Annotated in this window: 56 protein-coding genes and 1 pseudogene (2 of these 57 only partly in view); 33 read left to right on the plus strand and 24 right to left on the minus strand. The window is 69.7% G+C overall.

Annotated features, from left to right (window positions below):
- Positions 1-508 carry the start of a hypothetical protein gene (locus C6N31_RS18275; RefSeq protein WP_198357847.1) on the minus strand. The gene continues 659 nt to the left of window position 1, outside the view, so the window shows 508 of its 1,167 coding nt (coding positions 1-508); it begins with the start codon at positions 506-508; the stop codon falls past the left edge of the window.
- A gap of 203 nt (positions 509-711) precedes the next feature.
- On the opposite strand from C6N31_RS18275, the gene C6N31_RS18280 reads away from it, so the two are divergent.
- Entirely contained in the window at positions 712-1,173 is a 462-nt protein-coding gene (locus tag C6N31_RS18280) for a hypothetical protein (RefSeq protein ID WP_138351568.1), read from the plus strand.
- A gap of 159 nt (positions 1,174-1,332) precedes the next feature.
- Here C6N31_RS18280 and C6N31_RS18285 read toward each other — a convergent pair whose 3' ends face one another.
- Entirely contained in the window at positions 1,333-2,757 is a 1,425-nt protein-coding gene (locus tag C6N31_RS18285; RefSeq protein WP_198357848.1) for a SufS family cysteine desulfurase, read from the minus strand.
- Positions 2,744-4,126, minus strand: a complete 1,383-nt coding sequence (locus C6N31_RS18290; RefSeq protein ID WP_138351566.1) for a family 2B encapsulin nanocompartment shell protein — start codon at positions 4,124-4,126, stop codon at positions 2,744-2,746. The genes C6N31_RS18285 and C6N31_RS18290 overlap by 14 nt, the downstream gene beginning before the upstream one ends.
- 365 nt (positions 4,127-4,491) lie before the next feature.
- Here C6N31_RS18290 and C6N31_RS18295 point away from each other — a divergent pair, with 365 nt between their 5' ends.
- Positions 4,492-4,767, plus strand: a complete 276-nt coding sequence (locus C6N31_RS18295) for a hypothetical protein (RefSeq protein WP_198357849.1) — start codon at positions 4,492-4,494, stop codon at positions 4,765-4,767.
- A 73-nt stretch (positions 4,768-4,840) separates the two neighbouring features.
- Here C6N31_RS18295 and C6N31_RS18300 read toward each other — a convergent pair whose 3' ends face one another.
- The 3 genes from C6N31_RS18300 to C6N31_RS18310 form a co-directional block, all read right to left on the minus strand.
- Entirely contained in the window at positions 4,841-5,029 is a 189-nt protein-coding gene (locus tag C6N31_RS18300; RefSeq protein WP_198357850.1) for a hypothetical protein, read from the minus strand.
- A 16-nt stretch (positions 5,030-5,045) separates the two neighbouring features.
- Positions 5,046-5,228 carry a hypothetical protein gene (locus tag C6N31_RS18305; protein WP_198357851.1) on the minus strand — a complete coding sequence of 61 codons (183 nt, stop codon included), beginning with the start codon at positions 5,226-5,228 and terminating at the stop codon, positions 5,046-5,048.
- 98 nt (positions 5,229-5,326) lie between these two features.
- Complete coding sequence (locus tag C6N31_RS18310) at positions 5,327-5,764, minus strand: MarR family winged helix-turn-helix transcriptional regulator (protein ID WP_138351564.1); 438 nt, start codon at positions 5,762-5,764, stop codon at positions 5,327-5,329.
- Between the two features lie 323 nt (positions 5,765-6,087).
- Here C6N31_RS18310 and C6N31_RS18315 point away from each other — a divergent pair, with 323 nt between their 5' ends.
- On the plus strand, positions 6,088-8,178 hold the full coding sequence (locus tag C6N31_RS18315) for an NACHT domain-containing protein (protein ID WP_198357852.1): 2,091 nt from the start codon (positions 6,088-6,090) through the stop codon (positions 8,176-8,178).
- Positions 8,175-9,719: an ABC transporter substrate-binding protein gene (locus tag C6N31_RS18320; RefSeq protein WP_138351562.1), complete on the plus strand. Its 1,545-nt coding sequence runs from the start codon at positions 8,175-8,177 to the stop codon at positions 9,717-9,719. The genes C6N31_RS18315 and C6N31_RS18320 overlap by 4 nt, the downstream gene beginning before the upstream one ends.
- Positions 9,720-9,775: 56 nt before the next feature.
- Here the strand turns inward: C6N31_RS18320 and C6N31_RS18325 are convergent, their stop codons facing one another.
- Complete coding sequence (locus C6N31_RS18325; protein WP_138351561.1) at positions 9,776-10,708, minus strand: GNAT family N-acetyltransferase; 933 nt, start codon at positions 10,706-10,708, stop codon at positions 9,776-9,778.
- A gap of 155 nt (positions 10,709-10,863) precedes the next feature.
- Here C6N31_RS18325 and C6N31_RS18330 point away from each other — a divergent pair, with 155 nt between their 5' ends.
- Together C6N31_RS18330 and C6N31_RS18335 are read left to right on the plus strand one after the other, a co-directional pair.
- Positions 10,864-11,331 carry a PaaI family thioesterase gene (locus C6N31_RS18330; RefSeq protein ID WP_138351560.1) on the plus strand — a complete coding sequence of 156 codons (468 nt, stop codon included), beginning with the start codon at positions 10,864-10,866 and terminating at the stop codon, positions 11,329-11,331.
- A gap of 9 nt (positions 11,332-11,340) precedes the next feature.
- Positions 11,341-11,562: a hypothetical protein gene (locus C6N31_RS18335; RefSeq protein ID WP_138351559.1), complete on the plus strand. Its 222-nt coding sequence runs from the start codon at positions 11,341-11,343 to the stop codon at positions 11,560-11,562.
- 58 nt (positions 11,563-11,620) lie between these two features.
- Here C6N31_RS18335 and C6N31_RS18340 read toward each other — a convergent pair whose 3' ends face one another.
- The 3 genes from C6N31_RS18340 to C6N31_RS18350 form a co-directional block, all read right to left on the minus strand.
- Positions 11,621-12,238 carry a hypothetical protein gene (locus C6N31_RS18340; RefSeq protein WP_138351558.1) on the minus strand — a complete coding sequence of 206 codons (618 nt, stop codon included), beginning with the start codon at positions 12,236-12,238 and terminating at the stop codon, positions 11,621-11,623.
- 69 nt (positions 12,239-12,307) lie between these two features.
- Entirely contained in the window at positions 12,308-13,126 is an 819-nt protein-coding gene (locus tag C6N31_RS18345; protein ID WP_138351629.1) for a PaaX family transcriptional regulator C-terminal domain-containing protein, read from the minus strand.
- Positions 13,127-13,215: 89 nt separating this feature from the next.
- Complete coding sequence (locus tag C6N31_RS18350) at positions 13,216-13,842, minus strand: GNAT family N-acetyltransferase (protein ID WP_138351557.1); 627 nt, start codon at positions 13,840-13,842, stop codon at positions 13,216-13,218.
- Between the two features lie 116 nt (positions 13,843-13,958).
- Here C6N31_RS18350 and C6N31_RS18355 point away from each other — a divergent pair, with 116 nt between their 5' ends.
- Entirely contained in the window at positions 13,959-15,020 is a 1,062-nt protein-coding gene (locus tag C6N31_RS18355; protein WP_138351556.1) for an alpha/beta hydrolase family protein, read from the plus strand.
- A gap of 30 nt (positions 15,021-15,050) precedes the next feature.
- On the opposite strand, the gene C6N31_RS18360 is transcribed toward C6N31_RS18355, so the two are convergent.
- Positions 15,051-15,944, minus strand: coding sequence for an MBL fold metallo-hydrolase (locus C6N31_RS18360; RefSeq protein ID WP_138351555.1), 894 nt, complete (start codon positions 15,942-15,944; stop codon positions 15,051-15,053).
- 175 nt (positions 15,945-16,119) lie between these two features.
- Between C6N31_RS18360 and C6N31_RS18365 the strand changes: the two genes are divergently transcribed.
- Positions 16,120-16,986, plus strand: a complete 867-nt coding sequence (locus C6N31_RS18365) for a LysR family transcriptional regulator (protein WP_138351554.1) — start codon at positions 16,120-16,122, stop codon at positions 16,984-16,986.
- A 281-nt stretch (positions 16,987-17,267) separates the two neighbouring features.
- Positions 17,268-17,633 (plus strand): chaplin, encoded by a 366-nt coding sequence (locus C6N31_RS18370; RefSeq protein ID WP_138351553.1) that lies wholly within the window; start codon positions 17,268-17,270, stop codon positions 17,631-17,633.
- Positions 17,634-17,828: 195 nt separating this feature from the next.
- Here C6N31_RS18370 and C6N31_RS18375 read toward each other — a convergent pair whose 3' ends face one another.
- Positions 17,829-20,360 (minus strand): FtsX-like permease family protein, encoded by a 2,532-nt coding sequence (locus tag C6N31_RS18375; protein ID WP_198357853.1) that lies wholly within the window; start codon positions 20,358-20,360, stop codon positions 17,829-17,831.
- A gap of 114 nt (positions 20,361-20,474) precedes the next feature.
- A complete protein-coding gene (locus C6N31_RS18380) occupies positions 20,475-21,461 on the minus strand; it encodes an NAD-dependent epimerase/dehydratase family protein (protein WP_138351551.1) in 987 nt (328 codons plus the stop codon).
- Positions 21,462-21,727: 266 nt separating this feature from the next.
- On the opposite strand from C6N31_RS18380, the gene C6N31_RS18385 reads away from it, so the two are divergent.
- Positions 21,728-22,135, plus strand: a complete 408-nt coding sequence (locus C6N31_RS18385; protein ID WP_138351550.1) for a DUF2690 domain-containing protein — start codon at positions 21,728-21,730, stop codon at positions 22,133-22,135.
- A 28-nt stretch (positions 22,136-22,163) separates the two neighbouring features.
- Here the strand turns inward: C6N31_RS18385 and C6N31_RS18390 are convergent, their stop codons facing one another.
- Positions 22,164-23,198 carry a cation diffusion facilitator family transporter gene (locus C6N31_RS18390; RefSeq protein WP_138351549.1) on the minus strand — a complete coding sequence of 345 codons (1,035 nt, stop codon included), beginning with the start codon at positions 23,196-23,198 and terminating at the stop codon, positions 22,164-22,166.
- Between the two features lie 124 nt (positions 23,199-23,322).
- On the minus strand, positions 23,323-24,519 hold the full coding sequence (locus C6N31_RS18395; protein WP_138351548.1) for a helix-turn-helix domain-containing protein: 1,197 nt from the start codon (positions 24,517-24,519) through the stop codon (positions 23,323-23,325).
- A 298-nt stretch (positions 24,520-24,817) separates the two neighbouring features.
- On the opposite strand from C6N31_RS18395, the gene C6N31_RS18400 reads away from it, so the two are divergent.
- A complete protein-coding gene (locus tag C6N31_RS18400) occupies positions 24,818-26,074 on the plus strand; it encodes a YncE family protein (RefSeq protein ID WP_138351547.1) in 1,257 nt (418 codons plus the stop codon).
- A 44-nt stretch (positions 26,075-26,118) separates the two neighbouring features.
- Here the strand turns inward: C6N31_RS18400 and C6N31_RS18405 are convergent, their stop codons facing one another.
- Complete coding sequence (locus C6N31_RS18405) at positions 26,119-26,847, minus strand: DUF6585 family protein (protein WP_138351546.1); 729 nt, start codon at positions 26,845-26,847, stop codon at positions 26,119-26,121.
- Positions 26,848-26,873: 26 nt separating this feature from the next.
- Positions 26,874-27,982, minus strand: a pseudogene (locus C6N31_RS18410) (M20 family metallopeptidase).
- Between the two features lie 218 nt (positions 27,983-28,200).
- On the opposite strand from C6N31_RS18410, the gene C6N31_RS18415 reads away from it, so the two are divergent.
- The gene (locus tag C6N31_RS18415; protein ID WP_138351545.1) at positions 28,201-29,100 is read left to right on the plus strand and encodes a LysR family transcriptional regulator; all 900 of its coding nucleotides are present in this window, start codon (positions 28,201-28,203) and stop codon (positions 29,098-29,100) included.
- A gap of 45 nt (positions 29,101-29,145) precedes the next feature.
- Here C6N31_RS18415 and C6N31_RS18420 read toward each other — a convergent pair whose 3' ends face one another.
- Positions 29,146-30,234, minus strand: a complete 1,089-nt coding sequence (locus C6N31_RS18420) for a hypothetical protein (RefSeq protein ID WP_244808962.1) — start codon at positions 30,232-30,234, stop codon at positions 29,146-29,148.
- 155 nt (positions 30,235-30,389) lie between these two features.
- Positions 30,390-31,190, minus strand: a complete 801-nt coding sequence (locus C6N31_RS18425; RefSeq protein WP_138351544.1) for a hypothetical protein — start codon at positions 31,188-31,190, stop codon at positions 30,390-30,392.
- 237 nt (positions 31,191-31,427) lie between these two features.
- Between C6N31_RS18425 and C6N31_RS18430 the strand changes: the two genes are divergently transcribed.
- The 5 genes from C6N31_RS18430 to C6N31_RS45930 all read left to right on the plus strand — a co-directional run bounded on the left by C6N31_RS18430 (position 31,428) and on the right by C6N31_RS45930 (position 36,173).
- On the plus strand, positions 31,428-32,243 hold the full coding sequence (locus C6N31_RS18430) for an NPP1 family protein (RefSeq protein WP_138351627.1): 816 nt from the start codon (positions 31,428-31,430) through the stop codon (positions 32,241-32,243).
- Positions 32,244-32,600: 357 nt separating this feature from the next.
- Positions 32,601-33,185, plus strand: coding sequence for a TetR/AcrR family transcriptional regulator (locus tag C6N31_RS18435; RefSeq protein WP_244808963.1), 585 nt, complete (start codon positions 32,601-32,603; stop codon positions 33,183-33,185).
- Entirely contained in the window at positions 33,182-34,096 is a 915-nt protein-coding gene (locus C6N31_RS18440; protein WP_138351542.1) for an SDR family oxidoreductase, read from the plus strand. The genes C6N31_RS18435 and C6N31_RS18440 overlap by 4 nt, the downstream gene beginning before the upstream one ends.
- 292 nt (positions 34,097-34,388) lie before the next feature.
- A complete protein-coding gene (locus C6N31_RS18445) occupies positions 34,389-35,165 on the plus strand; it encodes a polysaccharide lyase family 7 protein (protein ID WP_138351541.1) in 777 nt (258 codons plus the stop codon).
- 195 nt (positions 35,166-35,360) lie between these two features.
- The gene (locus tag C6N31_RS45930; protein ID WP_138351540.1) at positions 35,361-36,173 is read left to right on the plus strand and encodes an RICIN domain-containing protein; all 813 of its coding nucleotides are present in this window, start codon (positions 35,361-35,363) and stop codon (positions 36,171-36,173) included.
- A 4-nt stretch (positions 36,174-36,177) separates the two neighbouring features.
- On the opposite strand, the gene C6N31_RS18455 is transcribed toward C6N31_RS45930, so the two are convergent.
- Together C6N31_RS18455 and C6N31_RS18460 are read right to left on the minus strand one after the other, a co-directional pair.
- The gene (locus tag C6N31_RS18455) at positions 36,178-37,047 is read right to left on the minus strand and encodes an LLM class flavin-dependent oxidoreductase (protein WP_138351539.1); all 870 of its coding nucleotides are present in this window, start codon (positions 37,045-37,047) and stop codon (positions 36,178-36,180) included.
- A 58-nt stretch (positions 37,048-37,105) separates the two neighbouring features.
- Positions 37,106-37,705 (minus strand): isochorismatase family protein, encoded by a 600-nt coding sequence (locus C6N31_RS18460; protein WP_138351538.1) that lies wholly within the window; start codon positions 37,703-37,705, stop codon positions 37,106-37,108.
- 126 nt (positions 37,706-37,831) lie between these two features.
- Between C6N31_RS18460 and C6N31_RS18465 the strand changes: the two genes are divergently transcribed.
- Both C6N31_RS18465 and C6N31_RS18470 read left to right on the plus strand, forming a co-directional pair.
- A complete protein-coding gene (locus C6N31_RS18465) occupies positions 37,832-39,082 on the plus strand; it encodes a GDSL-type esterase/lipase family protein (RefSeq protein WP_138351537.1) in 1,251 nt (416 codons plus the stop codon).
- A gap of 101 nt (positions 39,083-39,183) precedes the next feature.
- Positions 39,184-39,759, plus strand: coding sequence for a GNAT family N-acetyltransferase (locus C6N31_RS18470; RefSeq protein WP_138351536.1), 576 nt, complete (start codon positions 39,184-39,186; stop codon positions 39,757-39,759).
- A gap of 96 nt (positions 39,760-39,855) precedes the next feature.
- Here C6N31_RS18470 and hypB read toward each other — a convergent pair whose 3' ends face one another.
- Both hypB and C6N31_RS18480 read right to left on the minus strand, forming a co-directional pair.
- Complete coding sequence (gene hypB / locus C6N31_RS18475) at positions 39,856-40,506, minus strand: hydrogenase nickel incorporation protein HypB (protein ID WP_244808964.1); 651 nt, start codon at positions 40,504-40,506, stop codon at positions 39,856-39,858.
- A 63-nt stretch (positions 40,507-40,569) separates the two neighbouring features.
- Positions 40,570-40,899, minus strand: coding sequence for a hydrogenase maturation nickel metallochaperone HypA/HybF (locus C6N31_RS18480; protein ID WP_138351534.1), 330 nt, complete (start codon positions 40,897-40,899; stop codon positions 40,570-40,572).
- Between the two features lie 276 nt (positions 40,900-41,175).
- Between C6N31_RS18480 and C6N31_RS18485 the strand changes: the two genes are divergently transcribed.
- From C6N31_RS18485 to C6N31_RS18540, 14 genes are all read left to right on the plus strand, one after another.
- Complete coding sequence (locus C6N31_RS18485; protein ID WP_138351533.1) at positions 41,176-42,231, plus strand: NADH-quinone oxidoreductase subunit B family protein; 1,056 nt, start codon at positions 41,176-41,178, stop codon at positions 42,229-42,231.
- A gap of 34 nt (positions 42,232-42,265) precedes the next feature.
- The gene (locus C6N31_RS18490) at positions 42,266-44,059 is read left to right on the plus strand and encodes a nickel-dependent hydrogenase large subunit (protein ID WP_138351532.1); all 1,794 of its coding nucleotides are present in this window, start codon (positions 42,266-42,268) and stop codon (positions 44,057-44,059) included.
- A 1-nt stretch (position 44,060) separates the two neighbouring features.
- On the plus strand, positions 44,061-45,050 hold the full coding sequence (locus C6N31_RS43915) for a NifU family protein (protein WP_198357854.1): 990 nt from the start codon (positions 44,061-44,063) through the stop codon (positions 45,048-45,050).
- Between the two features lie 44 nt (positions 45,051-45,094).
- Complete coding sequence (locus C6N31_RS18500; RefSeq protein WP_269283376.1) at positions 45,095-45,700, plus strand: DUF5947 family protein; 606 nt, start codon at positions 45,095-45,097, stop codon at positions 45,698-45,700.
- Entirely contained in the window at positions 45,697-46,338 is a 642-nt protein-coding gene (locus C6N31_RS18505; protein WP_138351530.1) for a DUF6084 family protein, read from the plus strand. The genes C6N31_RS18500 and C6N31_RS18505 overlap by 4 nt, the downstream gene beginning before the upstream one ends.
- Entirely contained in the window at positions 46,335-47,768 is a 1,434-nt protein-coding gene (locus C6N31_RS43920; protein WP_232485356.1) for a hypothetical protein, read from the plus strand. Before C6N31_RS18505 ends, C6N31_RS43920 begins: the two co-directional genes overlap by 4 nt.
- Complete coding sequence (locus tag C6N31_RS46920) at positions 47,765-47,884, plus strand: DUF6893 family small protein (protein WP_381586983.1); 120 nt, start codon at positions 47,765-47,767, stop codon at positions 47,882-47,884. The genes C6N31_RS43920 and C6N31_RS46920 overlap by 4 nt, the downstream gene beginning before the upstream one ends.
- Positions 47,881-48,417 (plus strand): hydrogenase maturation protease, encoded by a 537-nt coding sequence (locus C6N31_RS43925; RefSeq protein WP_307811469.1) that lies wholly within the window; start codon positions 47,881-47,883, stop codon positions 48,415-48,417. The genes C6N31_RS46920 and C6N31_RS43925 overlap by 4 nt, the downstream gene beginning before the upstream one ends.
- A 2-nt stretch (positions 48,418-48,419) precedes the next feature.
- On the plus strand, positions 48,420-50,972 hold the full coding sequence (hypF, locus tag C6N31_RS18515; protein ID WP_198357856.1) for a carbamoyltransferase HypF: 2,553 nt from the start codon (positions 48,420-48,422) through the stop codon (positions 50,970-50,972).
- 83 nt (positions 50,973-51,055) lie between these two features.
- Positions 51,056-51,352, plus strand: coding sequence for a HypC/HybG/HupF family hydrogenase formation chaperone (locus C6N31_RS18520; protein WP_138351528.1), 297 nt, complete (start codon positions 51,056-51,058; stop codon positions 51,350-51,352).
- A complete protein-coding gene (gene hypD / locus C6N31_RS18525; RefSeq protein WP_138351527.1) occupies positions 51,349-52,452 on the plus strand; it encodes a hydrogenase formation protein HypD in 1,104 nt (367 codons plus the stop codon). Before C6N31_RS18520 ends, hypD begins: the two co-directional genes overlap by 4 nt.
- Before the next feature lie 8 nt (positions 52,453-52,460).
- Positions 52,461-53,525, plus strand: coding sequence for a hydrogenase expression/formation protein HypE (gene hypE, locus C6N31_RS18530; protein ID WP_198357857.1), 1,065 nt, complete (start codon positions 52,461-52,463; stop codon positions 53,523-53,525).
- The gene (locus C6N31_RS18535; protein WP_164292585.1) at positions 53,526-54,242 is read left to right on the plus strand and encodes a DUF6390 family protein; all 717 of its coding nucleotides are present in this window, start codon (positions 53,526-53,528) and stop codon (positions 54,240-54,242) included.
- A gap of 140 nt (positions 54,243-54,382) precedes the next feature.
- On the plus strand, positions 54,383-56,044 hold the full coding sequence (locus C6N31_RS18540; protein ID WP_138351524.1) for a hydrogenase maturation protein: 1,662 nt from the start codon (positions 54,383-54,385) through the stop codon (positions 56,042-56,044).
- 6 nt (positions 56,045-56,050) lie between these two features.
- Here C6N31_RS18540 and C6N31_RS18545 read toward each other — a convergent pair whose 3' ends face one another.
- Positions 56,051-56,335, minus strand: partial view of an oxidoreductase gene (locus tag C6N31_RS18545; protein WP_198357858.1) — the 3' end only. The gene runs 627 nt beyond the window's last position; 285 of the gene's 912 nt are visible here — the last part of the coding sequence; its start codon lies beyond the right edge, outside the window; it ends in the stop codon at positions 56,051-56,053.

The raw sequence follows: 56,335 nt of genomic DNA on the forward strand, positions 1-56,335 counted from the left end.
GATCCCACTTGGTGATGACGAAGTGGATCGGGCCGTCGCAGTCCTGCATGAGCGAGAACACCTGCGTCATGTCCCGGTCCAGGAACTCCCCGTTACCGCGCATGAGCTTCAGTACCTTGCGCCCGTCCAGCAGGCCCAGCAGGGCATCGGCGTTCCGCAGCGTCTCCTCCAGCCGGTCCTGCTCGGTGCTCCCCGACTGGGGATCGGTGAGCCGGTCGCCGGCGTAGTCGATGTAGCGGACCTTCAACGCGGTGTACGTGCCGTGCTGGCTCTTCACCTTGCACGAGAACGTCCACTCGGGAAAGACGTTGCCGTCGGTGGGCAGCGGCCACTCCCCCGGGCCCGCGACCTCGTTGTAGATCTGGCCGAGCTTGTACCCCTGCTGTCGGCTCTCCGGCTTCAAATAGCATTTGAGCCGCGGATGTTCGAGCTTCAGCATGTGCCACAGCGCCGCGAGATAGACCGTCTTGCCCGCCCCTGACGGCCCCAGCGTGACAATCGTGTACATCGTCGGCTCTTCCATCGCATCCCCCGAAAGCCTTGTGCCGGGCGCCGCCTTCCCCGACCGCGTCCCCGGACCGCGTCCTCAGCCTTCCCTCGGGACCCTGCTGTGACACCGGTTGCACCGATTGCACCGCTCCGCGCGACAGCGGGCCCAGTGCCGCTACCATGATCATCTCGGATCAACCGAGCTCAATCTCTGGGGGAATCTTGCGTTTCCAGCACACCATCGTGGCCGGCGCCGCGGCTCTCGCCGCCCTGATCGTCCCGCTCGCCGCGACGCCCGCCGCAGCCGCCACGCCGACCACCTCGGACACCGTGGGCGACAACTCGTTCTCCGGGCGCATGGACATCGGGTGGCGGATCCAGCCGTACCGACTGGACCCCATTCAGATCACCTTGAAGGACACGGCGACGGACGGCTACGCCATCGGCACCCGGCTGATCACGTACGGTGAGAACGGCAAGATCACCTGGAAGATGCGGACCATCCCGTCGGGCCAGGACACCGCCTCCTGGACGACGTACGCCGCTCCGGGCGGTTACATCAACTACGCCTACTTCGAGGTCTGCAAGATCAAGGTGAGCACGGGTGTCATCTCGTCCTGCTGGTCCTCGAAGGTGATGAACGCCCCCTTCGACGACTCCTCGATGAGTCACTTCCAGGGCTGAGCAGCGCGACTGCCATCACGGCGGAGGGGGCACCCGATCATCCGGGCGCCCCCTCCGCCGCCCCTGCGGGCGTCAGTTCACCGCACAGGAGACGCCGTCCCTCCGCCCGCGAACCCGGGTGACGGCGGCCGTACGCCCCGGCCTGCTATGGTCGCTTCCTCATGACGGCGCGCTGTCGGTGAGCCTGCGCAGGGAGGCCACCAGTTGGTCCACCTCCTCGGATGTGTTGTAGAGCGCGAGTGAAGCGCGCGCCGCGGTTTCGAGGCCGTAGTGGGCCAGCGCGGGCTGGGCGCAGTGGTGGCCCGCGCGGATGGCGATACCGTCGCGGTCCAACCAGTCGGCCACCGTGGCCGGGTCCTGGCCCGCGAGCGTGAAGGTCAGGACGGCGATCCTGTCGGGTGCGGCGCCCACCGTCTCGAGGCCGGGGACCATGGACAGAGCCTGTTGCGCGTAGGACATCAGCCCTTGCTCGTAGGCGGCGACCGCGCCCCGGTCGAAGGAGGTCAGCCAGTTCAGCGCGGCCAACAGCCCGACCACCCCGGAGATGTGGCCGGTGCCGGCCTCCAGCCGTTGCGGAACGGGCGCGTAGGTGGTGTGGGCGAAGCTGACCGAGTCGATCATGTTGCCGCCGCCCTGCCACGGCGGCATGCTCTCCAGCACTTCCGGCTTCCCGTACAGCACCCCGATGCCCGTGGGAGCGAAGATCTTGTGGCCGGAGAACACATAGAAGTCGGCATCCATCTCCTGGACGTCGACCGGGAAATGGGCGACCGCCTGTGCCCCGTCCACCAGCACCTTGGCGCCGTAGCGGTGTGCCAGCGCCGTCATCTCCCGCACCGGCGGAACGGTACCCAGTACGTTCGACGCATGGCTGATCGCCACGAGCTGGGTCCGCGACGAGAGCAGGTCGGCATAGGCGGTCCGGTCGATCTGCCCGTCAGGTCCGAGGGGGACCGGAACCACTCGGGCCCGGGTCTCCTTGGCGATGAGCTGCCAGGGCACGATGTCCGAGTGGTGCTCCAGGACCGGCACCAGGATGTCGTCCCCCGGCCCGAGGTTGGCTCGCCCCCAGCTCTGCGCGACGAGGTTGATCGCCTCAGTGGTGCCGCGGACGAACACGATGTTCTCCGGAGAGGCCGCACCCAGGAACTCGGCGACCGCGGCCCGGCCCGCCTCGTACGCCTCGGTGGCCTCGCGCGCCAGGGTGTGCGCACCGCGGTGGATGTTGGAGTTGGTCGCGCTGTAGTAGGCGGCGAGGGCTTCGATCACCTGGCGCGGTTTCTGCGTCGTGGCGGCGTTGTCGAGCCAGACCAGCGGATGGCCGTTGACGAGACGCTGCAGTATCGGGAAGTCCTTCCGAGCCGTCTCGGGAGAGAAGCCACCGCTCTGCCGGCCCATTGACGATCCCGGAGCCGCTCCCGGAACCAGAGCCGGAGCCGGAGCGGTAGATGCGCCAGGGACCACGCTCGGGGTTGAGCCCGGGGCCATGTTCGGGACCGCGTTCGGGGTGAGGCCACCCGGGGTGAGGCCGCCCGGGGTGAGGCCGCCCGGGGCCGCGCGCTCCGTAACGTCAGGAGTAGTCATGGTAGTTGTGCGCCTCGACGTTCCGGAGGACGGCGGTGGCGTCCTCCACCAGCACCGCGGTGTTGAAGTAGGCCGTCATCAGATACGAGGTGATGCCCTTCTGGTCGACGCCCATGTTCCGCATGGACAGCGCCGGTTCGACCTCGTCCTGCACCTTCGTCGGCCGCAGCCCCACCACGCCCTGCTCGGCCTCGCCCACCCGCATCAGCAGGATCGAGGTGGTGCTGGCGCCGTTGTGACCCGTGAACCCCACCTTGTCGGAGGGGAGCAGCGGTACTCCCCGCCACGTCAGCAGGGGGCTGCCGAATCTGCTGTCCGTCACCGGGGGCACGCCCCGCCGCGTACATTCCCGTCCGAAGGCGGCTATCGCCCTGGGGTGCGCGACGAAGAAGCCGGGCTGCTTCCAGACCTTCGCCAGCAGCTCGTCCAGGTCATCGGGTGTCGGCGATCCGGTCCGCGACTGCACCCGCTGCCCCGGTGCGACCGTGTTGAGCAGCCCGAACTCCGGGTGGTTCAGCATCGACGACTCCTGGCGCTCCCGCAGCGCCTGGATGGTCAGATTGGCCTGGGCGCGGGTCTGGTCGATGGGCCCGTTGTAGAGATCGGCGACGCGGGTGTGCACCCGCAGCACCGTCTGCGCGAGGCTCATGTGGTACTCCCGCGGAGTGTCCTCGTAGTCGACGAACGTGCCCGGGAGTTCCGGTTCTCCGACGTGGCCGGAGGTGAGATCCACCGGCACCTCGGAGCCCGGCACCGGCATGTCCCCGGCGAGGTAAGCGTCGAGTGCCGTCTGCAGGTCTTCGCTGCGGGTGGTCAGTCCGGCCAGCGCGCTGCGGTCGGCGCAGAGCGCGACCCCGGGGGTGAGGGCCTTGACCCGGTAGGGCATCGGCTCGGCACGGGTCCAGGCGTCGAGGTCGAAGAGCTGGCCGTCCCCGATCACTTCGAGCAGTGCGTCCTCGCCGTATCGGCCCGTCACGCGCTTCTCGGCCCGGCCCTCGACGAGCACCCATATCTGATCGGAGGCATCGCCCTCCGAGGCCAGTAACTGTCCGGACTCGAAGCCGACCTCGGTGAAGGCGGCGGCCAGTTCGGTGAGGAGCGCTTCGTCGGTGTCGCGCAGGTACGGCACCTCCCGCAGGTCCTCCGGGACGATGTGGTGGGTGCCGTCCTCGCTGTAGCTGCTGATCAGGTCGTCGCCCAGGACGAAGGTCCGACGGCGGTTGACCCGGTAGACACCCGATTCGACGTCCACCCAGGGCAGTGCGCGCAGCAGATAGCGCGGGGTGATGCCGCGCATCTGCGGGCTGGTCTTGGTGGCGGTGGCCAGCTGCCGTGCCGCGTCCGGACCGAGACTGAGTCGATCGTTCACAGGAACCTCCTGGAAGACGGGCGTCATATCCGGGCGGTGGCCAGTGATGACGCCGGAACGAGGTGATCGTGGTCTCCGGCATCCGCTGAGAACAAGGCGGCATTGTTCGTATCAGGCCAGAAATATGCGACTCACGAAACGTGCACCCTCGCGGCCTCGGAAATCCCAGCTGAGCGCACGGTTCCGGCGCCCATACATGACGTAATTTTTTCCCTTATTGAAGCTTTGTGATACCCAAAGAAGCACTTGGGGGGAATTTCGCTCACTTGGGTGCCTAGGGGGCTCTGGCGATGGCTCTACGGGGCCTCCGGCGGACACCCTGTCTCCCGCTCGCCGGGATCCGCCGGAAGTGTGACAGTGGAGAGATGAGCTGGGCGTCATGGACAACCACAGGTGTCTTCGCCGGGCGTGGCGGGGTGCGCACCGAGGAGGTCGGAATCCTGACGGGCGACCTCACCGTGCACACCACCTGGACCGGTGGTGAGGCACGTGTCGCCGTGCAGTACAGCGGCTCATCGGACTGGTTCACGATGACCGGCAGCCCCATCCCCTGCCCGTCGGAGGCAGAGAGCCGGACCCTGCACGAGGAAGTGGTCCACGCGGTGCGTGCGGGCACGGCCGCCACCGTTCCACCCCACTGAACGCCGGTCTCCGCAACACGGACGCGCGCCTCTCCGGAAGCCGACGGGAGACGGGGGCGGGACCGGCCGTCGGCTAGACCCCGGCGCGCCGAGGGCCGGCGCCGCGATCCGGACCGGTGGGCGTGTCCACGTCGCGGTCGGACGGTTGCTCATGCCCGGCCGGCGTACGGTCCCGCACCCGGCCCTGCGCCATGACGGTGCGGTCGGTGACCACGATGAGCAGCCGCAGGGCGCTGACGATGACCATGATCAGGGCGATCACGTGCAGACCGTGATCGTCAACGTTGGTGTGGCTTCCCGCCCACCGGCTGGGCGATCGCGCTGGCGAGGTACAGCATGGAGACCAGGACCTCGGTCCGCCCCACCGAGACGTGGACGGCGGCCGCGATCGGCACCAGCGCGGTCGCGATGAGCGAGCTGTTGATCGCGTTGATCGCCGATCCCGTGTACAGCGGCGTCACGAACCGCCAGGAGAACGCGTTCGCGGTGCGGGAAGCGTCCCCCGGCGAACGCCTTGAACCTGGCGCGTCCTCCGAGCCCGGCGCACTCTGCGCGGGAATCACAGACTCTCGCCCAACCGCTCGATCAGCGGCGCCGCCGCCATCAGGGTCTTCAACTCCGCCCGGGTGAACCCACCGGCGACGAGTGCCTTCGCCAGTTGCTCGGACCGGGCGCTGCGCCTGTCCCGGAGCGACCGCTGCCCGGCCTTGGTCATCGACATGACCACGCGGCGCCCGTCGGAGGGATCGGGGCGCCGCTCCACCAGGTCGCGCTCCTCGAGCCCGGCGAGCGTGACTCCCATCGCCTGCGGAGTGATCTGCTCGACCCTGGCCAGGTCGCTCGTCGTGGCCGATCCGGCCCGCTCCAGGCGCGACAGGGCCGACACTTCGGGAAGGGTGAGTTCGCCCTGGACGGGCTGGCGTAGCCGTCGCACTAACAGACCGAGGCTCATCTGCAACGCCGAACCGACCGCACTCACATCAAGATCATTCACCATAGTAGGAAGTCTAACTTTCACAGTTGAGACTTTCAATCCAGCTTTCATAAATAGCCGGAACCCGGACAGACGACCTCCTCGCGAAGCGGCGTTTCGCCGCGTACGGCGGTACATCGGGCAACCAGCGCGCATCGCCGCTATTCGATTCGGAAACGCTGTACTCCCCGCTGCCCCACGCGTCACAAATGGATAACTGATCGTGCGTCAATACCCATACGAACTACGGGCCTTGGCCAGGTCGCCTATTCTCCTGTCAATGCTGCTGCGCACCATTGAGGCGGGCGACCGGGGGGATCATGTCGAGGCTGTACGGGGGGACGGTCTTGCTGGAAACCTTGGTGCCCTCGCTGGTCGGGCTCAAGCCGAGCGGCACGGGGCGCATCGACCCACCACGCCGGGGTCATCCGCTGCTGATCAGATGCGTCGGCGGGCGGGGCTCGGGCAAGAGCGCCACTCTTGCGGCCCTCGCGGAACAGTACGCACAGCGCATACCCCAGGCACACGCGGATCTCGCGGCGATCGATTTCGGCCAACCGGGACTCGCCGCATTGGCCGAGGACACCACGGCGAATGCCTCCCGTACGTCTGATCTGCTCTTCTATCTCAATTTCCGGCTGAGCCGGAAACCCGCGGAATTCGGCAAGAAGATGTCTTTCCCCCGGCTGACGCAGGGACTCCTCGCGGTGAGCGGGTGGCAGGCGGAGAGCGCCGACAACCCCGGGCACGCGGTACGGCCGGAGGAACTGGCCGCAGCGAAGCGGCGGCTCGCGGAACTGCTCAGAGCGAGCCAGCCCGACCAGCAAAGGCGCAGGGACAAGGCCGCGGCCTGGGTCGACGAGGTCATCCAGGCGGTCGGCCCGCTGCCGCTGCCCGCGGGGATGGACGCGATGGTGCGGGCCCTGCTGCGGATCGTCGCCGCCGAGCTGTTCAGCCCGCGCGCGCACCGGGGCGGTCTGACGTGGTGGGCGAGCCGACAGGTGGCGCAGCAGGGCGATGCCCACGACCAGCTGACGGAACTGGCGATGAAGTTCCGCGGTGACGCGGAGGACCGGCAGCTGGCCGAACGGTTCCTGATCGCCGCGCTGCTTGCGGACATCGCGGACCACTACGGCTTCCTGCAGGTGGCCAACGGCGTGCCGCGTCCGCTGCTGCTCCTGGACAACGTCCACAGCCCGCTGGGCCGGGTGTTCCTGGACGAGCTGGTGCGGGTGTGGCACGAGGAGGCGGCCGGGTCCCGCAGGGTGATGCGGCCGGTCGTCGTCGCCACGGCGTTGCAGGAGGTCGCGCCGGTGCGGGACGACGACACAGCGCCGTCGACACGGCGCGTGATCCGGTCCTTCTGGCAGGAGGACCGGCCGAACGCGGCGGCCGACTGGATCGTGCCGCTGCGGCTGGCGCAACTGGATCTCGACGAGGTCAAGGACATGTTCGAGGAGGACCACCCGCCACCGGGTGCCGCCCGGCTCATCCTGCGCCTCAGCGGCGGGCGGGCGGGCGTCGCCCACCGTCTGGTCCAGGCCGTCGCGCGACGTGTCCGGCTGCGCGAGGACATCAGCCTCGTGGGGCTCCTCGACATTCCGGCCGCCGCCGACCCGGGACCGTCCGTGAACGGCAGGCTGCTGGAGGGGTTGATCCCGGACGAGGTGGCCCGCGAGCGGCTCACCTACTACGCGCCGGCGCTGGACGACACGGCCGCGTACCGGCTCAGCACGGTCTACCCGCCGCAGGACCCGGGCGGTGTCCCGGTCCAGGAGGCGCTGGCCCATCTGCGCGACAACCAGTGGTCCCACGTGCCCTGGGCCGGTGTCGAGGGACCGTTCGTCGGCGACGCCCCCCTGCGGCTTCTGCTGCTGCACGAACTGAGTGCCCGCACCGGCCGGGTCCCCGGCGCCGAGCCGTGGAAGACCATCCACCGGCGCTGCCGGTCCCTGTACGACCCGTACGACCAGGGCGGTGCCGCCCATCGCCCCGACACGCGCTATCTGCACCACTCGCTCGCGCTGGGCGAGACGGACCTCGTCGTGCGCTGTCTGCACCGGCGGTTCACCGAGCAGGACGCCACGGGGTGGCTGTCCGCCCTGAACCTCGTCTGCGCGGCACCCGCTCCCCCGGACACCCTGCCCGCCCCCGCCGACGACACCGTGCCGTGTCCGGGCTGCGCGGCCGAAGCCGATCATCCCGTCCACCAGGCCGTCCGGCTCCTCGTGAACCAGCTGTGGCACCTGTCCCAGCCGCTGTCGATCCCCACGGCTGCCGCGATCAACAGCATCGGGCTGCAACTGCTCACCCTCGCCCAGAACAGCGGGCCGGAGGCTCAGAAGATCTTCTTCCGTGCCCATGAGGAGTGGCCGCAAGAACTGCACCACTGGACCCAGGCGCCCAACCTGCAGACCTACGGAGTGTCCGGCACATGAAGCTACTGCCCGACGGAAGGCTCTACCGCGCCCTGGTACTCGGTGCCGCGGCCGTCGTACTCGGCCTGGGCGGCTACTTCCTCGTGGCCTGGCTGGTGACGGATGACACGGGTTGCGCGCACGGCGTCGAGAAGCGCGGCACGAAGAGCGAATGCACCGGGGTCACCGACGGAGGCTTCCACTTCACCGAAGCGCTGGCTCCGGTCTTCGGGCGCATCAAGGCCGAGAACGACAGCATCGCCGACAAGTCGCCGGCCACCGTCGCCCTGATGATCCCGATGATCTCCGACAACCCGGCCGAGCAGCACGAGTTCACCGAGCAGGTCCAGGGCGCCTATCTCGCCCAGTACCGCGCCAACCACCAGGCCAACGGGCAGCGGCCGCCCATCCGGCTGCTGCTCGCGAACCCGGGCCGCAACTACGAGTTCTGGGAGCCGGTGGCCCAGCAGCTCGCCGACGCCGCCGCCTCACCGACCGAGAACCTCCGCGCCGTCACGGGCATCAACATCAGCCTCAAGGAGACCGAGAAGGCCATCGCCTTCCTCACCGCGGGCAAGGGCATTCCGGTGGTCGCCGGGCCCATGACCGCGGACGACATCATGAACAGCGCCGCCCGCCCGCACGCCTACCCCGGCCTGGCCCGCGTGGCGCCCAGCAACTCCGACCAGGCAGCCGCCCTGGGCTCCTTCGGATCGGACATCAAACCCGCCGAGACCATGGTGGTGGAGGACGTCCGGCAGGACGACAACTACCTCACGACCCTGCGCCAGGCCTTCGAGAAGCTCGCCAAGGGCGCACCGCACGCTCCGGAGACCTTCCGGTCACCCGCCGACTTCAACGACGAGGGCAACCTCTCCAACGACTTCCACCAGATGGTCCCGGACATCTGCTCCTCCGACGCCAAGACCATCTACTTCGCCGGGCGTCCGGTGCAGCTGCGGCAGTTCCTCATCGAGCTCGGACGCCGCAACTGCGCCAAGCACTACACGGTCATCAGCGGTTCGCACGCCTCCACCCTGACCGTGGACACCAAGTTCCAGGACCAGTGGGGCTCGCTCACCGCGGGCTCCGGAATCACCGTCCGCTATGCCGCCCTCGCGCACCCCGACTCCTGGAGCGGCGACGGTCCCGAGACGCCGGGCGGCTCCAGGAGGGCGTACAAGGAACTCGCCGATCTCGCCACGCTGTTCGGCAACACCTCGGCCACCGGCATCGGCCGGACCTCGCTTTCGGACTCGCGCACCATCATCACGTACGACTCCGTCACCACGGCCATCAGCGGCATCCGCAACGACACCGTGGGCAAGGTGGAGATGCCCACCCTGGACGAGGTGGCCAACAGCTGGCTCCGGCTGCACGGCGGCAACCGCGTCAACGGCGCCGGCGGCTGGATCTGCCTGGACCAGTACGGCAACCCCTACAACAAGGCGGTCGCCATCGTGCATCTGGACCCGGTGACCAAGTCCGCCGCCTTCGACCGGCTGGCCTGGCCCGCCGGTCGCGCCCCGGACGCCAACTGCTCGATCCGCACCGGCGGCTGAGCGGTCCTGCCGAGCAGTCCACGGCTCCGGGCGGGGGCCGTGAGCGCCATGCGGGATCAGAGCGCGCGGCTGAACTCCAGCCGGCCTGCGAAGTTCTCGTACCCGGCGCTCCGGAACGCCTTGGCCATGGCCACATTGGCCCGGTCGCAGTCGCCACGGATCTCGGTCGCGCCGTTCGCCGCGAGAATGCGGGTGCTCCGGCTGACGACCGAGGCCGCGTACCCCTTGCCCCGGTGGGCCGGTGTGACGCCGACGAATCCGATCACCGGCACGCTGGGGTTCTCGGCCGGCAGGCTGACCACGGCAGGAGTGCCGTCCGCGGCGTAGCCGACCTCCCACCACTCCGGTTCGTGCCGCAGCCCGGAGGTCTCCTCGAAGAGCAGCTCGGCCGCGGGCCGCAGCCCGTGTTTCGCCACGTCGGCTGCCAGGCGCGCATCAGCGGTGTCCGCGAGGAGCTCCTCCAGTGCGTCGATGAACGGCTCCCGGCCGATGACGGCGAGCGAACGGAAGTCCAGCCGGTCGTCATCCGCGGGCAGCTCCCCGGAAAGCGTGCGGCGAAAGCGCAGCCCGTCACGGATGAGCTCGAACCCCGCGCCCCGCAGGAGCTCCTCCCGGCGCTGGGGGTCGCGCTGGAACTGCGGGGCCTGGGCGGGCGAGTCCAGGACGTGTTCCAGTTCGGTCGCTCCGAGCTCCCTGGCCTGCGCGGCCACCGCGTCGAGCAGTGCCGTGCCTGTCTCGGGTGAGCCCTCAGGCGCTTCGAACAGCACCATCGCGAGGGGGACTTCGTGGCCCGGTATGGTCCACAGCACCGCGCTGCCGGCCGGCTGCCCGTCGCCGCCCTCGGCGACCAGGCACCACTGCGGCCGCGTGCACCCGCTGTCGAGGAGCCCGCCGAGATACTCGCGGGTCGCGGCGTTACGCTCGGCATCACCGGGATGCTCGACCAGGGCGGGGAGTTCATCGGCGCGGGCGATGCGAATGAGCGTCACAGGGAGCCTTGTCCGTTCGGGGGCGCGGTGGGCGGCGCGGTGATCGATGCCGCCCGGCGAACCTATAGCGCGCAACCGGTCCCGGACCACCTTCTTTCGCGCGATGTTGGGGCTGCGGCCACTCCCGCGTTCACCCGCGCTGTCACGCTGCGCCCGTGGACGTCACGACATTGGCTCGCGCGCTGCTGGAACCGATACCGGCCCACCGGGCGGCGGGGCTCGAAGTCCTGCGCGCCGCCGACGGCGCCGCCGAGGTCGCCATGGTGACGCTGCCGGAGATGACGAGCGTCATCGGTTCCCTGCACTCCAGCGGTCTCATCACGCTCGTCGACGCCGCGGGGCTGGCGGCGATCATCGCCGCGTGCGAGGCCGCGGACGATTTCCAGCACGTCGTTCCGCTCGGGGCGACCGCGTCACTCGACTTCCGGGCGCCGGCCCGCGGCAAGCTCCTGGCGTCCTGCCGGCTCGACGCCGAGGCCCGCCGTGTGCTGCGACCGGTGCTGTCGGGCAAGGCGACCCGGGCCCGCATCACCACCGTCGCCGACGTCACCGATGCGGCGGGAACCCTGGTGTGCCGGGGCACGTTCAGCTGGAGCATCCGCCGCAGTCCCACAACGGGCTGACAGGGATCGGTGACTCCGACCCGGGCCGCCCGGCCCGGCAGCGCTCCGCCACCCGCCGCCGCGCACGGCTTCGCCTACGACATCCGCACCAGGGTCTGGACCGACCTCGGCGACCACTTGATCGCCCACCTCCAGGTCAGCGGACACACCGCCGCCGGCACGGACGGCCACACCGCCGACCAGCTCGCCGTGCTCGCCAAGCACCGCTGGCAGCGCAGCTTCTACGCCTGACGACCGGTGACCGACAGGTCCTGTCGGGCGATGCTCCCGGTGGTGGGGGCGCCCGGCCCTATTCGCTGAGCCCCACGACGCCCCAGCCCCGCCGGGCGGCCTCGGCGAGGACGCGGCCCCAGTCCTCCAACAGGTCGGTGAACGCGTCGAAGTCGCCGACCCAGGCCTCGGGGGCGGCGGCATGCTCGGAGAAGGCCGCGCGCAACCCGCCGAGCCGGGGCCGTACCTGCTCCCAGGTCACGGCCAGCTCCCGCACGCTCTCCGGTGACCGGGCGAGCAGCAGGCCATAGGTGATGCCCGGGTCGTCGGGGAAGAACCCCGGATCCGTGTGCTGCGCCGCACCGTCCGGCCCCTCCCAGATCAAGCCGAGCAGCAGGGCGTCCAACCCGGTCCGCAGCAGTGGATCGGCATGGTCACGCACGGACTCCCACCGCTGCCCCGCCCAGAAGTGCGCCTTGAACGAGCCGCAGGTGCGCCGGAACTCATGGACGGCGAAGAAGGCAGCGTCGGGCCCGCCCGGCCGCACCCAGTCGCCCTCGACCGCCGGCGCCCCGTGGTCCCACAGCCCTGTCTCGTCGGCGTACCAGCCATCCCTCAACCGCGACAACCGCTCCTGGGGCGGCGCCTCCCCCAGCCATGACCAGGCGGCGATCATCACGTTGATGTCCAGTCCCATACCGGGCGAGACTACCGATCGCACGTACCCGGGCCGCCCTGCCGGCACTCAGCAACGCGCCTGAAGCTCTCAGGTGACGTCCCCGTAGAGCCGGAAGATCCGCGGCCCGGCCTCGCCGCGGTCCCGTTCACGGAGCAACGACCAGCAGCGGGCGACGAGTTCTCTGGCCTGGCTGCCGGCCCAAGGCTGCGGCAACAGCTCCGGTGGGAGCAGCGGGTCGGGTTCCATGGCGCGGGTGAACTCCGCGGCGATCTCCACCGCGATGGTGAGCAGTTCGGGTGCGGTGAGTTCCACCGGGTCGTTGAGACGCTCCAGCCGGGGCCTGGCCACCGCGCCGAGGCGGTGGTAGCGGTCGGCGATGGTCTGCTGGGGCCAGAGTTCACGGGCGAGTGCGACGGGTTCCCGCAGGTCGCCCCTGCGCAGGTCGTTCGAGGTGAGAAAGGTGACGCGGTCGAGCACGCCGAGGCGGCGGGCTTCGTCCTCGACGTAGGGCTCCCACGCGTTCGCGCTGACGTACAGGCCGCCCTGCAGGACCGCTCCGCCCAGGCGCAGGAGCGCTTCCCGCAGGGCGTCCCTGGCCGTACGGGACGCTTCGGGTACCGCGAAGGCGGCCAGGTGCCAGGTGCCGCCCCAGGGCGCGAGCCCGGCGTCCTGCTGGAAGGCGTAGCGGACGAACTCGATGTCGGGTGCGATCGCGCGGACGGTGTCGGCGGTGGCCCGCAGCAGTGCCTTGCGGCCACGGCCTTCGTGGGTGAAGGCGCCCTCGGCGACGAGCCGCTTGATGCACAGCCGTACCTGTTGGTCGCTCATGGCGAGTGCGCCGGCGACGTCGTACAGTTCGCCGGCGTCCACGGTGCCGTCCTCGCGGAGCAACGCGTCGACGAGCATGCGGGTCGGGACCTCGACGGGTCCGGCCGCCCCGGCGTCGGGCGGGGGCCCGGTGCGGTGCGACGGGGACGGCGGCGGCTGATGATCGGTCACGGTGTCCCATCCTGACAGGCCGGGACGGCGCGCAGCATGGTGGCCACGGAGCCGAAGCCGAGGAGCGAGCGCAAGTAGGGTGTGTGTTCGGTCCGGACGACCGAGAAGCTCCGCCGCTCGTACAGTTCCCTGGCGCGCGGATTGGTGTCGATCACGTCCAGCCTGATCTCGCGGCAGCCGCGCTCCGCCGCCACTGCGGCCACCTCCTCGATGAGGAGGCTGCCGACGCCCCGGCTTCTGACCTGGGAGTCCACGGCGATGCCGTCCATGACGAGCTGACCGGAGTCCGTGGGCCGGCGTTCGAACAGGGCGAGGATCAGCACCCCCCTGAGGCCCTTGAGGACGCCGTATGCGCGCAGGACGTCCCAGGCCGTTCCCCCGGTGAGCGCCCGGCCGCCGTGCTGATAGCCGGCGAGACCCACGAGCCGCCCGTCGAGGTACGCGCACACGGCACGGTCGGCGTTCAGGTGGTCCGCGATGAACCGCACCGCCCGGTCCTGCGGGTTCAGCGCGGGGCCGAGCTTGCGGCCGAACGCTTCCCAGTACAGCTCGGCCGCCCGCCGCTCCGAGCCGGCGGCAACCCCCCGCCGGACCACGATTCCTGTCCGCGCATCAGCTCCCATGTCGTCCCCGCACCCCTGTCGTCATCGTCATCGCCGACCCTCTGTATCTATCATCCTTCTCACGATCGTATCTTATGCGATAGTTATGATCTCGTTCGATACCCAGGAGGCAATTCATGCGGTCAGGGAACACGCCCCCACGTCGACGGCTGCGCGCAGCCGTCTGGTCGCTCGTCGCGGTGCTGCTGGTGGCCGCGGGTCTCGGCGGCGTGGTGCTGTGGCAGAACTCCTACGACATGGACGAGCACCGTGTCGTCGTCCGCCAGGGCGGCCATACGCTCAGCGGCGTCCTCAGCACGCCCCGGGACGGCCGCACCCGGCACGGGCTGGTCGTGTTCGTCCACGGCGACGGTCCCGTCGATGCCACCCACGAAGGCGGGTACGAACCCCTGTGGGAGGCGTACGCGCGCAGCGGCTACGCCTCCCTGTCCTGGGACAAGCCCGGCGTCGGCGGCACGCCCGGGGACTGGCTCGGCCAGTCGATGGACGACCGGGCGGACGAGGCCGCGGCCGCCATCGCCTGGGCCCGCTCCCGTCCGGACATCGACACCGGGCGGATCGGGCTGTGGGGTGCCAGCCAGGCCGGCTGGGTGCTCCCGAAGATCGCCGCGCGGACAGCCGTGGCCTTCGTCATCGCCCTCTCCCCCGCGATCAACTGGCTGCGGCAGGGCCGCTTCAACCTCCTCGCCGAACTGCGCGCGGAAGGCGCCACCCCCGCGCGCATCCAGCGGGAGACCGTCAGGAGCGACACCACACGCCGCCTGCTGGAACGGCGGGCGACCTTCGAGGAGTACGTGCGGACCATGGGCGGCCCGGACGCGATGACCGCCGGCCGCTGGGGGTTCATCACCAGGAACTACACCTCGGACGCGACAGCCGATCTGCCCGCACTGCGCGGCATACCGGTGCTGCTCGCCCTCGCGGGCCAGGACGTCAATGTGGACACCGCCGACACGGAGTCCGTCTACCGCGCCGTGCTGGCGCCCGCCGGCCGGCTCACCGTCCAGCACTACGCCGACGCGAATCACTCGCTGGTCAAGCACTCCGTCGAGGAGTCGGACCTCAGGATCACCCTCACCGCCCTCTTCGCCCCGCGATCCCTCTTCGCGGACGGCTTCCTCGACGACCAACGGCAGTTCCTGCGGGAGCTCCGCGCCCCCGGCGGGACGGCCCGGTGATCCGCGCCTCCCGCCGGTCGCGGCCGTGTCTCACGCGGGATGTTCCGAGCAGAGGCAGCTGACGCCCTTCTCGATCCACTCCTGACCGGCCCAGTCCGGGTGCCGCTCGATCATCAGCGCCGATATCTCGTCGATGATCGTCTGCTCGCCGACGGCGGAATCGCGGCGGATCCACGTCTCGTCGCGCAGGAGCCGCAGATAGTCGCGGACGTCCGCCAGCAGTTGCGGCCCGCCGACGTCACCGTGACCGGGAACCACGACCTTCGCGCCCTCGGCGGCCAGCCGCTGCATCACGGCAAGCCAGCGGGTGCCCGAGACGTCGGCGTCGTACGGCGGGAACCACGGGAAGATGGCGAACTGGCCGGCCTCCACGAGGTCGCCCGTGAACAGGACATCGGCGTCCGGCACTCTCACCACCTGATCCCCCTTGCTGTGCGCCCGCCCGGTGGCCCGCAGCTGGACCACCCGGCCTCCCAGGTCCAGGTCGTACGCCTCGTCGTAGACGACATCGGGTTCCACCGGTTCGACTCCCCGCAGCCGGCGCGCCACCGGCTCCCCGAGCCCCTTGAACATCTCCAGATAGCCGGCGCCCTTCACCTTCAGGTCCTCGGCCTGGGCCCGGTTGACCAGGAACGTCGCCTCGCCGGCGAAGACCTGTGCCCCGAAGGAGTGCTCGGGGTGGAAGTGCGTCGTGGTCAGGAACAGCCGGCGGCCCCTGGCGTAGTCCGCCGCGAACTCCAGCACCTTCGCGGCATTGGCGGGGCCCAGGCCCGTCTCGACGACCAGAACGGATTCCTGACCGCCGATGATGCCGATGTTCGGGACGAGCTGGACCCGCCGATCCGGGATGACCACCAGGTCACGGGCGAGTTCCCGCACCTCCGTGACCTGTACGACGGGGTCCTGCAGGACGTGTTCGGCCATCGTGGCTCCTGGGTCTTGTCGGCGATCGAACCGAGCCGGCAGTGCCGTGACGACACCCGGCGGTCCGTCCGGTGCCTGTCGTGGCAGGCCCCGTGGTCCCAGTCAGCCGCGGGATGCGCCAGGTGTCCAAGACCGATTCCTGCCCGCCGATACTGAGCGGGTATCGTTGCTGTTCATGGACTTGCGGACGCTGCGCTACTTCGTGGCGGTCGCCGAAGAGCTCCACTTCGGCCGGGCCGCCGCACGACTGCACATGACCCAGCCACCCCTGAGCCGGGCCGTCCAGCAACTGGAGTCCGATCTCGGCTGCGCACTGCTGCACCGCACCCCCACCGGTGTCTCGCTCACCGACGCCGGGGCCGTGCTCTACGACGAGACACGCACCCTGCTGTCCCAGGTCGAACAGCTCCGTAACCGGGTAGCGGCCGCGGGCGGCACCGCCACCCTCACCATCGGGACCCTCGCCGACAGCGCCGAACAGGTCGACACCCGGCTGGCCGCCGCCTACCGGAAACGCCACCCCAGCGCCCGGGTCCGCATCCGCGAGGCCGACTTCACCGACCCGACCGCCGGACTGCGGGCCGGCCTGGTGGACGTGGCCCTGACCCGGGCACCCTTCGACGACACCGGCATCACGGTCCGCGTGCTGCGCTCCGACCCTGTCGGCGTGGTCCTGCGAACCGACGACCCGCTCGCCGACCGTGAGAGCCTGCGACCGGACGATCTCGCGGACCGGCGATGGTTCCAGCTGCCCGAAGGGACCGATCCCGCGTGGCGGGCCTTCTGGAACGGCCCGCCGGCCACCGCCCACCGACGGGACGGGACGGTCGTGCGCACCGTGCACGAGTGCCTGCAGTCCGTCCTGTGGGACGGCGCCGTGGGACTGGCGCCACTCGCCCACGCCCTCCCCGAGGGCCTGACCTCCGTGCCCTTGATCGACATGCCGTCCAGCGATCTCGTCATCGCCTGGAACAGCAGCGACACCAACCCGTTGATCCGCTCCTTCGTCCACCTCGCCGCAACCGTCTACCGACCGGCCTGAACCGCAAACTGCCGTCGGCAGGCAACTCGGCCCGGCTACTCCCGGCCGCTCCCTTGATCGATCGCGAACGCGATGATCATGCAGCGGGCTTTCGCTTGCGTCCCCCATGGAACGTGCTGGTCTTCCGGCAACGGCGGGGGTCGCGTGCTCCGTTGCGGTGAGATGCCGTTCTCGTCCGTGCAAAGTCGGCGTGTTGGGGCGGTTTTCGTGGTGAATGTGTGGTGTTGATCGTGGGGTATGTGCCGCAACCCGTGCGGCACTTCCTCCACAAGGAGTTGTTGATGTCGCGTTTCACCAAGGCCACTACGGTCATCGCCGTCATGGGATCCGCCCTGTTCGCCGGTGCGGGCATGGCCTCCGCCGACGCGGGTGCGCACGGGGCGGCCGTCGGTTCGCCCGGTGTCCTGTCCGGCAATCTGATCCAGGTGCCCGTGCACATCCCGGTCAACCTCTGTGGCAACACGGTCAACGTGATCGGTCTGCTGAACCCCGCGTTCGGCAACACCTGTGAGAACTCCTCGGATCACCACATGACCGGCGACGACGGCCGCGGCGGCGACACCCACGGCCGCCCGCAGGGCACCCACCACGAGAGCGGACAGCAGGGCAGCAAGGGTCACGGCGGCAAGGACGACTGCGACCACTGATTCGCGGCCTGCTCGACGGTGTGCCGGACATCCCCCCGAGGAAGGTTCGGCTCGCCACAGGGCACACGCTGATCAGAAGATGCCGATGGGCCCGCCGGACGACCGCCGGACCCATCGGCATCGGCATTCCCGCGCATCCTCTGCATGAGGCGCTGTCCGCCGCGGCTCCCCAAAAAAGCGACGTCGGCACGGAAATCAGGCGTCCGCCAACGCCGCCACCACCGACGCACGCGCGGCACGGCTGCCCGGCAGCAGGGCCGCACACAGGCTCGCCCCCGTGGCGATCAGCGCATACGCGACCAGCTTCGCGATCGGGACGCTGAGTACGGCGCCGCCCTGGCTGTGGCCGATGAGATGCTCGAACGCCCCGGCGAACGACACCCCGAGCAGCAGCCCGATGAGGGTGCCCAGCAGGGCCGTCAGCACGGCCTCCACCCAGAGCATCTTCATCATCCCGCCGCGCGAGAGCCCCAGGGCGCGCAGCAGTGCGGACTCCCGGGAGCGTTCCACGGCTGACAGGGAAAGGGTGTTGGCGATGCCGAGGACGGCTATCACGATCGCCATGGCCAGCATCACGGTGAACAGGGTCAGGGTCGACTGCGCACTGCCGGACAGGTCCGATTTCTTCTCCGCGAGACTGCCGATGTGGAGCAGCTGGAGCGCGGAGACGACGTCCTGGACGGCCGTGCGCGATTCGACGATGTTCACGCCTTCCCTGGCCAGGATCCGCACTTGGCTGTCACCGGCGGGTGCGAAGCCGCGGAGGAAGTCGTCGCGGGGCAGGAGGACGTCGAACCAGTCGATTCCGTGCCCGGTGTAGACCTGGTAGATCAGGGTGAGCCGGGCCGCGACCGTGCCGGCCCGCGGGGTCGCGACCTTCACCGTGTCACCGAGCTTCAGGTGCAGCGTGGCGGCGAGCTCGTTGGAGACGGCGGCCGTGCCGGCGGTGAAGTCGGCGAGGGAGCCGTTGCGCACGTTCGGCCGGAAGAGCGAGCCGTAGGCGCTCGATTCGACGGCACCCACATCCGACGGCCGCCCGTTCACATCGGTCTTCGTACCGTCGACCGCGGCGACATGGGCCAGTTGAGGTTTCTTGCGCAGCTCCGCCGCCACGGCGAACGGCACACTCTGGTCGGAACCGGCGAGCGGGTCGACCGAGTAGTCGTAAGGATTGTGGGACTCGATCCACTGCGACTGGGTGACCATGGCCGAATCCTGGATCACGGTGAACAGACTCATCAGCATGACGCCGACGGAGAGCGCCGCCATCGTCGTCGCGGTCCGCCGCGGGTTGCGCCGCGCATTGGCGGCCGCCAGTTTCGCCGGGGTGCCGAGCAATTTGGCCGGCAGCCAGCCCAGGATCCGCGTCAGTGGTCCCACGACGTCCGGCCCGATCGCCAGGACCGCGAGGAAGACCAACGCGCACCCCGTACCGATCACCTTGATGCCGGCGTAAAGATCCGTCGAGCGGGTGCCGATCGCGATGACGGCCATCCCTGTGAAGCCCAGCACGGTCGCCGTCCAGAGCCGCAACGCGCCGACCCGGCCGTGGGAAGCAGTCGTGTCCGGCTGTTGGCGTACGGCGGATATCGGCGCCACCGTCGTCGCGGCGCGCGCCGGTACCGCCGCGGCGACCACCGTCACGACGATCCCGGCTGTCAGGGCGGCGACAACCGTGGTGCTGTGCACCACGACACCGCCCGCGGGCACCGTGGCGGTGGACAGGGCACTGACCACGGACCGCAGCCCCGCCGCTATGCCGATCCCCGCGAAGAGTCCCGCCACCGAGGCGAGCAACCCGACCACCGCCGCCTCCAGCAGGGTGCTGACGAACACCTGGTTCCGGGTCGCGCCCACACAGCGCAGCAACGCCAGTTGCCGCATCCGCTGGGTGACCAGGATCGTGAACGTGTTGTAGATGACGAACGCCGCGACGAGCAGGGCCGTGACGCTGAAGACCAGGAGGATCTGCGGGAGGTTTCCGGCGATCTTCGCGCGGTGCAGCAGCGTGGCCCGGGTGAACTGCTGCCCGGTCAGGACCGAGAGGTCGGCGGACGGACCGAGCACCGCACGGATGCGCTCTGCCAGTTGGGACTGCGAGACCCCGGCGGCGGCACGTACATCGATCTGGTCGTAGCCGGTATGCCCGGTGACGGACAATGCCACGCCGGGCTGCAGGCCCACGACCGTGAAGCCGTTGGCCCGGTTGTCCACCCCGAACTCCATGACCCCGACCAGCCGGAACCGCCGCACCTGCTGATCGTGCGCGACGACCTGAACATCCTGACCGATCGTCAGATGCCGTTCCGCGACGGTGTCCTTGTCGACCACCGCCTCATCGGGCCGGTGCGGCGGTGTTCCCTCGACGACCGTGCCGCCGCTGAGTGCGACGTCGTCCGGGATCGCCAGCGCGCTGCCGGCGATCCCGTCGGTCGTCATCACCTGCCCGTCGATGTCCCGCATCGGTGCCGGCGCCTTGAGCCGCCCGGCCACCGCGGCCACCCCGTCGACACGGCGCACGGCGTTCAGCACTTCCGGGGTGAGGACCGTGACACCGGGCTGTGCCGCGAGCCGCTGCTTCGCGGCGTCCGACGGTTGCACGGCCGCGTCCACGTTCTCCGCGGCACGGGCGTAGCTGTGGTCGAAAACCTGATGGATCGAGTCGGTCATCATGAACGTGCCCGCGATGAACGCGACCCCGAGCACTATCGACACCGATGACAGCAACAGCCGTACTTTGTACGCCCTGAGTCCGGCCAACGTCACACGCAGCACAGCTACCCACCCCCGTGGTTCGGGAGCGTCGGCCGCTCCCGTCCCACCAGGGTAACCGGGCCCCACTCACCCCAGAGCGTCGAGCAGTTCCCGCTCCCGCTCGCTGCTCAACCCGGCCCGGCGCGGCCGGTCCAGACCCTCCTGGCGCTCCCAGCGCAAGGTGTCCGCCAGCAGCTCGGCCCGAGGCCGGTGTCGCAGGCCGGCCGCGCTCGCCGCGTCGCCGTTGCGAGCGCTGAAGCCGAGCCAGTCCTGGTCGGTCATCCACATCGCGAGTGACTCCGGACCCATGAACTCGCCGACCTTCTGCGCGAGCAGCCAGCCGGGATCGGCTTTCACCACCCGGCCGGTGTGCCCGCCGATCTCCCGTGACAGCGCGATCCACTCCCCGAAGGGCACGATCGGTCCGACCGCGTTGTACGTCCCGGTCGTCCTCTTCTCCGCGCAGTCGAGCAGCCATGCCGCGAGGTCCCGGGCGTCGACCGCCTGCGTCGGGATCCCGGGGGAATCGGGTACGAGCATCGGAGCCAACGGTTCGCGGGCCGCCCGCCCGACCCAGTACCCGGTGCGGCCGCTGTGGTCACCGGGGCCGCCGATCAGTCCTGCCCGGGCGATGAGGAGCCGGCCCCCCACCGCGGCCGTCGAGGCCTGCTCGCACGCCACCTTGGCTTCCCCGTACTCCTCACGCCCGACCTCGTCCCCCTCGGCAGCCGGGAGCAACTCGGCCGACTCGTCCGCGTCCGGCTGCGCATGCGACGCGTACGCACTGACCGACGACACGTACGACCAGTGCCCCGCCCGCTCGCCGAGTGCCGTCAGCGCCCCACGGACGAAGCCCGGCTGCCAGGACACCTCGACCACGGCGTCCCAGTCCTGGCCCGCCAGAATCTCGTAGGCCGACGCGTCGCGCCGGTCCGCGGCCACCAGGGTCGCGCCCTCGGCGACTTGGCCGCTCTCCCCGCGGGCCAGGCACGTCACCCGGTGCCCACGCTCCAGCGCCAGTCGCGAGACCTCGCGCCCCAGCCATGCCGTTCCACCCAATACCAGGATCTCCATCCGCCCACTCAAACACCGACGGCGACCCCGCGCGCCCCCACTTCACCGACAGCTGAGAGGTTCGCCGAGAGCGGAGCGGCCCTCGTAGCGAGGTCCCGGGCGGGGCGGAGTCCGCTGTGGCTCGGGCGGGTGACACGCGGCGCAATCACCGCGCAACAAGCTCCCGATAGGAGAGGCTTATCCCGTTCGTCCCCTGTTGCGGGGGTCATCACTGTGGGATCCGGGCTGTGCCGGCCTGATCCGACAACCTGTCGAGAGGACCGCGGATGTCAGTGTTCAAGCGCCGGATCGCCGCCGGAATCGGTGCCATCGCCCTCATCGGGGGCGGGTTGCTCACCCTGGCCCCCGCCGCCGACGCGGCATCGAGCGCACCGGTGGTGTGCGACACGAGCAGCGCGGTGAGCAAGAAGACCGCACACAACGGAAACATGATCATCGAGCTGCGCTACAACGCGTCCACCCGCTGCGCGTGGGGTCGGATCAGCCGGTCGAAGCTGGGCAACCAGGTGTGGGTGGACCGGTCGTCCAACGGCGGAGCGACGTGGACGGGCCCGATGGGGATGACGTACCTGCGGTCCGGCACAGGCACGTTCACACCCGCCTTCAACGACGCCGGTTACGTCATGAGGGCCTGCGGCTACAACGGCACGGTCATCTGCACCGGCTGGTACTAGGGCACCGGACTGGAGTCCCCCGGGCCCCTCAGTGACCTGCGGGGTGTTCCGTGGCCGCCCCGTCGAGGATCTCCCGGTCCCGGCCGGCCCGGGAGCGGTCCTGGTCCGAGGCGTGGGTGATGTCGAGGAAGACGTGGTCGGCCGTCGGCCACTTCTCCCGCATCTCGCTCTTGATCCGCCCGGAGATCTCCTCGACCTCCTCGCTGTCCAGCCCGCCCACCAGGTCCACCCGCGCGGCGACCAGTGTGGAGTCCATGCCCAGCCGCATGGTCAGCAGCGAGGTGACGGCGTCGATCTCGGGCTGTTCTGCCAGGAAGGACCGTATCCGCAGTTGCAGCCCGGGATCGACGGCCTCACCGATCAGCTGCCCTCGGGCGTCCTTGCCGAGCCGGTAGGCGACGTAGATGAGCAGAACGCCGATGGCCAGGGACGCGCCGGCCTCCCACTGCACCTGCCCGGTGGCCATGTGCAGCGCCATTCCGGCGATGGCCAGCAACACACCGATCACGGCGGTGCCGTCCTCGGCCATGACTGTCCGCAGCGCCGGATCGTCGGCCACCCGGATCTGCTGCAGCAGGCCCCGGCCCGCCTCGCGGGCCTGCCCGCGCACCTGCAGCAGCGCCTTCGCCAGCGACGCCCCCTCGGCGAGCAGCGCGACGACCAGGACGCCGAGTCCCACCAGATAGCCGGAACGGCTCTCCTCACCGCTCGAATGCAGCGCTTCGACACCCTGGAAGACCGAGAAGCAGCCACCCATCGTGAAGATTCCGACCGCGGCGAGCAGCGACCAGAAGAACCGGTCCTTGCCGTAGCCGAACGGGTGCTCGTTGTCCGGGGCACGCTTGCTGCGCTTGAGCGAGGCCAGCAGGAAGACCTCGTTCATGCTGTCCGCCACCGAGTGGGCGGCCTCGGACAGCAGGGCGGGAGATCCCGCGAAGAGCCCTCCGACGGCCTTGGCGACGGCGATGACCAGATTGGCACCGAGCGCCATGATGATCGTGACCTTGGTTTTGCTGTCCTCTTCCGACCGGGACCCGGCCGCTTTCTCGGACTGCTGTGTCATCAGCGGACTGCCCTCCCGATCGCTACTGTCGGCTTCGCCTACCCGTACCGACCGATGGAACACCCGCACACCCGGCTCCGTCCGGTGACGCGCCGTCACCGGTCGGAGACCCACGGGAGCCGCGTCAGGGCGGTCCGAGCCAGGTCCGCAGCGCCCACCACCAGTGCAGGGTGTCCATGACGGCCGCCCGGCTCTCCACGGTGACGGCCTCCAGCGACGTCCCGACGGTTTCCTCGAAGCGGGTGAGCCGGTAGCGGATGGTGTTCGGGTGGACGTGCAGGGCCGTCGCGGTGCGGTCGAAGCGCTGCCCGTGATCGAGGTAGGCGAGCACGGTCGCCGCGAGTTGCCGGTGGAAGGAATCCGCCGGGTCGAGGGCTCCGAGGAGGGTCCGGCTCAGTAGGTCCGCCATGGCCGGCTGGGTGGACAGCGCGCTCTGCCCGGCGAGGTCGGTGACGTGGTGCAGGCCGCGCAGGCCGAGCTCTTCCGCGGCTCCAAGAGCGTTCAGGCACAGTGCGTACAGGGGGCGGATCCGGTCCAGCGGGGCCTGCGGTGCGACCACCACCAGCGCCTGGGCGTCGGGCGGTCCGGACGCGGGGAGCCGGCCGGCGATTCCGGTCAGCTTGCCGTCGACCAGGCCGAACAGGCCGGGGTTGGTCGCGAGCTGCCGCTCCATAGCGCGGGCGCGCAGCGGGTCGGTCACATCCGACACGACACAGTGGTACTGCCCGTGCGGTTGCAGCCCGGTCTCGGCCAGCTCGTCGGCGGTCAGCGTGCGGGCGTCGTCGAGCAGCAGCCGGCGCAACACCTGGGTGCGGGCGTCGCGCGCCGTACGGGCCAGCTCCAACTCGGCATCGTGGTAGCCGGTGATGACGTGAATCTCCAGCGCGCCGGTGTAGCGGTCCGACTCCAGCAGAACCTCCAGCATGAGCTCCGCGGGCACGCCTGCCGCCCGGGCCCGTTCCATGGCGATCTGCACCGCGCGGCTGCGGCCCGCCTGGACGCCGCGCAGCAGGGCGGTGATCGGCACGCCCTGCGCGGCCCGGTCGGCACCCAGCAGGGCGGCCGCCTCGAAGTCCGGATCGACATCCGGCCGGACCTGGGGGTGGATCTCGGGGCCGGAGTCGGGTCCGAGCTCCGGTCCGCGTTCCGGTCCGCGTTCCGGATCGCCGGGTTGCCCGGGTCGTACGAATGCGGCCAGCCCGGCAGCCAGCATCACCTCGACGTGCCGCCGGTTCTCCGCGGGCGGAAGCCTGGCCACCTCAGCGGACTCGGCACGCGCCGCCGCGACGACCTCGTCGACGACGGCCGGGTCGCCTGCCATGGCCCGGAACACCGCGGTGAGAGCGCTACGACCCGGTTCAGCCACCACGTCTTACCGCCTCCGCCCGGTATCCAGGGACGCTTGGTGCCGATTCACAACCGAAGGCCAGGTCATTGGGGACCGCTGCCTATCGGTGGTGCGAGCCGCCTTGGTTTCCTTTGGACTACCGAAAAGTAACACCGGTGTGCCGTGCTGGAGACCCCGCCGTCCGGCACGGCGCCGCGCCGTCTCCGCCCGGGCCGCTGTGAACTCCCGGTCATCCAGCCCCCGTTCGATGCATCCGACCCCCGGAGTTTCCATGACCGCAGTCAAGCGCCCGAGGACTTCCCTCGTGCTGCTCGCCGCAACCCTGGCCCTCGCCGCCCTGTGCACCGCTCCGGCCGGCGCCGAGCCCAGAGCCGCCGACCCCCTCAAGGAGGTGCTGTTCGTCGGCAACAACTGGGACGGCACCGCCGATGTGGTCCGCTCCACCGGCACGTTCGCGAAGGTCGGGCACATCAACGTGATCCCCGACAAGGTCCAGCGGCTCACCGAGATCTACCTCAACCCGGTACGGCTCGCCATCTACCTCGCCATCCAGCAAGGCCCCGGCGAGGGCCACGACCAGTACGTCGACGACATGTACACAACGCCGGACGGAAAGTCCGTGGTCGTCTCCCGACCCAGCTTCGGGGACGTGGTCTCGCTCGACCTCGCCACGGGGAAGGTCAACTGGCGCTACGGGGTCGCTGGTTACCGATCCGACCACATGGCGCTCTCCCCCGACGGCCGCCGCGTCGTCGTCTCCGCCTCCCTGGCGAACGCAGCCTTTGTGATCGACATCCAGACCGGCCGGCAGCTCGGCTCGTTCCCGACCGGCGACAAGCCGCACGAGAACGTCTTCACCGAGGACGGAAAGTATCTGTGGAACATGTCGATCGGTGAGGTCCAGACGAACCTCGACGCCCCACTGTGGGACTGGACCAAGGGCGACCGGCACATCACCGTCGTCGACGGCGCCACCTACCGGCCGATCCGGACCATCGACATGCGGGCCCGCCTCAACGCGTTCGGCCGCTCGGACCTCTCCAATGCCGTCCGCCCGGTGGCGTTCTCCCCGGACTGGTCGAAGCTGTACTTCCAGGTGTCCTTCTTCAACGGCTTCGTCGAGTACTCGGTCGCCACGGACACGATCACCCGGGTCAAGACCCTGCCGGAGAACCCGGCCACCGATCCGGACCGGACCACCTGGCCCAACGACTCCCGCGACCACGGCCTGTCGATGAGTCCGGACGGTGCCAAGCTCTGCGTCGCCGGCACCGTGGACGACTACGCGACGGTCGTCGACCGGACGACACTGCAGGAGGGCCCGCTCATTCCGGCGTCGAAACCGTACTGGGCCACGCTGAGCGGGGACGGCAAGTCCTGCATCATCTCCGAGAGCGGAGCGAACCAGATCACCGCGATCGACTTCGCCACCGGACAGAAGATCCTCTCCGTCCCCGTCGGCTACCACCCGCAGCGCGTCCGCCTCGGCCACGTGGCCGCCGACTGGACCGGACCGGCCACCGGCTGACGGTACGGGACGACGATGCGGCGGAGGTGGCTGCCGCGGGTCGGTCACTCCGGGGCGAGGTTGGCGGCGAGGGTGAGGAAGAGGTGGAGGTTCGCGACGTCGCCGACCGGGTCACTGGACCAGGGGGTGGCTGCTCCCGTCCTCATGACATGAACCCTGCCTGCGGTGACGCGGCATTCCTGGACATGGGACCAGGGCAGCTGGCCCTTGGCACGGGCGCCCAGGCCCGTGCGGGAGAGCGTGAACGAACCGAAGTTCACGGTCCCGCCCTCGAGGACCGCTTCGAGGGCTGCCTGGCCCTGGGCGCGGACCACGGCGTTCTGCATCCACGGCCCCCAGGTCTGGGGGCCGTCGTAGAACTCGGTGATCGTCGCGCTCGTCCTGCCCGGGCCGACCGCGGAGTAGGTGTAGGTGGTGGGGCCGGGAACACCGTTGATGAACGTCTGGGTGATGTTCTGGTAGAGCCGGACGGACTCCCAGCGGAGGGCGACGATGCCGTCGCCGAACTGCGGGTGGACGATGAGTCCGTGCTCGAACAAGTGCAGACGCTTCGCCGCCTGTCTGCGGCTGAAGTTCGGCAGCCGGCTCAACCACCAGTAGTACAGCAGGCCCGGGATCACGAACATCGCCAGGAGGTTGACGGTCGCGAAGAGGTGGAGCGCAACGAGCCCCTTGCCGATCGGCTTGGGGGTGAACGAGCCCTGCAGCGCGCCGAGATGATGCTGCGCTGCCAGTTCGCGGGCTTCGGGCGGCAGAGTGTTCGCTGCTGTCATGGACGTCTTCTTCGATCGCTCAGGGATCATCGCTGTTTCCGCGCGATCAGTTGGGCCAGCAGCCGGGTGCGGGGAATGATCCGGTCGACCACGACGTGTTCGGAGTCCGCGTGGGCGCCGCTGCCGACACCGCCGAGGCCGTCCAGCGTGGGGCAGCCCACGCCCGCGGTGTAATTGCCGTCCGACGCACCGCCGACGGCGATCCCCCGCAGTGGCTCCTGACCCAGTTCCGTGGTGACTCTCGCGGCGAGGGCGAACAGCTCGGCTGACGACTCCGGTTCCATGGGTGGTCGTCTCCTGCCGCCCAGCACCTCCAGCCGCGCCCCGTCCGTTCTGGCGGTCAGCCCCCGCATCAGAGCGTCCGTCCGGTCCTGCGCCTCCGGACTCGGCACCCGGACGTCCACCGATATCTTCGCGAGCGCGGGCACCGTGTTCAGGGTGCTGCCGGCCGAGAGGAGCGTGGGCGTGATGGTCGCGGCTCCCAGGGCGGAGCCGGCATTACTCACGCCGGACCCATTGACGGAGGCCGCCAAGTCAGCGATGGCCAGGACCTGGTGGGCCGCCTCGACCGCGGCGTTGACTCCCTTGTGCGGCTCCCGACCGGCGTGCGCGGCCTTGCCGTGCACCACCACCTCGTAGCGTGACGTGCCCTTGCGGGCCGTCTTCAGCGCACCCTGTTCCTTCGCGGAAGCCTCCAGGACGAACGCGGCCGCGCACCCACGCGCGGACTGCTCGATCAGCTCCCGCGAGGTCGGCGATCCCACTTCCTCGTCGCCGTTGACCAGCACGCACACACCCTCCAGGGACGGCAGCGACGCCAATGCGTGGAACATCTGCACCAGCCCTGCCTTCATGTCCAGGACCCCCGGCCCCTGGCCAACCCGTCCACCACCGACCAGGGATGGCTTCGCAGCGACCCCGTCGGCCACACCGTGTCGTGATGCCCCACCAGCAGCACCCGCGGCGTGCCGAACACCCATCGCAGGTGTGTCACGCCCTCGATCACGATCCGCTCCGGCTCGACGCCCAGCAGCCGTGCGCCCAGCGCGCCGACCACTTCGGCGCTGCGGGCCAGAGCCGCATGGTCGGCGGAGAAGGACTCACAGACGACGAGTTCCTCCAGGTCGGCCAGCATCGCCGTCAGCTCGGTCACCGCTCCCGCGGTCACCGGCCCGGCTCCATCTCGACCCGCAGTAACAACAGCACGCTGCCTCCTCGGATGTGATCTCAGGAGTGGCGGTATCGCTGCGTTCCGGTCCGACGGACGCGACCACGGCCACGGATGTGACGTTAGGACGGGGCAAGGCATTCCACCAGCGACTACAATGCATCGCAGCCATGCATGGGGGGAATGTGTTTGAGATCGACGCACTGCGTCTGCTTGTCACCGTCGCCGACACGGGGTCGTTCACCCAGGCCGCGGTCCGGCTCAGCTACACACAATCCGCGGTGTCCCGCCGGATCGCCACGCTCGAACAGCGGGCGGGCGGGCCGCTGTTCGAGCGGCTCCCCCGTGGTGTACGGCTGAACCCCGCAGGCCACGCGCTGCATCGCCACGCAGTGGACGTGCTCGATCGCCTGGCGCGGGCGGAACGGGAGGTCGCCGCCATCCACGCGGGGCACGGCGGGACGCTGCGTGTTGGTGCGTTCGCGACCGCGAACATCTCCCTGGTGCCCGCCGCCCTGCGGGCGTTCCATCAGGCACGGCCCGACATCGAAGTCATCGCCGTGGAAGGCCGCAGCAACGCGTTGGTGCAGCGCCTCGCGGACGGAGCTCTCGACCTTGCCGTGGTCAGCGACTACCCGTCCGGCCTCCCGACGGCCGAGGGCGTTACGACGACCCAACTGCTGCAGGACGAGCTGCTCGTCGTTCTCCCCCGCGAGCACCGGCTGGCCGCGACCGCGACGATCGACCTGCGCGACCTGCGCGACGAGACGTGGCTCCAGGACCCACCCGCCGGCCGGCCCACCCTCCTCGACGACGCCTGTGCCCGGGCGGGTTTCACTCCCCGGAAGCTCATCAGAATCGCCGAGTGGACCGGGAAGTTCGGCTACGCCGCCGCCGGCCTGGGCGTCGCGCTGGTCCCTGCGCTGGCCGCGTGGGCAGTCCCGGCCGAACTCGTACTGCGCCCGCTCGACAGCCCTCTCCCCCGCCGGACCATCCACACCGCGCTACCCGCCGCCCCGCTGCCCGCGGCGCTCACCCTGCGGGATCAGCTGCACGAGATCGCGGGCGGAGCCGCCACCCGCTGAGAGCCGCCCGACCGGACGTCGGAGGCCCCGCGTCAGAGCCCCTGGTCAGCGGCCGCCGCGCTGGGTGACCCGGCCCAGCGCGTCCGCGAGCAGGAAGGCCGACCGGTGAGCGTCCGTTACCGTCACACGGATGAGCAACGCCTTGGTCTTCGGGTCGTGGTCGACATCGATGTGCCAGGTGCCGGCGTCGCTGATCCCGAGCGTGGTGCGCGCCTCGTGGACCAGGCCGGGGAGCCGTTCGTACGGCAGGGTCCGCAGGTCGATGGGTGGGTGAGCAGCGGTCGCATCAGCCGGGCCGACGCCGCGGGCCGACATCCGGTGGTCCTCGATGGTGAATTCGACGGCCATCGGCGAGTGGGCCGCGATCATCGCGTCGGCGGTACGGCGCATCCGTCCGTCCTGCAGCATCGACTCCGAGGTCTGTGCGGTCGTCGTGCTCGACGAGGAGGTGGTCGTGGAGGACGAAGAGCTGCCCGTTCCAGCGGACTTCACCCCGTCCCCGCCCTCATCGCGGAACAGTTCCGCGCGGAACAGCAGAACGACGATCGCCGCACCGATGAGAATCCCCGCGACGCCGATCAGGCAGCACGAACCCCACTTGGTCGGATCCTTCACCAGACTGGACTCGGGCGCGGAGTCGAGCAACGCCTCCGCCGCCCTGGCCGCCCACTCCTGGTCCGGTTCGGTGATGATCCTGACAGCCCATGGTTCGTCGGCGGGGTATTCGACCACCACGATGCCGCGCGGCCGGTAGTCGGGAACGTCGACCAGGTTGATCGGCTGGGAGAACTCGACCCGGTAGGCGGCCCGGTCGTCCGGCGCCACCGTCAGGACGAACCTGATCGGAACGTCCGCCGACTCACCGCTGGTGGCGCGCCGGCTCTCGATCATGGCCAGCGCCCGGCGCTTCTCCTGAGGTGGCGTCCGCGCACGCTTCAACCGCCCCGCGACGGTCATGACCACGACCGTCAGAACGAGGAGCCCGCCGCCGACACACCACAGGGCCACGTTCCCGATCACGATCCCGACGACGACGCACGCCACCGCGGCACCGGCCACCCCGGCGGCCAGGAATCCGCGGACCAGGGCGACCGGTCCTGCGCGATGGGGACCGGGGGTTTCAGTGATCGTCACGGAGCGATTGTGCCGTGAACCGGCATACACCGAAAGATCTTTCCGCGGACCGCCGGCAGAACAGTCGATTTCCTCCCGGCAACCGCATCGACCGCATCGAACGAATCGGCCGCATCGACGGTACCGACCGCACGGCAACGCAGCGAACGGAAAGGCTAGGCAAGCGTGAGGACATGGCGCGTGGAGAATTCCGCACAGATTCCCTCGCCGTCCGGGCCGTACACGAACTCGGCCAGAAAGGGATTGCGGTTGGCGGTGGCCAGCGGCAGCCACGCCAACAGGTTGCCATAGCCCCCGCAGACCGCCTCCCCGCCGTCACCACCGTGAACGGCGGTCACATCACTGCTCAGTTCCGTGCGGTAGACGTCGTAGGCGATGCGCAGCCCGAAGGCGCTCAGCTCATGCTGGGGTCCGGTGCCGTCCTCGTACGGCGTCCGGTCGAGGGAGCACTCGTCGCCCCACCGGAACAGCGTGGCCGCCCCTGCTCCGCAGGCGTACTCCCACTCGTCGGCGCTCGGCATCCGCGCACCGCTCTCCGCGAGCAGGGCCGGCATGTCGGCAGGCAGCTCGGTGAGATCCACGTCCTCGACGCTCATGAGCACCGTGGCCAACGTGACGGTCCGCCGCGGACCGACCAGCTCGGCGAGATGCGCCTTCAGGTCCGATCCGTAGCCGAAGCCCTCTTCCAAGCTCTCCGCGTAGTCGGCGAGTTGCCCCGCAGTCGGCTGCCAGGCGTCGACGTCGAATCCGAGCGTCACTTCGCCGCCGGGTATCAGGGCGAACTCCCGCCCGTCCTTCTCGATGCGGGCGCGGTGCCACGGCGCGCCAAGGTGCTCGACGGCGCCGACCAGGGACACGCGGCCGCCGACCCGGTCGGCGGCCAGCTGCGCGAAACATCGGGCGGCCGGCAGGTCGAGCGACCGCCACTGGTCAAGAGTGAGATCGGCGAGAGACATGTGACGCAGTCTCACACGGACCACTGACACAGCCCCCGCCAGGCCGGCCGGACCCCCGTTGCGCTGCTGATTCCGCATCGTTCAGTAGGTTCGCAATTCATGTCCGGGACACCGGACCTTTCGTCCGGAGACTTCTGCGGCCGACGTCACCGTCGTAGAGTTGCCCAATTCCCAGCCAGGAATCCGGGCGAGGATTTCTCACCCCATATGCATTGCTATGGAGTTGATGTGCGCAGCATGCTGTCGTCGACGACAATCCCCGGGAAAGCGGCGATCCGCCGTCCGACGCGTCCGGGAAGGTTCCGCCGGTCCGCGCTCGCAAGTGTCCTCAGCGCGGCGGCTCTGGTGATGATGGTCCCCACCGACGCGAGCGCCTCCATCCTCCAGTCGCTGCCGCAGAACGCCGACGGTCTCGAGCAGTCCTTCTCCCCGGCCTTCGACTACGACGGGGACGGCTGCTACGCGACCGCCGCCATCGGCACCGACGGCACCCTCAACCCCGGCCTGAAACCGGGCGGGGATGTGAACGGCCACTGCCACGACTACCCCCAGCTGGCGAACTCCAACACGTACTCGCGCGAGAAGTGCAACAACGGCTGGTGCGCGGTCGTGTACGCCGGCTACTTCGAGAAGGACCAGGCCACCCTCGGACCCGCGGCCATCGGACACCGGCACGACTGGGAACACGTCGTGGTGTGGATCAACGACAACCAGGTCCAGTACGTCTCGACGTCGCAGCACAGCGGCTGGAAGTGGTATCCGCGCTCGTCGGTGCGCTTCGACGGCACCCACCCGAAGGTCGTCTACAACAAGGACGGCGCCTCGACCCACTTCTACCGCCTCGCGAACAACAACGACGAGCCGCCGGAGAACGTCACCGGTGGCTGGTTCTATCCGCGCCTCGTCGGCTGGAACGGCTACCCGACGGGTCTGCGCGACAAGCTCATGAACGCGAACTTCGGCGCTGCCACGATCAAGATTTCGGACAGCACCTTCAACGACGCCCTCAACAACTCCAAGCCTGCCGGCATCCCGTTCGACCCCTACGCCTGACATCGATCGGCCGTCCGGTGGCGTAGGTCCGACGGCTGCGCGCGCTGCGCAGGTGTTCGACTCTTTTCGGTTGATTCTCGGCCACATTCCCCCGGCACGGTAGCCGTGCGTAGAGCGCTCGCGTACGTTCAGTTCTCGTTGCACATGGCCAGCAGCGACAGCGGGGGTCCGGCCGTCGTCCCGTGGGGGGAACGACGGCTGGACCTCCGGTTCTCTCTTCGCGCCCACCCGCCTCTCCGGCGACGGTCCCACGCCACGCTTGCGGCGCGGACGACCAGGCGCTTTAATAAATGAACGTGCATTTACTAACTGGAGGGGGTCATGGTGACAGGACGCCCTCGCGGAGTGGATGACGCGGTGATTCTTCGTACGACGGCCGAGGTGGTCGGCCGGGTGGGTCCCGCGGGGCTCACTCTGGCGGTCGTGGCCCGGGAGGTGGGGATGGTCCCCGCCACGCTCGTGCAGCGGTTCGGTTCCAAGCGCGGTCTGCTGCTGGCGCTCGCCGAGCAGTCCGCGAAGGACGCCGGAGCACTCTTCGGACGCACGCGATCCGAGCACGAGCCGGCCCTCGATGCCCTCGTGACGCTGACGGTGGAGTCGATGGCCCCCATGGCCTCGCCCGAGATGTACGCCAACCACCTGGCCTTTCTGTGCATCGACCTGACCGATCCGCAGTTCCACCAGCACGCCCTGGCCGTTCACCAGGCCCAGGGGCAGGCGGTGGAGAGCCTGCTGGCGGAAGCGGTGTCCACCGGCGCGCTGCGCGCGGGAACGGACACCGTCGCTCTGGCCCGGTCCGTACAGGCAGCCACCGCCGGCACGGGCCTGATGTGGGCGCTCGACCGCCAGGGCACCCTCGCCCAGCGGCTCCGGCAAGGGATCGACGCCGCGCTCTCGCCCCACCTCCAGCCACCCGACCGGTCAATCCTGGAGAAGCAGTGAACAACGATGAGATCCGGCCACTGACCGGCAAAGTGGCCCTGGTCGCCGGAGGCACCCGGGGCGGTGGGCGGGGTGTCGCCGTCGCCCTCGGCGCCGCGGGCGCGACGGTGTACGTCACCGGCCGCAGCAGCGCGGCCGGACCCTCCGACCTGGACCGGCCGGAGACCATCGAGGCCACCGCGCAGGCGGTCACCGCCGCCGGAGGCCTCGGCATCCCGGTGCGCACCGACCACAGCCGGCCGGCGGAGGTCCGCGCCCTGGTCGACCGGATCGCGGCCGAGCAGAGCGGGCAGTTGGACATCCTGGTCAACTCCGTGTGGGGCGGCGATCCGCTCACCGACTGGGAACACCCGCTGTGGGAGCAGGACCTGGACACCGGGATCCGGCTGCTGCGGCAGGCGGTCGAGACGCACGTGATCACCAGCCGTTTCGCCCTGCCGCTGATGGTCGCCCGCAAGAGCGGCCTGGTGGTGGAAGTCACCGACGGCAACACCGCCCGCTATCGCGGATCGTTCTTCTACGATCTGGCGAAGTCCTCCGTGATCCGCCTCGCCGTCGCGCAGGCGGCCGAACTGAAACCGCACGGCGTCGCCGCGGTCGCGATCACGCCCGGCTTCCTGCGCTCGGAGGCCATGCTGGAGACCTTCGGCGTCACCGAGGACAACTGGCGCGACGGGGTGGCCAAGGACCCGAACTTCGCACACTCCGAGACCCCGGCCTATCTGGGACGGGCGATCGCCGCACTGGCCGCCGACCCCGGCATCATGACCAAGAGCGGTCGGGCGCTGGCCACCTGGGGCCTGTACGAGGAGTACGGATTCACCGACGCGGACGGCACACAGCCGGACTTCGCCGCCCACTGGGCCGCGTCCCTGGAGAAGGAGTACGGGCCGCTCGGAGAGCCGCTCTGACAGCACCGGGTGGCCATAACGGCGTCCGCCGAGCAGTTCTCCGTCCATGGATATGAACTCCGTGCGATACGCGGCGAGTTCATACGGCCGCGAAGCAGTCCGGCCGAAACCGGGGGAAGCACAGCTCCCGGCACGCTTCTCTTCTCCAATGATGAAGCCCTGAACTGCAGCGATGAACTCTACGCGCGGAGACTGTCGTTGACGGCGCAACGAGGCCGTGCTATTCAGATCTGGCGCCACGTTGGACTAGACCTAGTTCACGTTCTTGAACAAGCGCTGGAAGGCCCCCCACATGAAACTTCGTTCCAAAGTCCTCGCTCTGGCGACCGCAGCGGGCATAGCCGGCACGCTCGGCCTGCTGGGCGCCAACGCCGACGCGGCGTCCCCCTCCGTCGCGCCCGGTGGCAACTTCAACCTGTCCGTATGGCAGTTGCAGGAGCCGGTCGGCTCCCCCGGCTCGCCGACCACCATCTCGTCGTCCCGGCTCCAGGGCCCGAACGGGTTCCAGGACTCGTACTTCTACACCGACACCCGCGACGGGGCCATGACCTTCTGGGCGCCGGAGAAGGGCGTCACCACCCCCAACTCCAACTACGCCCGCTCCGAACTCCGTGAGATGAACGCCAACGGCAGCTCCGCGAACTGGTCGCTCAGCGGCGCCCACAAGCTCAACGCGACGCTGCGCGTGGTGTCCGTGACGTCGAACGTCTGCGTCGGACAGATCCACCTCGGCACCGGCGGATCCTCCACGAAGCCGCTGATCGAGCTCTACTACCACTCCAACGGCGACATCGTCGCGGGCCTCGAGAACTCGCCCTCCGGCGGCCAGACGCCGCACACCGTCGGCCACGTGGCGGTCGGCAAGACGTGGAGCTACACGATCGCCGTCTCCGGCGGTCACACGATCGACCTGACGGTCAACGGCAGCACGACGCACTACGCGATCCCGTCGTCCTTCAACCCGTACAAGCAGTACTTCAAGGCCGGCTCGTACAACCAGTCGTCCTCCGACAGCACCACCAAGGGCGCGCGAGTCGCCTTCTACGGGCTGACCGTCTCCCACAGCTGAGCGGTCCCCGCAGAGCACACGGAAGGCCCGGTGCCCAGGCGCATTCCCCTGGGTCGTTGCCCCACGCAACGCGGCACCGGGCCTTTCGCGGGTGCACGGAGGCGGGCCTGACCGGATCACGCCGCTCGGCCCGCGGCACCGTGGACGGGCAATCCCGCGCTCACCTACGGTAGCGACGACACCGGGGAGGGCGACGTGACGGTCAGGATCATCCGCGGCGCGGGCAGGTACGCCTGTCCGGAGGACTACTGGGCGCTGTACGACGACGCCGGCTTCAACGAGGGGAACAGATCCGGCGAGATCCTGATCTCCGACCAGAGCATCGCCGATCTCCAGGACCACGGCTTCAACGACCGCGCCTCGTCGATCGTGAACCACACGCGGTACTACGTCGGCTGCTTCGACCATGCGGACTACGGGGGCCGGGAGATCGGCCTGGACCCGGGGCAGGGCCTGACCGGTGTCAGGAGAAGCGGGTCAAGGGGTGCGGGCCTCCTCGACGACTGTCCGATCGAGGACCTGAACGACGCGGTCTCCTCTGTGCGGCTCGAGGAACCCGCCCCGCAGCTCGCCTCGCTCACCGCCGGGATCTACACCCTGGCCAACGTCAACAGCGGCAAGGCACTCGACGTGGTGAACGCCGCCTCGGCCTCCGGCGCCAACGTCCAGCAGTACCAACCCAACGGTTCCAAGGCCCAGTTGTGGCGGATCAACCCGCTCGGCGATGGCGTCCACATCGTGATCAGCGCCAACAGCGGCAAGGCTCTGGACGTGAGCGGCGCCGGCACGCACAACGGCGCCAACGTCCAGCAGTGGGAGGCCAACGGCTCCAACGCCCAGAAGTGGCTGATCCACCGACTGGCGTGCGGCAGCTACACCCTGACGAACGTCAACAGCGGCAAGGTCCTCGACGTCGACAACGCCAGCACGGCCAACCACGCCAACGTCCAGCAGTGGGAGAGCAACCAGACCGACGCCCAGAAGTGGCTGCTGAACAGGGTCGGCTGACGGCCTAGAAGGCCGGCGGACCCTGTTCGATGCGGCGCAGCACCGGTGCGAGCCGGTCGAGTTCATCGCTGGTCTGGAGCTGACGTTCGTCCCACCAGGTGGCACCGGCGTCGAGCAGCGGCCCGATCAGGTCGTGCGCCTTGGCGCTGTCGGCGGGGCTGGCGCCACCGAGGACGAACTCGAAGGGCACCTCGTGCCGGTCCTCGCGATGCCGCCGGACATAGGCGACCAGGTCCACGACCTCCTCGACATGCGGTACGTGGCCGTGTTTGGCGGAGGTGAACAGCGGAACCGCGCCGTCCCAGCGGGCGGCCCGCCGCATCGGCGGACGGTTCGGCCAGAATCCGGCGATCCAGACGGGCGGGCGGGGGCGTTGCACCGTGGCGGGGAGCAGGGTCACGTCCCGCACTTCGTAGTGCTTCCCGTGATGGTTCACCGGGTCGCCCGACCAGTAGCGCCCCAGCAGGTCCAGTCCCTCGTCCAGCCGCTCGGCCAGCACGACCGGGTCGGTCGGCTCGCCGAAGCTGCCGTACTCGTCCTCGATCGGCCCGCCCAGTCCCGCACCGAAGATCACCCGTCCGCCGCTGAGTGCGTCCAGGGTGGCCACCTGACGGGCGAGCTGCTGGGGACGCCGGCGCGCCACCGGAGTGACCAGCGTGCCCAGTTTGATCCGGGAGGTCGCCAACGCCGCGGCGGTGAGCAGCATCCATGGATCCCCGAAGGCCTGGCCGCGTCGCTGGATCTTGTCGTGGACCACGTGATCCCAGACGAACAGCCCGTCCCAGCCCGCCTGCTCAGCCGCTGCGGCAACCGTCGCCACCGCCCTTGCGTCGGCGAAGTCCCCGAAGTTCGGAATGTTGATCGAGAAGCGCATCCCCGCATCCTGCCCCCTCGCGGCAGGCGCGGCAATCATGCCGCCCGAGGTCTCACGATCAGTCGCGGGTGGGATCGGCGGGCCGCGGGAGCGGGGGCGCGAAGGTCACATCCGAGGCGTGGGCGATGACCTCGGCCTCGTTGCCGAGGGCCCATTCGGCGACCCGTGACACCGTGGCGGCCGGGATCCCGTCGCTGATTCCGGGTGCCGCCGGGATGTCCTGCGTCGCGTGGGCGTCGTGCGGCAGAACGACCCGGTATCCCAGCGCCAGAGCCGTGCGGGCCGTCGCCTGGACGCACATCTCGGACATCACCCCGCAGACGGCGAGCGCGTGCACCCCCGATGCGGTCAACAGGGTGCCCAGTGACGTTCCGTTGAAGCCATCGTCCTTGGGCTTGCGGATCACGACTTCCGCGGGGCCGGCCTCGATGGGGTGGTGGAGTTCCCAGCCGGGCGTGTGGGGCTCGTCCTCCGCTCCGGCCGGACCGTCGTTCTGGAGATGGACGATGAGCGCACCGCTCTTCCGGGCCCGTGCGATCAGATCCGTCGTCCGGTCCACGAGCCGGTCCGCCGCGGGCACCGCCCCCGCACCGGAGACGAAGGCCGACTGGACGTCGACGACGATCAGGCTCTGGACGGGAGGTACACGATTGCTCATGGCGCCCATCATGACCGGGGACGTTGCGCACCTCCACCGGATTCCGAGCGGCCTGCGGCGCCGGGCTCGGGGCGGCGGACCGGTAAATCATGTGCGGACCCGGTAACCGGTTGACAAGGTGGGATCATGACCTCTCAGCACGACCCCGTCGCCGGCTCCGCCATCCCGTCCCAGGACACGGAGCCCCCGGGCACAGAGCCTCAGGGCACGGACTGGACCACCACGCCCGTCACCGCGGACCTCGTCCGCGGCGCGCTCGAGCTGGAGTTCACCGAGCACGGGGTGCTGCCGCACCGGCTGCCCGCGCGGACCCGCGCGCAGTGCTCCGACGGGCAGCTGGCCATGGTGGAGGCGCAGCCTTCCGGCGTTCGGCTGGTTTTCCGCACCCGGGCCACCGCGGTCGAGCTGGACACCCTCCGCACCAAGATGGCCTACCAGGGCGCCCCGCCACGTCCGGACGGCGTGTACGACCTGCTCGTCGATGGCCGCCTCGCCGGGCAGGCCGGTGTGACCGGCGGCAATGTGCTGCTGGTGGACATGACCACCGGGTCGGTGGAGAACCGGCCAGGACCGGTCGGCACCGTCCGGTTCCCCGGTCTGCCCGACCGGATGAAGAACGTCGAGATCTGGCTGCCCTACAACGAGATCACCCAGCTGGTGGCGCTGCGCACGGACGCCCCGGTGGAGGCGGCGGAGGAGGACGGCCGTGTGTGGTTGCACCACGGCAGTTCGATCAGCCATGGTTCCGACGCCGCGAGCCCCACCACGACCTGGCCGGCGCTGGCCGCCTCCCTCGGTGGCGTGGCGCTGATCAACCTCGGTCTGGGCGGCAGCGCGCTGCTCGATCCGTTCACCGCCCGCGCCCTGCGGGACACCCCGGCGGACCTCATCAGCGTCAAGATCGGCATCAACCTGGTCAACACCGACGTGATGCGGCTGCGCGCCTTCACCCCGGCCGTGCACGGTTTCCTCGACACCATCCGCGAGGGGCATCCCACCGTTCCGCTGCTGGTCGTCTCCCCCGTCCTGTGCCCCATCCACGAGGACACTCCCGGCCCCAGCGCACCCGACTTCAGCAACCTGAGTGAAGGGAAGATCCGGTTCCTGGCCGCGGGCGACCCGGCGGAACGCGCCGCGGGGAAGCTGACGCTCAACGTCATCCGGGACGAACTGGCCCGTGTCGTGAAGCAGCGGTCGGCCGACGATCCGAACCTGCACTACCTCGACGGCCGTGAACTCTACGGTGAGGCGGACTTCGCCGAGCTGCCGCTGCCCGACCAGCTCCACCCGGACGCGGCCACGCACCGCCGCATGGGCGACCGCTTCGGCGCCCTGGCCTTCGGCGCCGGCCGGCCGTTCGCCGCCGAGCGTGCCTGAGACGTTCGCCCCGCACCGGAGGGTGCACGGGGCAGCAACGGAATGCACGGGTCGCCGTGCGAAGATCCATGGACCGCGCACGATCGCCGAGGAGGACGAGAATGTTCGCGATATCGCTGGGTGACGGAGCCGAACTGCGGCCGCTGGAACCTTGGCGGGCCGAGGAGTTCCTCGCCCACATGGACCGCGGCCGCGAATACATCGGCCAGCACGTCGGGCTCCCCGACGTGACCGCCGACCTCGACTCGGCGCGGAACTGGCTCCAGTCGTACGCGGACAAGACCGCCGCCGACGCCGGACGGCTGTACGGCATCTGGCTCGACGGGCTCCTCGTGGGCGGCGTCCTGTTCCGGGTCTTCGACGCGAAGGCCGAGACCTGCGAGGCCGGTTGCTGGCTGGAGCCGGCCGCCGCCGGCCGCGGGCTGGTCACCCGCGCGGTGCGTGTGATCATCGACTGGGCGGTCGAGGAGCGCGGAATTCACCGGGTGGAGTGGCTGGTGTCCTCGAAGAACACACCGAGCATCAACGTGGCCAAGCGGCTCGGCATGAGCCGGGACGGGGTCCAGCGCGAGAGTTCCCTCTATCGGGGCATCCGGCAGGACACCGAGATCTGGTCGGTGCTCGCCCCCGAGTGGCGTGCCGCGCGTGCCGCCGATCCCTCCCGGTCCCAGGCCTGACGCCGCCGCCCGATCGGGGCCACGACCTGCGTACTGGCCGGGCGGAGAACGCCCGGCCAGTACGTACGCCATCCCGCTACGGACCGGTCGAGCGCCTCAGTACTGCTCCGCCACCCAGTCGTACCAGTCATCCATCCCCTCACCCGTCGTCGCCGACACCGTCAGCACCCGCACCTTCGGATTCACCGACCGCGCGTACTCCGCGCAGCGGTCGACGTCGAAGTCGACGTAGGGCAGCAGATCGATCTTGTTGATGATGACCAGATCCGCGGCGGCGAACATGTACGGGTATTTCAGTGGCTTGTCCGTGCCCTCGGTGACCGAGATGATGACGACCTTGCTGCGCTCACCCAGGTCGAACATCGCGGGACACACCAGGTTGCCCACGTTCTCCACCAGGATCAGCGAACCGGGGGCGGGAGACAGGGACCCGAGGGCGGTGTGCATCATCTCCGCGTCGAGATGGCATCCCGCACCGGTGTTCACCTGAACCACCGCGCATCCGGCCCGCTTGATCCGGTCGGCGTCGAGCGTGGTCTCCTGGTCGCCCTCGATGACCGACACCGCACGTCTGCCCGCGAGATCACCGATCGTTCGTTCCAGCAGCGTGGTCTTTCCGGCTCCCGGTGAACTCATCAGATTCACCGCCACGATCCCCTGGCCGGCCAGCCAGTCGCGGTTGCGCGACGCGACATCCTCGTTCTTGGCGAGCACCCTCTGCTCAAGGGTGATCGTCTCGCCGTTCACCGGATGGCTGTGCCCGCCCCCGGTACCGCCGTCGGCGTGGCAGCCACAAGTACCGCACATACGTCAGCCCACTTTCATCGAGATGATCTGGAGCTCCTGACCCGAGGTGATGTCCACGTCGGCGCTGCCGCACGGACACAGGAGGATCAGATCGGCCAGGGTGAATTCGGTGTCACATGCACGGCAGTGTCCAGCGCCGGCGGGCTGGTCGATCTCGAGGCGCGCGCCCTCGGCCACTGTTCCCGCGGTGACCAGATCGAAGCAGAAACGCATCGCGTCGGCCACCACCGCGGTCAGCATTCCCACCCGGACGGTCACCACCCGTACCGGCCGCCCGGCAGCGCGTTCACATACCGCGTCGACGACGCTCTGCGTGATCGACAATTCATGCATCAGCGCCTCGCTCCAGCGTCACCGTCTAATGGCACATTCCGTGACCGGCCGGATCGCATACGACCGGTGGCCTCTCGCGCGTGAATCACTCGTTCGGCCCAATACGAGCCACGGATGATTGTCGATAAGCCCGCGGCCATCGAGCGGATTCCCGTGTTGACAGCGCGCTCTGACGGAGTCTAGATGGTACCAATGTGAGCGACACCACACGTGCGAGCCGAAGGCGATCCCCGTAGCACGGCGGATCTGCCTCCGGCCCCGGAAGGCGGCGGCATTATGCCGACAGAGGCTGCAATAAAAGCGGAAGAAACATTGATCCATGTTCTGTGGATCAATGCGGGTCTCAGCTGTGACGGCGATTCAGTGGCACTGACCGCCGCCACCCAGCCCAGCATCGAGGAGATCGCCCTCGGCGCCCTGCCCGGCCTCCCCCAGGTGGCCGTGCACTGGCCGCTCATCGATTTCGAATGCGGCCCCACCGGCGGCGCCGACGACTTCCTCGAGTGGTTCTTCAAGGCCGACAGAGGCGAACTGGAACCGTTCGTGCTGGTCGTCGAGGGGTCGATCCCCAACGAACAGCTGCACGACGAGGGCTACTGGTCGGGCTTCGGCAACGATCCCGCCACCGGTCAGCCGATGACCACCAGTGAGTGGCTCGACCGGCTGGCCCCGAAGGCCACCGCCATCGTCGCGGTCGGCACCTGCGCGACCTACGGCGGCATCCACGCCATGGCGGGCAATCCGACCGGGGCCATGGGAGTGCCGGACTATCTGGGCTGGGACTGGAAGTCCAAGGCCGGAATCCCGATCGTGTGTGTCCCCGGCTGCCCCATCCAGCCGGACAACCTTTCGGAAACCCTGACGTATCTGCTGTACATGGCCACCGACCAGGCCCCGATGATTCCCCTCGACGACGCACTGCGTCCGGCCTGGCTGTTCGGCCAGACCGTGCACGAGGGCTGCGACCGGGCCGGCTACTACGAGCAGGGCGACTTCGCGACCGAATACGGTTCGCCGAAATGCATCGTCAAGCTCGGCTGCTGGGGCCCCACCGTGAAATGCAACGTGCCGAAGCGCGGCTGGATGAACGGTATCGGCGGCTGCCCCAACGTCGGTGGAATCTGTATCGGCTGCACCATGCCGGGATTCCCGGACAAGTTCATGCCGTTCATGGACGAGCCCCCCGGCGGAAAGCTCTCCACGAACACCGTCGGACTGTACGGCGCGACCATGCGGCGGCTGCGCCACATCACGACGCACACGCTCGACCGGGAGCCCAAGTGGCGCAAGCCCGGAAAAGACCTCACGACCGGTGCCACCCGCACTTGGTGACCCACCGCAACAGACAGAAAGATGAGGCGGCGCAATGACCGCGACGCAACGCAAGGGTGGCAGCGGGACCCAGGGCAAGGACGGCCTGGTGGAGATGGCGTGGGACCCCATCACCCGCATCGTCGGCAGCCTGGGCATCTACACGAAGATCGACTTCAAGCAGCGCGTGGTCGCGGAATGCCACAGCACGAGCTCCATCTTCCGCGGCTACTCGGTCTTCATGAAGGGCAAGGACCCTCGCGACGCGCACTTCATCACCAGCCGGATCTGCGGGATCTGCGGTGACAACCACGCCACGTGTTCCTGTTACGCGCAGAACATGGCGTACGGGGTGAAGCCGCCGCACCTCGGCGAATGGATCGTCAACCTCGGCGAAGCCGCGGAGTACATGTTCGACCACAACATCTTCCAGGAGAACCTGGTGGGGGTCGACTACTGCGAGAAGATGGTCGCCGAGACCAACCCCGGAGTGCTGGAGAAGGCCAATCGGACCGACTCCCCGCACGCGGAAGCCCATGGGTACAAGACCATCGGCGACATCATGCGCTCGCTCAACCCGTTCACCGGTGAGTTCTACCGTGAGGCACTCCAGGTGAGCCGGATGACCCGGGAGATGTTCTGTCTGATGGAGGGCCGCCACGTGCACCCCTCCACGCTCTATCCCGGCGGTGTGGGCACCGTCGCGACGATCCAGCTGATGACCGACTACATCACCCGGCTCCAGCGGTACGTCGAGTTCATGAAGAAGGTCGTGCCCATGCACGACGATCTCTTCGACTTCTTCTACGAGGCGCTGCCCGGGTACGAGATGGTCGGCAACCGCCGCATCCTGCTCGGCTGCTGGGGCTCCTTCCAGGATCCCGAACACTGCAACTTCGAGTACAAGGACATGACCGACTGGGGCCGGAAGATGTACGTGACCCCGGGCGTCGTCGTCGACGGCAAACTGGTCACCACCGACCTGGTCGAGATCAACCTCGGCATCCGCATCCTGCTCGGCTCGTCGTACTACAACGACTGGGAAGAGCAGGAGATGTTCGTGACCCACGACCCGCTCGGCAATCCGGTCGACCGCCGGCACCCGTGGAACCAGCACACCAACCCGCAGCCGCAGAAGCGGGACCTGGGCGACAAGTACAGCTGGGTGATGTCACCGCGGTGGTTCGACGGCAAGGACTATCTCGCCCTCGACACCGGTGGCGGACCGCTGGCCCGGCTGTGGACCACGGCGCTGGCCGGGCTGGTCGACATCGGCTACATCAAGGCCACCGGCCACAGCGTGCAGATCAATCTCCCCAAGACCGCGCTCAAGGGTCCGGTGGAGCTGGAATGGCGCATCCCGCAGTGGAGCAACACCATCGAGCGCAACCGGGCGCGCACCTACTTCCAGGCGTACGCGGCCGCCTGCGCGCTGCACTTCGCGGAGAAGGCGCTCGTGGAGATCCGCGCGGGACGCACCAAGACCTGGGAGAAGTTCGAGGTCCCGGAAGAGGCGGTCGGCTGCGGGTTCACCGAGGCGGTGCGCGGCGTCCTCTCGCATCACCTGGTGATCCGCGACGGCAAGATCGCCAACTACCACCCGTACCCGCCGACTCCGTGGAACGCGAGCCCGCGCGACTCCTACGGCACACCGGGACCCTACGAGGACGCGGTGCAGGGCCAGCCGATCTTCGAGGAGAACGACCGGGAGAACTTCAAGGGCATCGACATCATGCGCACGGTGCGCAGCTTCGACCCCTGTCTGCCGTGCGGCGTGCACATGTACCTCGGCGAGGGCAAGAAGATCGAGCGGCTGCACTCCCCCACCCAGTCCGCGGGCAGTGAATGACGTGGCGGAGCACAGCGCGTCCCCCGCGCCCGAAGTGACAACGGCCGGCTCCGCGCCGTCCGCCTCCGCGCCGTCCGACTGGCGGGTGACCGGTGAGCGCATCGACACCCTGATCGCCGCCAGTGCGTCCGGGGGTGCCATCGCGCGCGAACGCAGCGAGGAACTGGTCCGGCTCGTCACCGATTTCTACGGTGCCGGGCTGGAACGGCTGCTCGACCTGCTGTACGAGCAGGGTCGTCTCAGCGGCGACGTCCTGGCCTCCTTCGCCGCAGACGAGCTGGTGACGAGTCTGCTGCTCGTGCACGGCCTGCACCCGTACAGCGTGGAGACGCGCGTCGAGCAGGCGCTGGAGAGCGTACGGCCCTATCTGGGCTCGCACGGCGGCGACGTGGAGCTGCTCGGTGTGTCCGACGACGGCGTGGTCCGGCTGCGGCTGCTCGGCAGCTGCGACGGCTGCCCGTCCTCCTCGGCCACCCTCAAGCTCGCCGTGCAGGGCGCCGTCGAGGCGGCAGCTCCGGAGATCATCACGATCGAGGTCGAGACCACCACGGACGGGGAGTCCGGAGCCTCCGGGCCGATGGTCCCGGTCGAGGCGCTGTTCTCCCGCCTCCACGAGACGGTTCCCGCTCCTGACGACTCCGGCTCGTCCTGGGAGCTCGTCCCCGAACTGGCCGGCCTCGAACCCGGTGCCGTCACCCGGTTCACCGCCGGGCTCGTCCCGGTGCTGGCCTGCCGTATCGGCTCGGACCTCTTCGCCTTCCGGGACCGCTGTGCCCGGTGCGACCGGCCGCTGGAGGGCGCCGTACTGGCCCGGCGGCTGGGCGGCGCCTCCGATGACGGGGTGCTGCGGTGCCCCGCCTGCCTTGCGCACTACGACGTGCGGCGGGCCGGTGCCTGCGTCGAGGCGGCGGACCTGCACCTGGACCCGCTGCCGCTGCTCGCGGACGGCGCGACCGTCTCGCTCGCCGTACCCACCCCGGCGGCGACATGATCAGCGGAAGCCGCTCGACGTCACCCGTGGCCTCCCTGCTCCGGGTGACGCGCAACCGCCCGCAACCGGTTGCCGGGGAACGCTGCGAGATGTGCGCGGAGTCGATCGACCCGGGTCACTCGCATGTGGTGAACCTGGAGAGCCGGGCCCTGATGTGCAGTTGCCGGGCCTGCTACCTGCTGTTCAGCGATCAGGACGCGCATCTGCGCTATCGCGCGGTCCCCGAGCGGTATCTGTCCTTCGATGGTCCGACCGTCGACGAGCGGACCTGGGACACCCTGCAGATCCCGGTCGGGCTGGCCTTCCTGTTCCGCAATTCCGTCCAGGGCCGCACCATCGCGTTCTATCCGGGCCCCGCGGGCGCCACCGAGTCCGAACTGCCGCTGGACGCCTGGGACACCATCGTCGAGGCCAATCCCGAACTGGACGTCCTGCTCCCCGATGTGGAGGCACTGCTGGTGCGCCGCGGGGACGGCTCCGGTGGGTCCTGTCATCTGGTGCCCATCGACGCCTGTTACGAACTGGTCGGCAGGCTGCGGACCCTGTGGCGCGGCTTCGACGGCGGCCGCGAGGCGCACGACGCGATGGACGCGTTCTTCGCCCACGTGGCGGAGCGCAGCCGGCCCGCGACCCTGGACGACCGGTCGTGACCGGCCTCGGCTTCTCCGTGCTCGACGTCGTCGCCGAGCCGTACGCCGTCGCGCCGCAACTCACCGCGCGGCTGCGGATCGAGGAGGACAGCGGCGAGCGGATCCACGCGATCGTGCTGCGCTGCCAGGTCCGCATCGAGCCGCAGCGACGGCATTACGACGCCACCGAACAGGACGGGCTGCGCGGGCTGTTCGGCGATCGGGAGCGCTGGTCCGACACCCTCAAGCCCTTCCTCTGGATGCAGTGCAACACGACGGTGCAGGGGTTCACCGGTACCACCGAGGTCGACCTCGCCCTGCCCTGCACGTACGACTTCGACGTGATCGGCTCCCGCTATCTGCACGCCCTCGGCGAGGGCTCGGTGCCGCTGACGCTGCTCTTCTCCGGCACGGTGTTCACCAAGGGGACCGCAGGGTTCGGCGTACGGCAGGTGCCCTGGGACTGCGAGGCCCGCCATCAGATGCCGGTCACGGTGTGGCGGCAGATGATCGCGTCCTACTTCCCGAACTCCGGCTGGATCAGATTGGACCAGGACGTGCTCGACCGCATCGCCGACTTCCGCGCCCGGCGCGGGCTGATCAGTTGGGACGAGACCGTGCACACCCTGCTGGCCGACATCGGCGAGGTGGTCCTGTGAACGCGCTGAGCCCCGCCGGCCCGGTGAGCCTCGACCACGTCCGCACGATCGCCGACGCGGTGCTCTACGAGGGATATCTGCTCTACCCGTACCGGGCGAGTTCGCACAAGAACCGGTCACGCTGGCAGTTCGGAGTCCTCGGGCCGCCGTCCGCGTCCGCGGCGAGCTTCAGTGAGGACCCGGGCATGGAGATGCAGTGCCTCCTCACGGCCCCGCACGAGCCGCCCGGTGGCGTCACGATCCATCTGCGCTTCCTCCAGCTGCAGGTCCGCGAGGTGCAACGGCGCGACGAGGACGGCGGCTACACCCCGGTCGAGCAGCTCACCGTGGACGGCGTGTCGGTGCTGAGCTGGGACGAGGCGGTGGAGCGGGAAGTCATCCTGCCCGCACTCGCCTGGAACGAGGAACTCGATCAACTGCACCGCATCACCGGCGGATCGGAGACCGAACCGCTGACGGATCCGAACGGCGCCGAGGTGGGCCGCATCGTGCGACGCCGCGAACCACTGGCGGCCAGGATCCGTACCCGCTGGACGGCCGACGACGGGTTCGTACGGCTGTCGGTGTCGGTGGACAACGAGCACCCGGACACGGCCGCCGACAAGGACGCCGCGATCCGCGCGTCACTGATCGGCTCGCATCTGCTCCTGCAGGCGCACGGGGCCGGGTTCGTCTCGCTGCTCGAACCCCCCGACGAGGCGGCCGGTGCGGCCGGCCGCTGTCAGCAGCGGCGGTGCTGGCCGGTGCTGGCGGGACCGAGCGGGACCACCGACACCGTGCTGGGCGCGCCCATCATCCTGTACGACCACCCTGAGGTGGCGGAACAGAGCGCGGGCGCCCTGTTCGACTCCACCGAGATCGACGAGATCCTGACGCTGCGCGTGATGACCATGACGGACGAGGAGAAGGCGGAGGCCCGGGCCACCGACCCCCGGGCGCGGGAGATCATCGATCGTTGCGACGGCATGTCGCCCGCGGACCTGCAACAGCTCCACGGCCTGCTCCGCGATCCGCATGCGCCGCAGGCGGGTCCCGCCGGTCCTTCTCCTGCCGACACGCCGAGACCCTTCGACGCCGATCCCTTCGACACCGGTGGCGTCCCGTGGTGGGATCCCGCGACCGACGCCGCGGTGCAGCCCGAGTCCGACGCGGTCGTCATCAACGGCGTCCGGGTGGCCAAGGGCAGCCTCGTCCGGGTGCACCCGTCCCGCCGTGCGGACGCGCAGGACCTGTTCTTCGCCGGCCAGGTGGCGCGGGTGACCGCGGTGCTCTCGGATGTCGACGGAGCGGTGCATGTCGCCCTGGTCCTCGTCGACGATCCGGCGTCGGACCTGCACGACTGGTACGGCCGTTACTTCTACTTCGCCCCCGACGAGCTGGAGCCCCTGGCCGTCGAGAGCTCCAAGGAACACCGAGAGGAGACCCCATGAGAACCCTGGGCGTGATCACCACAGGCGTGGCCGCGGCCGTGGCGCTGGTCGTCGTGGCTGTGGGAGTGAAGTCGATCCCCGACATCCGCCGGTATCTGAGAATGCGTTCGATGTGAGCGAGGGAGCAGGTCCTGACGTGGCCGGCGGGGTGCTGGTCGCGGGCGTCGGCAATCTCTTTCTCGGCGATGACGGCTTCGGACCCGAGGTGGTGCGCCGACTGGCCGGACCCGGCGGCCTCCCGTCACGGGTCCAGGTGGTCGACTACGGGATCCGCGGTATGCATCTCGCCTATGACCTGCTCAACGGGTACGACGCCCTGGTGCTGGTCGACACCTACCCCGGGGGCGGTCCTCCCGGGGAGGTGACGGTGCTGGAGATCACCGCGGAGCACCTCGGTACGGGTGAATTCGACGCGCATGGCATGAATCCGGTGTCAGTTCTGGCAAATCTGGATCAATTGGGCGGTACTCTTCCCGTCACCTACCTCGTGGGCTGCACTCCCGCCGGAATCGACGAAGGCATCGGGCTCAGTGAGGCTGTCTGCGCCTCGGTACCCGACGCGATCGAGGCGGTGCATCAGCTGATCCGTCGTCTGCTGCCGCCCGAACCCACCGAGACCGTCCCGTCCGCCGTTCCCCGGAGGTCCTGATCATGTGCCTTGGCATTCCTGGTCAAGTGGTGGAGATCGTGGACGGGTTTGCCGGGCAGCTCGCACTGGTCGATGTGGAGGGCGCACAGCGGCGGATCAACATCGGCATGCTCGACGAAGCCCCCGGCCCCGGCGACTGGGTCCTGCTGCACATGGGCTTCGCGATGGAGATCATCGACCAGGACAAGGCCCGCGAGGCGCTCTCGGGTCTGGAGATGATGGGGCAGGCCCGCACCCGCCGGGTCCGGCGCAGGTTCGAGGTGCGCGGTGTCGTCCAGGGTGTGGGGTTCCGGCCCTTCGTCTACGTCACCGCCTCGGAGCTGGCCCTCGCCGGCTCGGTGGCGAACACCAGCGCCGGCGTGGTCGTCGAGGTCGAGGGCGACGCGGAGGCGGTGGCGGAGTTCGGGCGGCGGCTGTGCACGGACGCCCCTCCGCTCGCCATCGTGGAGAGCGTGCGGGATTCCGAGCGGCCGACACGTGGCGGTACGGAGTTCACCATCGAGGACTCCAGCGACGGCGGCCGCGCCCGTACGCTCGTCTCCCCCGATGTCGCCACCTGCCAGGAGTGCCTGACCGAGCTCAGTGACCCGGCGAATCGCCGGTACCGCCATCCGTTCATCACGTGCACCCACTGCGGCCCCCGGTTCACGATCGTCACCGGTACCCCGTACGACCGGGCCGCCACGACCATGGCGGCGTTCGACATGTGCGACGACTGCCGGGCGGAGTACGACGATCCGGCGGACCGCCGGTTCCACGCCCAGCCGATCGCCTGTCACACCTGCGGACCCCGGCTCGAACTGGTCCGCAAGGACGACGGTCGCCCGGAGCACGGCGAGGACGCCCTGCGCGCCGCACGGGAACTGCTCGCCGACGGCAGGATCCTCGCGATCAAGGGGCTCGGCGGCTACCACCTCGCGTGCGACGCCCGCAACGACGCGGCCGTCGCCGAGCTGCGACGCCGTAAGCAGCGCGGTGGCAAGCCGTTCGCGGTCATGGTCGCCGGTACCGGGGTCGCCGAACAGCTGGTGACGATGACCGGGGAGGAGCGGGAGCTGCTCTCCGGCATCCGTAAGCCGATCGTGCTCCTGCCGCGGCTCCGGGCGGAGCCGGCGGCCGGCGTGTCCGACGCTGTGGCGCCGGGCAACCCCGACCTCGGACTGCTGCTGCCCTACACCCCGTTGCACGTTCTGCTCTTCGGGGTCGGGGACGACCGGCCGGGCCCGGACGCGCTGGTGATGACCTCCGCGAATCTGTCCGGCGAGCCCATCGTCACCGACGACGCGGAAGCCATCGCCACCCTGGCTCCGCTGGTCGACGGCTGGCTGCGGCACGACCGGGCCATCCATGTCCCGTGCGACGACTCGGTCAGCCGGTTCGTCGCGGGAGCGGAGCTCCCGATCCGCAGATCCCGCGGCTACGCGCCGCTGCCCCTCGCCCTGCCGTTCGACGTACCGCCGACACTCGCGGTCGGCGCGGACCTGAAGAACACCTGCGCGCTCGGGGAAGGCCGCTACGCCTGGGTCAGTCAGCACATCGGCGACATGGACGACCTGTCCACCGTCGAAGCACTGACCAGGACCGAGAGACACCTCGAACGCCTCACCGGCGTCGAGCCCCGTCAGCTGGTGGCCGACCGGCATCCCGACTACCGGTCCGGCGTCTGGGCCCGCACCCACGCGAACGGCAGGCCGGTGCGGACGGTGCAGCACCACCACGCGCACATCGCGTCCGTGATGGGCGAGCACGGGCTCGGCGCCGGCGAGAGCGTGATCGGGGTCGCCTTCGACGGCACCGGCCACGGAACCGACGGGGCCGTCTGGGGCGGCGAGGTACTGATCGCCGACTACACGTCGTTCCGCAGGGCGGCGCACCTCGGCTACGTGCCCCTGGCGGGCGGCGACGCCAGTGTGCTGCGCCCCTACCGGATGGCGCTCGCCCACCTCCGCGCCGCCGGGGTCGCCTGGGACGACGACCTGCCGGCCGTCGCCGCCTGCCCCGTCAGGGAGCGCGACGTCCTGGCTCACCAGTTGGAGAGCGGGTTCGGCTGTGTGCCCACCTCGAGCATGGGCCGGCTCTTCGACGCCGTCGCCTCGCTGGCCGGTGTCCGGCATCAGGTGGAGTACGAGGCCGAAGCCGCCATCGAGCTGGAGGGCCTGGCCCGCGCCTCAGCGGCGGACGGCGACGGGACGGCGAGCCGCTACGCCTTCGCCGTCCGGTCCGCGAACGCCACGTATCCAGCCGTCGCCGACCCGGGGCCGGTGATCCGCGCGGTGGTGCACGACGTCCGCGCCGGGATCTCCCCGGAACACATCGCCGCCCGCTTCCACGCCGCCGTCGCCGTACTCGTCGTCGACCTCGCGGAGATCTGCCGTGCGCAGTCCGGCCTGGAGGTGGTGGCGCTCGGTGGCGGTGTCTTCCAGAACGCCGTGCTGCTGGAGGAGGCGCAGCGCATGCTGACCGGCCGGGGGTTCACCGTCCTGCGGCCCCGGCTGCTCCCCCCGAACGACGGTGGCATCGCCCTCGGCCAGCTGCTGATCGCCGCGTCGGGCTGACCCCCGGGGCCCGGACGCATCCACCGGGCTCCCCACGGATACCCAGGGATTCAGGAATTCAGGATTCACAGAGAAGAGGGACCATGTGTCTGGCAGTTCCGGGGCGTGTCCTCAGTACCGCCGAAGTCGACGGCACCTTGATGGCCCAGGTCGATTTCGGCGGGGTGCGCAAAGAGGTGTGCCTGCAGTACGTCCCCGACGTGACGATCGGTGAGTACGTCGTCGTGCATGTCGGGTTCGCCATCCAGCGCCTCGACGAACGGTCGGCGCAGGACACGCTGGCCAACTTCGAGCGGCTCGGAATCCTGGCGGAGGAATTCGGCGACGGGTTCGAACTCGCGGCCAAGCACAAGGAAACCCCAGAAGGAGCCGGCAGATGAAGTATCTCGACGAGTTCAGCGACCCTGACCTGGCGAAGAAACTCCTGGACCAGATCCATGCCGCCACCACCCGGCAGTGGGCCATGATGGAGGTCTGCGGGGGCCAGACCCATTCGATCATCCGGCACGGCATCGACCAACTGCTGCCCGAGGGCGTCGAGTTGATCCATGGGCCGGGTTGCCCCGTCTGTGTGACACCGCTGGAGATCATCGACCGCGCTCTGGCCATCGCCGCCCGCCCGGGAGTCATCTTCTGCTCCTTCGGCGACATGCTGCGCGTGCCGGGCAGCAGCCAGGACCTGTTCTCCGTCAAGAGCGCCGGCGGCGACGTCCGGGTCGTCTACTCGCCGCTGGACGCGCTGAAACTGGCCCGCGAGAACCCGGACCGGGAAGTCGTCTTCTTCGGGATCGGCTTCGAGACGACCGCGCCGGCCAACGCGATGACCGTGTACCAGGCCAAGCGACTGGGGGTGCGGAACTTCTCCCTGCTGGTCTCCCATGTCCTGGTGCCGCCGGCCATCGCGGCCATCATGGAGTCCTCCACCTGCCGGGTGCAGGCCTTCCTCGCCGCCGGGCATGTGTGCAGCGTGATGGGCACCTCCGAATACCCGCCGCTGGCGGAGAAGTACCAGGTCCCCATCGTGGTCACCGGCTTCGAGCCGCTGGACATCCTCGAAGGCATCCGCCGGACGGTCATCCAGCTCGAAGCGGGCCGCCACGAACTGGAGAACGCCTACCCCCGCGCGGTACGCGACGAGGGCAACCTCCCCGCCATGGAGATGCTGCGCGATGTGTTCGAGGTGACCGACCGGACCTGGCGGGGCATCGGGATGATCCCGCAGAGCGGCTGGAAACTCTCCGGGAAGTACCGCGAGTTCGATGCCGAGCTCCGGTTCGACGTGACCGGCATCCATACCGCCGAGTCGGCACTGTGCAGGTCGGGCGAGGTCCTGCAGGGCCTGATCAAGCCGCACGAGTGCGCGGCGTTCGGCAAGGAGTGCACCCCGCGCAACCCGCTGGGCGCGACGATGGTGTCGTCCGAGGGCGCCTGTGCCGCGTACTACACCTACCGCCGACTGGAACTGGTCGATGCCAAGTGACTGATGCGATGCAACGCGTGGGCGACCTCGATTTCGAGAGCTGGGTCTGCCCCGTCCCGCTGCGGGACACCCCGACCGTCGTGATGGGGCACGGGGGCGGCGGGGTGATGTCCGGGGAACTGATCGAGCATCTGTTCCTACCCGCATACGGCACGGCGGCGGCAGCGGAGCTGGGTGACTCGGCCGTCCTGTCCATCGGCGGCACCCGGCTCGCCTTCTCCACGGACTCGTTCGTGGTGAAGCCGATGTTCTTCCCCGGCGGGTCGATCGGTGACCTGGCGGTGAACGGAACCGTCAACGACCTGGCGATGGCGGGCGCGACGCCGCTGTTCCTCTCCACCGCCTTCATCCTCCAGGAGGGCACCGAACTGAGCGAACTCGGCCGGATCGCCGAGGCGATGGGCACGGCCGCGCGGGCCGCGGGCGTCCGCCTGGTCACCGGGGACACCAAGGTCGTCGACAGCGCCAGCGGTGACGGCGTCTACATCAACACCGCGGGTATCGGGGTGATCGCCGACGGGGTCGACATCGACCCGCGTCGCGCGCGGCCCGGCGACGCCGTGCTCATCAGCGGCGACATCGGGGTGCACGGCGTGGCGGTGATGAGCTGCCGCGAGGGCCTGGAGTTCGGCACCACCGTCGAAAGCGACACCGCCCCCCTGCACGGCCTGGTCGCCGGCATGATCGCCACGGGCGCGGATCTGCACGTCCTGCGTGATCCGACCCGCGGCGGGGTCGCGGCCTCGCTGAACGAGATCGCCCGTGCGTCGGAGGTCGGCATCGACCTCGTGGAACGGGACCTGCCCGTCCCGCAGACGGTGCGGGACGCCTGCAGTCTCCTCGGGCTCGATCCGCTGCAGGTGGCGAACGAGGGCAAGCTGCTCGCCATCGTGCCCGCCGAATGGGCGGATCAGGTGCTGGAGGCGCTGCGGGCACACCCGCTGGGCCGGTCGGCGCGCCGGATCGGCACCTGTGTACCGGATCACCCCGGGATGGTGGTCGCCAGGACCGGACTGGGCGGAACCCGGGTGATCGGCCTTCCCATCGGCGAGCAGCTCCCGAGGATCTGCTGAATGAGCGCCCGGGGCGCGCTCCTCTTCGCGCGATACGCCTACCCGCCCAACGAGCTCGGCTACTGCGGTCCGGCCGATGCGTCCGCCCTGCTCGATTCCGGCGCGACCGCCGGAATCGAGCGGCGGGCGCGGCAGTTCGAGGGCGCCTGGTGCTACCTCGAATTCCTCGCGGAAGCGGCAGGAATTCCTGACCCGCTCGACGAGCGGGTGGTCGAGGCCTACTGGATCGGCAACGACCTGCTGGAGCAGGCCGGTTCCGCGGCACTGGTGGACCGCATGCTGGACCGGTTCCGTGGCCAGATCGGCGGCACCTGGCGCGAGGCGGCACACCGCGCCCTCGCCCACCACAGCTTCCAGGTCTTCGACGTCTACCCGTGGGCGCATCTGCTCCGCACGACCGACAACCTGACCGCTCTGACCGTTCTCGATCAATGCCGCATCCGCACCGGGGTCGTCCTGGACGTCGCCGGTGAGTCGGCGACCGTCACGTCCAGCCCGCTGAGCTGGAGCGGGACGGCGGTGGAGACCGGGCCGCAGCGGCAGGAGGTGGTCCGCTGGTCGACCGGCGGCAGGACGCTGCTCGACGGGCTCTCCCCCGGCGACCGGGTCGCCCTGCACTGGGACTGGGTGTGCGACGTGCTCACCGAGGACCAGGTCGCCCGCGTCGAGTCCCTGGAAGCCCGGCAACGCAACGCGCACAGCAGCATGGCGCGGTGAGGGCGGAACCGGGCGGGTGACGGGGCCATATGGCGCCGTCGTTCGGGTGACCTTACGGACGCGCGTCGGTCGTGAGTGCGGGCCGGCGCGCAAGGATTTCCGGTCAGGGTCCCTCCCCCCGGGACTCGCTGGAGGTCACCATGAACATCCTGCTGCTCGCCAGTGCGTTCAACAGCTTGACGCAGCGCGTGTACGTCGAACTGTCGGACCGGGGCCACACCGTGGCGGTGGAACTCTCCTGCGAGGAAGAGGTTCTGCTCGATGCGCTGGAACGGCACCGGCCCGCGCTGATCGTGGCGCCGATGCTCAGGGAGGCGATCCCGGAGCAGGTGTGGTCCGCGCACACCTGCCTGATCGTGCACCCGGGCCCGCTGGGCGACCGTGGGCCGTCCTCGCTCGACTGGGCCGTGCAGGAAGGCCTCGACCAGTGGGGCGTGACCGTTCTGCGCGCCAACGCCGAGATGGACGCCGGGGACGTATGGGCTTCGGTGTCCTGTTCGCTTCCCGCGGTGGGCAAGAGCGATCTGTACCGCAACGAGGTCTCCGACGCGGCGCTCGAAGCCGTGCTGCTGGCCGTGGAACGCTTCGCCTCGGGCACGTTCGTCCCCCGCTCGCAGAACAGCCCGGACGAGCGGATCACCGTCACCGCCCGGCCCTACCTGCGCCAGGAGACCCGGCGTATCGACTGGGACGCGGACAGCACCGAGACGGTGGCCCGCAAGCTGCGGTCGGCCGACTCGCAGCCAGGGGTCCTCGATGATCTCCTCGGCGCTCAGTGGTTCCTGCACGGCGGCCACCCCGAGGACGCCCTGACAGGCGCCCCCGGCGAGGTACTGGCCACCCGCGCGGGCGCGATCTGCCGCGGGACCCGCGACGGCGCCGTGTGGATCCCGCGGCTGCGACCTCGCCGTGTTCCGGGGCAGCCGCCGACGTTCTCGCTCCCCGCGGCCACCGCTCTGGGGGAACGGCTGCCGCCGGTGCCGGAACTGCCCTTCCCCCTCGACGGCGCACCCGACGGCAGCCGCACCTGGACCGACATCCACTACCGCGAGGACGGGGAGGCCGGATTCCTCGGATTCTCGTTCCCCGGCGGCGCGATGAGCACGACCCACTGTGAACGTCTGCTCGCCGCCTACCGCTACGCGTGCACACGGCCGACGTCGGTGCTGGTCCTGGGGGGCGGCCGGGACTTCTTCTCCAACGGCATCCATCTCAACGTCATCGAGGCCGCACCCGATCCGGCCGCGGAGTCCTGGGCCAACATCAACGCGATCGACGACGTGGTCCAGGCGATCCTGACCACCACGGACCGTTTGGTGATCTCCGCGCTGGGCGGCAACGCGGCGGCGGGCGGGGTGATGCTGGCCCTGGCCGCGGACGAGGTCTGGTGCAGGACCGGCGTCGTACTCAACCCGCACTACCGGCGGATGGGACTGTACGGCTCGGAGTACTGGACGTACTCCCTGCCGCGCCGGGTCGGCGCCTCGGTCGCCGAGCAGCTCACCGAGCGGGCGGTGCCGGTCAGCGCCGCGACCGGGCAGCGGCTCGGGCTGGTGGACCGGCTGTTCGACACCGGCCCGGGGGAATTCGCCGGGCAGGTCGGCGAATTCGCCGTGCGGCTGGCCTCCATGCCCTCGACCCCTGGCCGGATCGCGGTGAAGAAGGCGGAGCGCGAGGCCTCGGAGGCCGCCAAGCCGCTGGCCGCGTATCGCGAGGAAGAGCTCAGCCGGATGCGGCAGATCTTCGACGATCCCGGCCGGCCGTACCACGCCCTCCGCCGGGCCTTCGTCCACAAGACGTAACGCCGCCTACGCCCCGCCCTGGTGGAAGACGTCCAGGGCGGCCAGCTCGTCCTCGGACAGGCGCAGCGCGCCCGCGGCCACGTTCTCGGCGACGTGGTCCGGGTTTCCGGTGCCCGGGATGGCCAGCACATGCGGACCGCGGTGCAGCGTCCACGCGAGCCGGACCTGCGCCGCGCTCGCCCCGTGGGCGCGCGCCACGGCGAGCACCGCCTCGCCGTCGGCGCCGCTCGCACCGGCCTCGCGCCCGGCGCCGGCGATCGAGTAGAACGGCACGAACGCGACGCCCTGCTC

Origin of the sequence: Streptomyces fildesensis, from assembly GCF_016107395.1 — a bacterium.
Classification (GTDB): Bacteria; Actinomycetota; Actinomycetes; order Streptomycetales; family Streptomycetaceae; genus Actinacidiphila; species Actinacidiphila fildesensis.

Coding starts and splice junctions, on each gene's coding strand:
- C6N31_RS18540 (WP_138351524.1), top strand. CDS start 54,383: ATGAACATCCTGCTGCTCGCCAGTGCGTTCAACAGCTTGACGCAGCGC.
- C6N31_RS18360 (WP_138351555.1), bottom strand. CDS start 15,944: ATGGCCGAACACGTCCTGCAGGACCCCGTCGTACAGGTCACGGAGGTG.
- C6N31_RS18340 (WP_138351558.1), bottom strand. CDS start 12,238: ATGGGACTGGACATCAACGTGATGATCGCCGCCTGGTCATGGCTGGGG.
- C6N31_RS18355 (WP_138351556.1), top strand. CDS start 13,959: ATGCGGTCAGGGAACACGCCCCCACGTCGACGGCTGCGCGCAGCCGTC.
- C6N31_RS18345 (WP_138351629.1), bottom strand. CDS start 13,126: ATGCTCGTCGACGCGTTGCTCCGCGAGGACGGCACCGTGGACGCCGGC.
- C6N31_RS18455 (WP_138351539.1), bottom strand. CDS start 37,047: ATGCGCTTCTCGATCAACATTCCGAACTTCGGGGACTTCGCCGACGCA.
- C6N31_RS18465 (WP_138351537.1), top strand. CDS start 37,832: ATGACCTCTCAGCACGACCCCGTCGCCGGCTCCGCCATCCCGTCCCAG.
- hypE (WP_198357857.1), top strand. CDS start 52,461: ATGCAACGCGTGGGCGACCTCGATTTCGAGAGCTGGGTCTGCCCCGTC.
- C6N31_RS18370 (WP_138351553.1), top strand. CDS start 17,268: ATGTCGCGTTTCACCAAGGCCACTACGGTCATCGCCGTCATGGGATCC.
- C6N31_RS18385 (WP_138351550.1), top strand. CDS start 21,728: ATGTCAGTGTTCAAGCGCCGGATCGCCGCCGGAATCGGTGCCATCGCC.
- C6N31_RS18400 (WP_138351547.1), top strand. CDS start 24,818: ATGACCGCAGTCAAGCGCCCGAGGACTTCCCTCGTGCTGCTCGCCGCA.
- C6N31_RS18405 (WP_138351546.1), bottom strand. CDS start 26,847: ATGACAGCAGCGAACACTCTGCCGCCCGAAGCCCGCGAACTGGCAGCG.
- C6N31_RS46920 (WP_381586983.1), top strand. CDS start 47,765: ATGAGAACCCTGGGCGTGATCACCACAGGCGTGGCCGCGGCCGTGGCG.
- hypD (WP_138351527.1), top strand. CDS start 51,349: ATGAAGTATCTCGACGAGTTCAGCGACCCTGACCTGGCGAAGAAACTC.
- C6N31_RS18520 (WP_138351528.1), top strand. CDS start 51,056: ATGTGTCTGGCAGTTCCGGGGCGTGTCCTCAGTACCGCCGAAGTCGAC.
- C6N31_RS18460 (WP_138351538.1), bottom strand. CDS start 37,705: ATGAGCAATCGTGTACCTCCCGTCCAGAGCCTGATCGTCGTCGACGTC.
- C6N31_RS18445 (WP_138351541.1), top strand. CDS start 34,389: ATGAAACTTCGTTCCAAAGTCCTCGCTCTGGCGACCGCAGCGGGCATA.
- C6N31_RS18535 (WP_164292585.1), top strand. CDS start 53,526: ATGAGCGCCCGGGGCGCGCTCCTCTTCGCGCGATACGCCTACCCGCCC.
- C6N31_RS18365 (WP_138351554.1), top strand. CDS start 16,120: ATGGACTTGCGGACGCTGCGCTACTTCGTGGCGGTCGCCGAAGAGCTC.
- hypF (WP_198357856.1), top strand. CDS start 48,420: ATGTGCCTTGGCATTCCTGGTCAAGTGGTGGAGATCGTGGACGGGTTT.
- C6N31_RS18310 (WP_138351564.1), bottom strand. CDS start 5,764: ATGGTGAATGATCTTGATGTGAGTGCGGTCGGTTCGGCGTTGCAGATG.
- C6N31_RS18320 (WP_138351562.1), top strand. CDS start 8,175: ATGAAGCTACTGCCCGACGGAAGGCTCTACCGCGCCCTGGTACTCGGT.
- C6N31_RS18390 (WP_138351549.1), bottom strand. CDS start 23,198: ATGACACAGCAGTCCGAGAAAGCGGCCGGGTCCCGGTCGGAAGAGGAC.
- C6N31_RS18425 (WP_138351544.1), bottom strand. CDS start 31,190: ATGTCTCTCGCCGATCTCACTCTTGACCAGTGGCGGTCGCTCGACCTG.
- C6N31_RS18485 (WP_138351533.1), top strand. CDS start 41,176: ATGCCGACAGAGGCTGCAATAAAAGCGGAAGAAACATTGATCCATGTT.
- C6N31_RS18380 (WP_138351551.1), bottom strand. CDS start 21,461: ATGGAGATCCTGGTATTGGGTGGAACGGCATGGCTGGGGCGCGAGGTC.
- C6N31_RS18470 (WP_138351536.1), top strand. CDS start 39,184: ATGTTCGCGATATCGCTGGGTGACGGAGCCGAACTGCGGCCGCTGGAA.
- C6N31_RS18295 (WP_198357849.1), top strand. CDS start 4,492: ATGAGCTGGGCGTCATGGACAACCACAGGTGTCTTCGCCGGGCGTGGC.
- C6N31_RS18350 (WP_138351557.1), bottom strand. CDS start 13,842: ATGGGAGCTGATGCGCGGACAGGAATCGTGGTCCGGCGGGGGGTTGCC.
- C6N31_RS18480 (WP_138351534.1), bottom strand. CDS start 40,899: ATGCATGAATTGTCGATCACGCAGAGCGTCGTCGACGCGGTATGTGAA.
- C6N31_RS18285 (WP_198357848.1), bottom strand. CDS start 2,757: ATGACTACTCCTGACGTTACGGAGCGCGCGGCCCCGGGCGGCCTCACC.
- C6N31_RS18395 (WP_138351548.1), bottom strand. CDS start 24,519: ATGGCAGGCGACCCGGCCGTCGTCGACGAGGTCGTCGCGGCGGCGCGT.
- C6N31_RS18430 (WP_138351627.1), top strand. CDS start 31,428: ATGCTGTCGTCGACGACAATCCCCGGGAAAGCGGCGATCCGCCGTCCG.
- C6N31_RS18490 (WP_138351532.1), top strand. CDS start 42,266: ATGACCGCGACGCAACGCAAGGGTGGCAGCGGGACCCAGGGCAAGGAC.